Below are 57,671 nucleotides of genomic sequence, written 5' to 3'. Positions count from 1 at the left end.
GGCCGCCGCCAGCATCGGCCCACGTGACGCCCGTACGGCCCCGCCGCCGCCGCGCCCGATGCCGGGCAATGGCCCGATGGGCGACCGCCGCGAAGTCCGGGCCGAAGTGAACCGCATCATCGTCAACAGCCTGCAGGGGGATGGCCTGGACCCGGCCGATACCCAGTACCTGTCGCAGCTGATCGCGCGCGAGACGGGCATGAGCCAGGCTGAAGCGCAGGCCCGTGTGACCGACGTGCAGACCCGCATGCGTGCTGCGCTGGAAAAGGCCAAGAACACCGCCAAGCAAGCTGCCGACGATGCGCGCAAGGCCACGGCCTATGCCGCACTGTGGCTGTTCATCACCCTGCTGATCGGCGCGTTCTTCGCCAGCCTCAGCGCCACCTGGGGCGGCCGTCGCCGCGACCTGTAACCCGCATCTGATGCAAGGAGACCTGCCATGAAAACGCTTCTGCTCTGGTTCTTGGGCGTGCCGATTCCGCTGTTGATCCTGTACGCGATCTTCTTCTGAGATCGTGTCGTTGAGTGAGATCCATCAGGCCGCCGCGAGGCGGCCTGATGCCATCCAGTTGCGCATGGACATTTACAGCGTCGAGCGACGCTTGACCCACGCGCGCAGCGCGCATGACAACCAAGCATCGGCCGAGTACTACGCTTCTGCGTACCGGCTCGGCGAACATCCCAGCACACGCCGGAAGGCAGCAGAAAACGCGCTCGGGCTTGCATAGCCCAGGTCCAATGCCACGCGCGTCACCGCCTGGCCCTGTCCCAGCCGCTCGATGGCCACCAGCAGGCACACCTGCTGCCGCCACTCGGCAAAACCCACCCCCGTATCGGCGCGGAACAGGCGCGTGAACGTGCGCCGGCTCATGCCTGCTTCGGCGGCAACGTCATCGAGGCGCACTGCCAGCGAAGGACTGTCGAGCAATGCGCGGCAGACACGTGCGAGGCGTGCATCGGCGGGCAGCGGTGCATGCAGGGAAAGTGTCGGCATCGATGCGATTTCCGCCACCAGCAGCTGCATCAGTTTGCCTGCGCGCCCGTCCTCGTCGTACAGCGGGGGCAGGTCCACCGCCGCCTCCAGCAGCTGCTGCAACAGCGCAGAGACCGCGTACACCCGGCAGTGCGCCGGCAGCGCTACTGCGTCGGCCGTCTCGGCGGAGAGAAAGGCGTTGAGCATCGTCACTGGCCCGCGCATGGTCATCTCATGCGCCAGGCCTGCAGGCACCCAGCAGGCGCGCCGTGGGGGAACCAGCCACCGCCCCTGCGGCGTGGCCACACTGATGGTGCCGCGCGCGGCGAATGCGAACTGCCCGCGCCGGTGGGCATGGGGGGGAAACGCAAATTCGGCGGCGTAGTCGTTCGAGGTGACCACGACATCGCGTGGCAGGTCTTCGTAGGGATCAAGCAGCGAATTGCGCATGGCCCGGATTCTATAGCGATTGACCCGTCATCGACGGTGGGCCGGATCCGCGCTGTCTAGCATCAACGCTCCCCTCGGCTGTAATGGAACCACATGACCAATACTTTCCATCGCGTGGGACACGGACCCCATGCTGTCCTGGTGCTGCACGGCTGGTTCGGCGACGCGCACGCGTTCGAGCCCATCGAGCCATGGCTGTCGCGCGACGACTTCAGCTACATCTTCATGGACTGCCGGGGCTACGGCGGCATGCGCGATGCACGGGGGGCCTATACCATCGGCGAGATTGCATCCGATGCATTGGATCTGATGGCCGCCCTGGGCCACGAACGCTTCAGCGTGGCGGGTCATTCGATGGGCGGCATGGCCATTGAACGTATGGCGGTGCTTGCGCCGGACCGGGTACACGGCATGGTGGCCATTGCGCCGGTGCCCTGCGGCGGCATTGCCTACGACGCTGCGACGCGAAGCCTGCTTGAAGCGGCAGCCGGGGACGTAGGCGTGCGTCGGACCATCATCGATCGCAGTACCGGCGGGCGGCTGCCAGCGCAATGGCTCGACTGGAAGGCCGCGTATTCGGCGGCACACGCTTCACCTGCAGCATTTGCTGCCTATCTTCCAGCATGGGCGGATACCGATTTCAGCAATGAGATCGTCGGCAAGCATCGGTTGAAGGTGCTGGTGGGTGGGCACGATCCCACCTTCAACCGCGCACTGATGGAGCGCACCTATCTGCGCCGCTACCGGCAGGCCACGATGGAGGTCCTGGAGGATGCCGGGCATTACCCGATGAACGAAACGCCGCTGGCCCTGGTGGCGGCCATGGAATCGTTCCTGAAAGAGGCGTCGGTTCCGGGATGAATGGTTTCTGGCACGGGAGGTCGTTTCCACATCTTTTCGGATCATCACATCCGCGACCAGCGTGACGACCAGCCTGTGGTGCTGCCGGGCACGCTGGTGGCTAGGATTGACCACCAGCGCTCAGCACGAGCACCCGTGCATCGATCATGGCTCGACTCTGCAAAGTGCATGTCTCGCAATGAGGTTTGTTGCAAAGACCGGTTGAGGAAATTTGCATAACCCTCAAACATTGAACGCCTTCAAAGAATTTCCTTAACGTTCAGCTATTTAGGAATGGTTGAATGGCCGTCGCAGGGTAGGGGTACCTACCATTCTCTCCGTCGCCCGCCCCCACGCAGGCGGGTGATGCCTCCGCACTGGAGGCCTCATATCCCACCGTCCGAGAGAGACACCATGAACTCCATCCTGAAGAAGGCCGCGCTCGCTGCAGCGCTGGCTACCGTTTCGCTGTCCGCCAATGCATTCGATGCCGACATCAAGGTCTGGGCCAACGTCGATCCGACCCTGGCCCTGCTCAAGGCCGATGGCACTGCGCTGGATTCGGTGGTCAACATGGTCCACAACCCGGTCAGCGGCCTGGTGCCCTGGTCGCAGCAGGTGCGCATCTACTCCAACGATGAAAGCAAGGACATCGAAGTGCGTGTTGGCAGCACCCCGCAGCTGCTCAACACCGATGGTGGCGGCGCGCCGGTGCCGCTGACCGTCAGCCTCAATGGCAGGGCGCTGACCGTGGCGGCGCAGGACTTCTCCGCAACCGACCTGTTCGACGGCGCACTGCCGGGCGCATCGATCCCGCTGGCGCTGCGTATTGCACAGACCGTCCAGGCGCCGATCGCCCGCGGCGGCAGCTACGAAGGCATCGTCACCATCGCCATGCAGCAGAAGACCACCAGCCCGTAAGGCACCCGCGCCGGCCCGCTTGCCGGGCCGGCTGCTTCCGGTAATCCCCATGAATGCTCCTGCACCCACCGTCACCCGGCTGGCGGTCGCGCTCGCCCTGTCGCTGGCCACACCCCTGGTCGCGGCGCGCGGCGTTCCCGCCGGTTTCGAGGATCTGGTCGAAGGCCAGACCGAACAACTGGAGATCCGTCTGTTCGGTCGTTCGACCGGGCTGGTGCCGGTGCGCGTGACCCTGGAACACGTGCAGCTGGAAACCCCGGCCGAGGCGCTGCAGGCATTGCAGCTGTCCGCCGAAGCGCAGGCTGCGCTGCTGCCGGCCTTGTCGCAGCCGCTACCGCGCAACAGCCACCTGGCATGCCGTTACGGCGGTGCCAGTGCCGGTTGCGGGTACATCGATCCTCCCCAGGAGCCCACTGCCGTGCGCGCGCTGTATGACGAAGGCGAGGGCGCAGTGCGCCTGTTTGTTGCCCGCCAATGGATCCCCGGCGAGCCGGCCGCCGAGCGCTACCACCAGGTCAGCGCCAATGCCGAGAACGCCTTCCTGCACCAGCACACCTTCAATGTCAGCGGTGGCCGGGGCTACCAGGCGCTGGCCGCGCAGGGCATGGGCGCACTGGGCGTGTTCCAGCGCGGGCACCTGTCCGCCGACTGGACCTTCAGCCAGCAGCACTACCGCGGCGCTCTTGCCAGCCGCCGTTTCCAGCTAGACAACGCCTACTACCGCCATGACCTGGGCCAGCAGCACTACCTGCAGGCCGGGCGCATGGACCGCCGCAACCTGAGCAGCCCGCAGGGCGGCACCTTCAGTTTCAGCATGCTGCCGATGGATCGCTTCCAGGGCCTGCGGCTGGGCACCACGCAGGCCTACGTGGACTCCGCCGCCGCCGTGCAGGCCACGCCGCTCACCGTGCTGCTGGCGCGCGATGCGCGTGTGGATGCGTTCGATGGCGAGCGCCTGTTGCAGACCTTCTACCTGCAGGCAGGCATCAACCAGCTCGATACGCGCCGGTTCCCCATGGGCAACTACACCGTCAGCCTGCGCATCTACGAAGACGGCGTGCTGGTACGCAACGAGGACGCGCCGTTCGACAAGGGCGGTGACTGGACCGACAGCAGCGTGCAGTGGTTCCTGCAGGGGGGCCGCCGTAACGAGCGGCGCAGCGACCGCTTCGACGACGAACTGGCGGCCATGGGCGGCCTGCGCGTGCCGATGGGGCGCAACGTGGCCATGACCGCTGGCATCGCCGATCTGGGCGGTTTCAGCTACGGCGAACTGCGGGTGGACCTGCGCCATGTGTTTGCCACCCAGGAAGTCCGCGCCACCTTCAGTGGCATGCACGGCAGCGATGGCAGCCGTGGCCAGCAGCATCAGCTTTCCTACCGTCGCCGTGCTTCGTGGAATGTGTACCACCAGCGCATGCGCGGCCGTGCCTGCCAGTTCGAGGATGACGCGCGCGACCGGCTCGGCTGCGCCGATTCGCTCAGCGCCTCGATGGCGCTGCCGGTGGCCGGCGGCAACGCCTACGTGGCCTATACGCGCCGCCAGACCTGGCGTGCAGGCACCGTGCGGCCGGGGCTGGATGATGATCCGCTGGCCGGACTTGACCCGCTGCTGCCGCCGTGGATGCCACAGCCCACGCGCATACCGCAGCTCAGCCGCACCTGGCAGGCCAGCTACAGCCGCAGCCAGCGCTGGGGCGAGTTCAGTGTCTCCAGCCGCATCGGCGTGTGGCAGCAGACCAGCGGCGGTGGGCTGCGCGACGGCCGTGACCGCGGCATCTACCTCAATTTCAGCCTCAACCGCCTGCAGCACGATGACCGCGGCAGTTCGCAGCGACGCTATGGCGTGGACGTGCGGCAACCACAGCATGCGCGCCCGGACATCAACTACAGCGCCGGGCAGACGCTGCGCCAGGAATACGAGGATCAGTACCGCGAGGTATCGGGCGAACTGCGCGGCAACAACAACGAGCGCTACAGCGCCACGCTGAGTACCCAGCTGCAGAACCGCATCGGCCAGACCGGTGCCACGGTGTCGCGCTACCAGCACCAGGGTGGCAACGAAGTGGCGTACAGCGCCACGCACAGTTCCGGCCTGGCCATCGGCAAGCGCGGCGTGTACTGGGGCGCTGGCGTTGGCGCCGACGCGGGGCTGGCAGTGCAGGTGGATGACACCGACGACCTGGACCTGACCGGCGTTGCCGCCGAGCTGCAGGTGGGCGGGCTACGTCGACAGCGACTGAAGCTGGGCGAGCGCCGGCTGCTGCCGATTTCCGCCTACCAGTCGCACCGCGCTGAAGTGCAGGACGCCAGCGCCCTGGACAGCATCGCCGCCGTGCGCGTGAGCGGTGTGGGCGGCGCGCGTCCGTTGTTCCTGCCACCGGGCCGGCTGGTGCGCATGCCGGTGCCGATTGAAGTGACCTACACCTTCATCGGCAACGCCCAGGACATCGCCGGCGCACCGCTGCGCGGTGCCCGCATTCTCAACGCGCCGGTGCCCGGTACCGGCAGCAATGGAGGTTTCGTGGCCGACTTCCCACGACGCGAGAAGACCCTGTACCTGCTGCAGGACGACCGGTTGCTGCACTGCCCGCTGCAGGTGCGCGAGCGCCGCAGCGTGGTGATGCTGGTAGGCGCCGTGCAGTGCGAGCCGCTGGCCGTGGCCCAGCTGCCGGCCGACATCCGCCACCAGGCACGAGTGACGCGGTTGCTGCAGGAGCAGGCGCTGATCGCCGCCACGCCACAGACCGCAGCAGCGGGAGGTGCGAAGTGAGCCCTCGGTTGTGGTGGGTGATGGCGGTGTTGTGTGGGCTGGTGCTGTTGGTGCCACGGGCGATGGCGCAACAGCCGCCGGAGACGCATCCGTCGAGCGAGCACCGGGACATCGTGATGAGTTGGGATCGCTCTGCGATGCCGGGAGATATCGAGTTGTGGCCATCCAAAACTGTATTTGGATACGAGGAGCAGGGCACGCTGGGCTACGGTCATATGTTCATGACGTGCAGCTCGAACTCCAGCTCGGAACGCGGAAAGTGCCCGACTAATGACACCTTGGAGGATAGCGTAGGGGCCGTTAGCACAATCCCACTGAGGTTCACGGAAAGTCGCAGCGGTATGGAGGTGGATGTGGAAGTCACCGCTGCCATCCGTCGTATCGACGCTACGTTCGCCTGCAGCTTTGACTACTGGTCCGGGCCGCTCCGGCCAGTCTGGTCTTCCACCACCGGCTCGTGCGCGGGTATTGATCGCGTGGGCACATCCGTCGAGATGAGGCTGACTTCCGGTCAGTTGAGCCAGCTTGTAGCGGGTCACTGGTCGGCCGTATTGGACCTGACGCTACGAATGCCGCCCCACCAGCACCTTGCGGACTACTCGTTCTCCTTCGACTTCACCATCACCGACCACAACGCGGTCTCCATCTACTTCCCGCTTTTCGATCAGGTCACCCCGCACGTCGGTCTGAACCTGCAGTACGACCCCATCGCGCAGACCATCGGCGGTCGTACCCAGCTCGACATGTGCCTGTACGACGGACTTGGTTCGCAGAGTGCCTACCTCGGTGTCACCGTGCGTGACAGCGGCGCGCAACCTCCCGGGCCCTCGGGCTACTCGGTATGGCACGTCGATGGCGGCAGTGATGCCAGCCAGCGCGTGGACTACACCGTCACCCTGGATCACAACGGTAGCGCGCTGCCCATGCGCAATGGTGTGGAGCAGTTGCTGCACGGCATCGATACCGCCCGGCTGCGGCTGGTGTTGCTGCCCGGCATGACGCAGCCGGTGTTCTGCCTGCCTACGCCATTGACGCTGGAAACACCGCGTGTGCCGGTCAGCACCAAGCGCCCTGGCTACTACAGCGGCGATCTCAAGGTGGAACTGCGTGTTCCCACTGTCACGCCCTGAACCCCACATGGAGTCCCCGATGAAACCCCTAGTCCGCTGCTTGCTGCCGCTGTCGCTGCTGATGGCGTTGCCTGCCCATGCCAATCTCACCGTGCACCCCATGCGTACGTCGGTAGACGCGAAGAAAGGCGCACAGATACGCATCTACTCGCAGTCCACCCAACCGCAGTACGTGCAGGCATCTATCAAGCGCATCGTCGACCCGGCGGGGGCAGGTGAACAGGAGGTTGAGGTGGAGCCGAATGAGGCCGCCATCGCCATCACGCCGGGAAAGTTCGCGCTCGCCGGTGGCGGCAACCGGCTGATCCGTGTGATTCCGCTTCAGCCGGTCGAAAAGGAAACGGCATACCGCGTGTACTTCGAGGGCGTGCGAGGCCCCGAACGGGCAGACCCGGCAGGCGAGGGTGAGAAGGCCCAGGCCAATGTCGGCGTCAGCCTGGTATGGGGCGCGCTGGTCAATGTACTGCCCGCGCAATCGACGATGGACGTGCAGGTGGAGGGAAACCAGCTGCGCAACACCGGCACGGTACGCGTGGGCATCACCAGTATCGCTCACTGCGATGGCGCGCGCTGCACCGCGCATGACGTCTCGCGCAGCCTGTATCCCGGCAGCGCGCTGGAACTGCCATTTTCCCTGCAGCCGGGCCACACGCTGCAGCTGCGCTATCGGCTGACCCGCGATGGCTATCGCGAGCACGTGCACAACGTCGCGCTCTGAGTGCATCTCGCCGCTGTGGCTTGGTGCCACAGCGGTTCCTTCTGTTCCGTTTGTTAAGGAGAATCCCATGAACAAGATCTATCGACGACTCTGGTCCGCCGCCCGCCAATGCTGGGTGGTTGCAAGCGAACTGGCGGCAGCGCGCGGCACGCGCAGGCACACATCGCGTGGTCCCGGATTGGCGCTGGTGCTGGCCATGCTGCCGGCATCGGTCATGGCAGCCACTGCGGGCCATCTCGAAACAGGCGCTGATGAGTGGACGGAAGAAGCCCTGTACGCTGCCTTTGGCCCGTTCAACACAAGCGCCATGCTTGTGCACGAGGATGCCGCCACCGCTCCCAGCGGGCGAGCGTTCTCCCGCGCGAACGCGCTTCCGCTGGCCTACAGCGATTTCGTCCAGCTCGGTTCGTACGCCGGTGCCCGTGACAGGGCGGTCGCGGTAGGTGTATCGGCCTTCTCCAACAGCTACGGCGTGGCACTTGGCTACCAGGCCGATGCCAACGGGCGCTATGCGACCGCGCTGGGGCACAAGTCGGTCGCTTGGGAGCTCGGCGGAGTCGCGGTGGGCAACGATGCGAAGTCATACGCGCATAACGCGGTCGCACTGGGAAGTGGTGCGCTAGCGTCCGGACGCAATTCCGTCGTACTGGGGGCTGACTCCAACGACTACGGCGACAATCAGGTGTCGGTCGGTAACGGCAGCATGCGGCGCAAAATCGTATACCTTGCCGACGGTGCGGTCGACGCCAACAGCAGCGATGCAGTGACCGGCAGGCAGCTGCATGCTACCCAGCAGGCGCTGGCCAGCGTGAGCCAGAGTCAGAAGTTGCTGGCGACGGGGACCGCGGCGACCAATGCCAACGCTGCCCAAGCAGTGGGTAATCGTGCGCTTGCGATGGGCATTGGGTCAACGGCTGATGGCGATGATACCGTTGCGTTGGGCGGGGGCGCTCGCACAGCGTCCGGCTCGGGCATCTCCCGCATCGCCATCGGTGCAGGCGCCTTCGCGGGCACCAGCGGTTGGACGGGTGCCATCGCCTTGGGTGGGAGCGCCAGTTCCACGCATGACGGCGTTGCCATCGGCTATCAGGCCAAGACAAGCAGCAGCGGTACGATCGCGCTTGGTCGCGGGGCAACGGTCACGCACGGAAATTCGGTTGCGCTGGGCGCCAACTCGGTGACCTCCAGCGCCAATACGGTGTCGGTGGGCAGCAGCAGCAACAAGCGCAGGATCCAATACCTCGCCGATGGCGTGATTGCGGCGGGCAGTACCGACGCGATCACCGGCAACCAGTTGCATACGACCAATGCATCGGTGGCGACCGCGGCGGCAACGGCGACTGAGGCAAAGGCCGGTGTTGATGCAGTCAACCGGCGACTCAATGCAGAAGCGCTGGCGTTGGGGGGCGGTGCGCTTGCAGAGTCCAATGCTTATGGCATCAGCACCGCAGTGGGACGCAACGCCAGGGGCTACAACGGCAAGAGCGTCGCGCTGGGTGACGACGCAAGGTCTGGCGTGGACAAGGACGGGAACCGTGTTGCCAATGCCAATGGGGGCGTGTCGGTGGGGGCAATGTCACGCAGCGGCAACGGTGCTGTTGCGGCAGGGTTGCAGGCCAGCGCGGTGGGTGATCGTGCCATTGCCGTTGGCCATGAGGCCTCGGCGGATGTGATTCACGCCACCGCGATCGGATATCAGAGCAAGGCCAGCGCCGGGCATTCCACCGCACTCGGGCGCGGTACCCACGCAAGCGGCCTCTACGCGACGGCCATGGGCAATTTGGCCAGGGCCTCGGCCGAAAGTGCCGTGGCCATTGGTGATCGCTCCCTGGCTCAGCACAATGGTTCGGTGGCGTTGGGCAATGGTTCGCAGACCAGCGCTGCCAATCAGATTTCCGTTGGCAACAGCGCCATCAAGCGCAAGCTGGTCAATCTGGCTGACGGTGCGCTCAGTGCGTCCAGCACCGAGGCCGTGACCGGCAAGCAGCTCAACGCTACCAATGCCAATGTGACCACCGTGCAGAATGCGGCCAATGCCGCGCAGACGGCGGCAACCGGCGCCAAGACCGCCGCAGACAACGCGCTGGGCAGGGCCACAGCGTTGAGTGGTCTGGTCAGCCAGGTATCGGCCACGGGCAATGTGCGCCTGGGCGCAGACAACACTGGCACCGTGGTGGATGTGGCCAACAAGGACGGCGCGAAGCGGCGCGTCAACAACGTTGCCAACGGCGTGCTGAGCGGTACCAGTACCGATGTCGTGACCGGACAGCAGCTTCATGCCACCAACCAGTCTGTTTCCACGCAGGGCCAGTCACTGGTGCTGCACGGCCAGCAGCTGGCAACGCATACCCAGGCTCTCGCGGCACAGGACCAGCGCGTCGCGGCCAACCGCGCCGACATCGATCAGCTTCGTACGGACGTGGACGACTTTGATCCGGATCTGGATGGGGTGGTGAAGTTCAGTGCCGATCGCCTGCTTGTGGACATGGAAGGTGCGCGCATATCGGGAGTGGCGGCGGGAGATGTGAGCTCGGCGGCCAGTACCGATGCGGTGAATGGTGGGCAGTTGTTTGCGGCTAATGAGAAGATCGCGGCACTTGAGAGCGTTGGAAAGTTTGTATCAATCGGTATAGGTGGCAGCCAACGAGCATCGGCCGCAGGAGTGGGAGCAGTTGCAATCGGTGACTCGGCCGAAGCGACCGTCGGTGGTGAAGGTGGAGTGGCGCTAGGGGCATTTTCTCGCGCGGCGGGAAAGAACTCCATCGCCATAGGTCGCGCAGCGCACGTTGCTGAAAGTGCAGAGGGTGGATTTGCATTGGGCGTTGGCACATCTGTCAGCGCGAACCGAGGGGTGGCACTGGGCGCGGAAAGTCAGGTGCAGGTGGGAGCAGATAATAGTGTCGCAGTTGGCTATGGGTCGATTGCATCAGAACCTGACACCGTTTCTTTTGGCAACGACAGCATCCGTCGAAGGCTGACCGGCGTTTCTCGAGGACTTGGCGAAGCCGAAGCTGTTGCCATCGTCCAGTTGTCTGAATCCCTCTCCACCTTAGGAGGTGGTGCGAGGTTGAGCAGCCAAGGTGGCGTGATAGCTCCCGTCTATAACGTGCAGGGTGGTACGCAGAGCAATGTGGGTGACGCGTTAGCTGTTCTCGATGGCGCAGTGCTCAGATCCGATAGCCGAGTAGATGGCGTCGAAGGCCAGCTGCGTGCGACATTCCAACAGTCGCCATCAACCAGCGCAGAAGGAATCGGCCAGGTGAACCTGGCTGGTGCGCAGGGCATGGTTCTGTCGAATCTGGCTGATGGTCGCATTGCTGCGGGTAGTCGTGATGCGGTGACTGGGAGTCAGCTGTTTGCAGTCAAGCAGGATATTGATCGGAGCCGAAGCGAACTGAATGCACTGCTTGATGCAGGCGGATTTGGTCCTTCAATTGCCGGGGACGCATACGGCGTGATCGACTACGGCGGCGCCATGCTGACGGGTGTATCAGATGGTGAACTGTCACCTGGGAGTAGGGATGTTGTGAACGGTGGGCAGCTGTTCTCCACAAACCTGCGCGTGCGAGAGCTGGAGCAGACGGGGCGTTTCCTGAGAGTGGGATTTGACGGCCTGAGCAATGATGCCGAGGCTGGTTTCCTCGGTGTCGCATTGGGGGATTCCGCCAAGGCGTCCATCGGCTCTGAAGGTGGTGTGGCCATCGGGAGTTACTCGATTGCAGAAGGGGAGAACTCAGTTGCGCTTGGTCGAGGATCTCACGTGGCCGATTCTGCTGAGAGCGGGTTTGCCCTGGGCGTTGGTTCGAATGTCTATGCGAACAAGGGTGTGGCCTTTGGCGCGTCGAGTCGTGTGGTAGCAGGCGCTGATGGAGCGCTCGCGCTGGGTTCCTACTCAATCGCGACCGAATCAAATACGGCTTCATTCGGTAACGGCTCGGTTAAACGGCGTTTGGTGAACCTTGGTCGTGGCACTGGTGAGCATGATGCAGTCACCGTGGCACAGTTGAGCGAGTCGCTAGCTGCACTTGGGGGCGGTGCGGGTCTCGATGAGAATGGTCGTGTCGTCACCCCCGGCTTCAACGTCCAGGGCCAGCAGCAGAACACCATCAACGAAGCCCTCGCCACGCTCGACTCGGCCGTAGTCACCACCGGGTCTCGTGTCGACCGCGTGGAAACCCAGCTCCGCTCGGTGTTCCAGGAATCTCCGTCCGTCCGCAGCGACGGCACCGCCCAGCTCACCCTGGCGGGTGCCAACGGCATGGTCATCTCCAACGTCGCCAACGGCTTGATCGCCGCCGGCAGCCGCGAGGCGGTCAACGGTGGCCAGTTGCATGCCGCGCAGCAGCAGCTCAACGGTCGCATCGATGGCCTGGAGCAACGCGTGGACGGCCAGCCGCAGGCGCGTGCAATGGCCACGGCATCGGCGGCGCCGACCGAAGAGATCATGCCAAGCCCGGAAGCCAGCGGTTCGCCGCAGGTCGCTTCGGCAGGCGAGGACGCTTCGCCTGCACCGCAGCCGAAGGCGAAAAAGGATGACTCGCCCGCGCCCACGCCGCAGGTTGATACCGCCGAGCTGGAAAAGATGCTGGCCCGCGCCAACGAGTACACCGATGGTGCGATCAGCAACTTCGAGCGCCGCCTGGACAAGATGGACAAGCGCTTCAACCGCATGGCGGCGATGAGCAGCGCGCAGACGGCCATGGCCATGAACACCGCCGGCCTGGCGACCTACAACCGCCTTGGCGCGGGCGTGGGCTACGCCGAGGGCGAGTCGGCCATGGCGGTGGGTTACCAGCGCGTGCTCAACGACAAGGGCTCAGCCACCTTCAGCCTCAATGGTGCCTTCACCAACAGCGGTGAACGCAGCATGGGCGTGGGTGTGGGCATCGGCTGGTAAGCCATGGCGCCCCGGTGTGGTGCGCGTAACGAGCCCCGCCGCGCCGGGGCCATTGCAGAGGAGGTTGCAATGTATCGCTTCATGAGCCGCTTCATGACCTATCGGCGCTACTACCTGTGGCGCGCCCGCATCCGCTACTTCACCCACGACATGGATACGTGGACGCTGGCCTGCCTGGTGCTTATGGTCTGCATGGGGTTGATGGTGTGGGGGTTCTGGCGCGTGGTGAACGTGCCGCAGCCCCGAATCCACCCGGAGGCCGCAGCCGTGCGGGTGGAAGTGCTGACCGACGAAGCGATCCATCGCATCGTGCTGGTGCGCCACGGCGGCACCACGCCGGGTGATCCCTTCTACAGCGCTGCAGAGATCCGCGGCAGCACCCAGCGCACGTTGCGGGTCCGGCAGACTCTGCAGGACCCGGTGGCGATGAAGCTGCAGGCGGACATGTACGCCGACATCGCCGACTACATCAACGCTACCGGTGCCTGCATGCCGTTTCCTTGCCGCCGCGTGAGTTTCCGCATCGAACAGCTGCAGCGGTCGGGGCATGAGAGTGCGGTACGCAACAAGGCGCTCGCCGAGATCCTGCAGGTGCCGTGGTACTTGGTGCCGAACCTTGATGGCGAACGCACGCGCGTGCGCAGTGGCTGGGCGGATGACTTCCAGGATGTGTATGCGCACGCCTGGAACCTGCATGACCTGCAGAAGATGCATGCGCGCATGATGGCCGAGTATCCGTACCGTGCGGCGGTGCCGTGGCTGGCACGATTGGCAACCCCTGCCCAGGAACAGCTGATCTTCCAGTAGCGCCGGGCCATGCTCGGCTGCTCTTGGCGCAGAGCCGGGCACAGGCCCGGCTCTGCCAGGATCAACCGCCGATGTAGGCGGTGATTTCCATCTCGGCCAGCAGCTGCCGCAACTGCGTGGCCGACGCCCGCCGCATGGGTTTCTCGTCCACCGGCGACAGCGGGGCCTGGCGCAACGCATCGTAGGGCAGGACGGCCAGGTCGAAGGTCAGGTCTTCGGCACTGAACACCCACACCGGCACATCCAGGTTGCGCTCACGGTCCATCCGCAGGCGCCGCGTACGCGATTCGGCGGGGATGCGATGTTCGTCCAGGAAGCGATGCACGGCCTCCGGGTCGTCACTGTGCAGGTGCAACTGCACGGGGCTGTTGGCATCGGCGGTGCCGTCCAGCACCGGTCCGGCCAGGCGCGGCGAAAACCCGTGCAGGAACTCCAGCGCCCGCAACGCGGACTCGCGCCGCCGCTGTAGTTCGCTGCCGTGCTGCGGGCCGGAGAACAGCCGTTGGTACTCGCGCAGCGCCTGTTCGATCTCGACGTTGCGGGGCAGGGAAGCATCGTCGTGGATGCCAAGGCGGCTGGCAGCCTTGAGTTTGGCCTGGTGGAAGTCGCGGATTCCGCCTTCGGCCATCAGCCGGGCGGCTTCGTGGGCGAGGCGATGACGCCGTTCGCGGGTCTGGCTGACAGCATGCTGGTGAGCGCGGTGCATGCGATGACTCCCTGTTGCGACCTGGCCACAGACTAGCGCAGGCGTGTGACATCTGCGTGGGCGAAGGCAACGGCGCCGCTCCGCTCGCCGGGCATGGCCCGGCGCTACCGGAAGAGGGCGCCCGACGGGTGTGGCATGGTAGCGCCGGGCCATGCCCGGCGGATGCATCGGCGCCAACCAAGGTTGGCATCTAGCGGGGTAGCGCCGGGCCATGCCCGGCGGATGCATCGGCGCCAACCGAGGTTGGCATCTACCGGGGTAGCGCCGGGCCATGCCCGGCGAATGCATCGGCGCCAACCAAGGTTGGCGACTACCAGGGCAACGTCGGGCCATGGTGCCAACCAACGGTTGGCACCCCACCCAGCCTGGCTTCAGAAGATATCGAACGCGGCCGCGTCAGCCTGCGGGGTGCTCTGCAGGTTGAGGTCGTAGTCGGTCAGGCGGTCCATGTCTTCCACCTTCACCCACTCCACCGCACCGTTGAGGGTGGCCTGGACCATGCCGCTCGGCGGTTCGTTCTGTGCGATCGGGGTGTCCTTCAGCGCAGTGCGCATGTAGTCGATCCAGATCGGCAGGGCGGCCTTGCCACCGTATTCGCGGTAGCCCAGCGAGCGGAAGTCGTCGCGGCCCACCCACACGGTGGTCACGTACGGGCCGCCGAAGCCGGAGAACCAGGCGTCACGGTGATCATTGGTGGAGCCGGTCTTGCCGCCCACGTCTTCGCGGCCGAGTACCTTGGCCTGCGCGCCGGTGCCGCGCTGGACCACGTCGCGCATCATCGACACCAGCTGGTAGGCGGTACGGGCGTCGATCGCACGCGGTGCGGTACGCGCGTCCGGGTTGGCGGGTGCGGCCGGCGTTTCGGTTTTGGCTTCCGGCTTGGTGGCGGCGGAGGCATCGACCTTGGGTGCCGGGGCGCCGAAGTTGAAGCCGTCCACGACCTGGTTCACCGGCTGGTCGCTGCTGCCGGCGCAGTCGCGGCAGGCCATCGCCGGGTTTTCCTTAAACACCAGGTTGCCATCGCGGTCGTTGACCTGGTCGATCAGCCAGGTGTCCACGCGTGAGCCGCCGTTGGCGAACACGGCATAGCCGCGGGCCACCGACAGCGGGGTCAGCGAGGCAGTACCCAGCGACATCGACAGGTTCGGCGGCAGCTCGGATTCGGCAAAGCCGAACTGGCTGATGTACTTGCGCGCGTAGTCCACGCCCATGCCATCAAGCAGGCGTACCGAGACCAGGTTGCGTGACTGCACCAGCGCTTCACGCAGGCGCATCGGGCCGCGGAAGCCGCCGCCGTCGTTCTGCGGTGCCCAGGTCTTGCCGCGGCGGTCGCGGAACACGACCGGGGCGTCGAGCACGATCGAGGCCGGGTTGTAACCCTTGTCGAAGGCGGCCGCATAGACGAACGGCTTGAAGCTCGAACCGGGCTGGCGACGGGCCTGGGTGGCACGGTTGAACTTGTTGCCGGAGAAGCTGAAGCCGCCGACCAGCGCCTTCAGGGCGCCGCTGTGGGCGTCCAGCGAAACCAGGGCGGACTGGCCGCGCGGGAGCTGGTCGAGCAGCCATTCGCCCTCCTTGGCACCGGCGCGCACGCGCACGATGTCGCCGCGCTGCACCAGTTTGGCCGGGCTCTTGTTGGCCCACTTGGCGGCGCCGGCCGGCAGCACGATCTCGCTGCGGTTGGCCAGCACCACAGTGGCGCTGCCGTCGGCGCCGGTGCTGGCGACGATGGCCGGCAGCAGGCCGGCCTGGCCGAACATGCCACGCAGGTGCTCGGCCAGGGCCGCGGCGTCATCGCCGGCGCCCAGCTGCACCTGCTTCTCCACGCCGTGCCAGCCGTGGCGATGGTCGTACAGCAGCAGGCCGTCGCGCACCGACAGGTTGGCGGCGGTCTGCAGGGTCGAATCGATGGTGGTGGTGACGTGGTAGCCCTTGTTGACCACGTCGCCGCCAAAGCGGGCGATCATTTCCTGGCGCACCAGCTCGGCCACGTACGGGGCATCGACCTGCACCGGCGGCTCGTGGGCGGTGGCGTGCATCGGCACGGCCTTGGCCGCATCGGCCTCGGCCTGGCTGACGAACTTCAGGTCGGCCATGCGCTGCAGCACATAGTTGTCACGACGCTGGCGGGCGCGCTCCGGGTTGGAGATCGGGTTGCCCGAGGACGGGAACTTGGGGATGCCGGCCAGCGAGGCCATCTCGTCCAGGTCCAGTTCGCCCAGCTTCTTGCCGTAGTAGAACTCGGCGGCGGCGGCCACGCCGTAGGCGCGGTTACCGAAGAAACTCTTGTTCAGGTACAGCTCGAAGATCTCGTCCTTGCTCAGCTCGGACTCGATCTTGCGCGCCAGCAGGATCTCGGCCAGCTTGCGGGTATAGCTGTACTCGGAGCTGAGGAAGAACTGGCGGGCCACCTGCTGGGTGATGGTGGAGCCGCCGGGCACGCGCTTGTCGTTGGTGGTGGCCAGCAGCCACACCGCGCGACCGATGCCCTTGTAGTCCACGCCGCCGTGCTCGTAGAAGCGGGCATCCTCGGTGGCCAGGAACGCCTGCTTCAGCTTCTCCGGCACGTCCTTCATGGTGATGGGGGTACGCCGGGTCTCGCCGAACACCGCCATCAGCTTGCCGTCGGCAGCGTAGACGTACATCGGCTCCTGCATTTCCACGTCGCGCAGGGTCTGCACGTCGGGAAGCTTGGAAGAAACGGCGTAGTACAGGCCGCCAACGGCGGCCGCTCCGACCAGCGCCAGGACCAGGACAACAAGAAAGATCCAGCGCAGCCAGCGGCGGAGACGGGTCATCGGTGTCAGATTCCGATTGCGAATTTCGTGGTCGCAGAGTATAGATTACGCAAGGTGGCGGCTGGGGCCGGCACTGGGGAGTGCAAGGGGACGCCAGGGGCTGCGTGTTCATCCTGTGAGGGATGTCACAGCAGGGCGGTTGCCATTTGCTAAGAATACGTTATTAATGCGCGGACGCAGCTCTTGCGTCCAAGTGCCCGTCGGCAGGGGAGAAACCGTGGGGCTCATCCCAAAAAGTCAGTCGCCGCTCATTGGCGTCGACATCAGTTCGACTGCGGTAAAGCTGTTGCAGCTTTCCCGCAGCGGCAACCGTTTCCGTGTGGAACATTATGCCGTGGAACCGCTGCCGCCGAACGCGGTGGTGGAGAAGAACATCGTTGAAGTGGAGGCCGTGGGAGAGGCCATCCGCCGGGCGATGAACCGTTCCGGCAGCAAGGCCAAGCTGGCCGCTGCGGCCGTGGCCGGTTCGGCGGTGATCACCAAGGTGATCCCGATGCCGGCCGACCTGGACGAGAACGACATGGAAGCCCAGATCGAGCTGGAAGCGGTCAACTACATTCCGTATCCGATCGAGGAAGTGAACCTGGACTTCGAGGTGATCGGGGCGATCCCGAACAACCCGGAAATGGTCCAGGTGCTGCTGGCGGCCTCGCGTTCGGAAAACGTCGAGCTGCGTCAGTCCGCGCTGGAACTGGGTGGCCTGCAGGCCAAGGTGATGGACGTGGAGGCCTTCGCGGTCGAGAACGCCTTCGCCCTGGTGGCCAGCGAGCTGCCGGTGTCGGCCGAGGGCGTGGTCGCGCTGGTCGATATCGGCGCCACCATGACCACCCTCAACGTACTGCGCGGTGGCCGCAGCCTGTACAGCCGCGAACAGGTGTTCGGTGGCAAGCAGCTGACCGACGAGATCATGCGCCGCTATGGCCTGAGCTACGAGGAAGCCGGTCTGGCCAAACGCCAGGGCGGGCTGCCGGAAAGCTACGAGATGGAAGTGCTGGAGCCGTTCAAGGAAGCCACGGTCCAGCAGATCAGCCGCCTGCTGCAGTTCTTCTACGCCGGCAGCGAGTTCAACCGCGTCGATCACATCGTGCTGGCCGGCGGCTGTGCCGCCCTTGCAGGCCTGCCGGAGATGGTCGAGGAACAGCTGGGCGTACCGACCGTGGTCGCCAACCCGCTGGCACAGATGACCCTGGGGCCGAAGGTGCAGGCGCACGCGCTGGCCCAGGACGCCCCCGCGCTGATGATCGCGACCGGTCTGGCGCTGAGGAGCTTTGACTGATGGCACGCATCAATCTATTGCCCTGGCGCGCCGAACGGCGCAAGCAACGCCAGCGCGAGTTCGGCATCATGCTGGGCATGGCCGCCCTGGGTGGCCTGCTGCTGTCGCTGTTGATCTGGTTCTACTACGACATGCAGGTCAGCGGGCAGAATGACCGCAATGCCTACCTGCAGACCGAGATCGACAAGGTCAAGGAGCAGAACAAGGAAATCGACCGCCTCGACGAGCAGAAGAATCGACTGCTGGCCCGCAAGGCGGTGATCGAACAGCTGCAGGCCAAGCGTTCGCAGATGGTCCACCTGTTCGATGCGCTGGTCCGCACCATCCCCGATGGCGTGGTGCTCACCGCTCTGCAGCAGGAAGGCGACGTGCTGACCCTGGAGGGCCGCACCCAGTCCAACGCCCGTGTCTCGGCGTACATGCGCAATCTCGAAGTTTCCGGCTGGATGACCAATCCGGAGCTGGCGATCATCGAGGCGCGTGAGCCTGACAAGGACAAGGACGGGCGCGCGACCGGCCCGGTGGCTGACATCAAGGCATTGCCGTACGTGTTCAAGGTCAAGGTCAAGCTGCCTGCGCAGAGCGAGGAAGCAGGCGCCACGCCGGGCCTGAACCCGGATGGCAGTGTGGCCGGCACCACGCCGGCGGCACCGACGGTCGCACCGCTCAGCGCCGGGCCGGACGCCGCCGCACCGGCTGCTGCCGCACCGGCGCCGGGATCGACTCCGGCACCGGCAGCCACGCCTGCAACTGCTCCGGCACAGGCCCCAGCACCGGCGGCAACGCCTGCGCCGGCCGCGCCTGCACCAGCCGCACCCGCACCCAAGTCTGAGGGCAGCCGCCTGGCGCAGCCTCCGCAGGCCTTCCACGCCCCGATGCAGGGGGATCGCGCATGAGCAAGAAAGTCGACATCAAGAACCTGGACTTCAACGACATCGGCAATTGGCCGAGGAACGCGAAGATCGTGTTCTGCTCGCTGATCGCTCTGGTGATCATGTTCGTGCTCTGGATGCTGCTGATCAGCGGCAAGCGCGAGGAACTGGCGGGCCTGGAATCGCGGGAAACCGAGCTGCGTGCCGAGTTCACCAAGGAACAGGAACGCGCGGTCAACCTGGAGCCGTTGAAGCAGCAGCTGGCACAGATGGAACAGGTGCTGCAGCAGATGCTGCGGCAGCTGCCCAGCAAGACCGAAATGCCGGACCTGATCATCGACATCTCGCAGACCGCGCTGTCCAGCGGCCTGGCCAACGAGCTGTTCGAGCCCGAGCAGGAGCAGATCAAGGAGTTCTACGCCGAGAAGCCGATCAAGCTGCGGATGGTGGGCAGTTACCACCAGTTCGGCGCCTTCGTCAGCGGCGTGGCCTCGTTGCCGCGGGTGGTGATCCTGACCATGCACGACATCAACCTCAAGCCGAAGGACAAGACCGGCGGCAACATCCGCGCCGGTGCGCTGGAACTGTCGGGCACGGTCAAGACCTACCGTTACCTGGATGAGGCCGAGGTCGCCGAACAGCAGAAGGCTGAAGCGGGCAAGGAGGCGAAGAAGTGATCCGTTCCTTCATTGCGCGTGGTGGTATGGCGTTGACCGTGCTGCTGCTGGCCGCCTGTGGCCGCGGCGTGACCAGCACGCCGGGCGATGCACCCAATCTGGAAAAGTGGGTCGAGAGCGAGCGTGCGCGACCGGCGCAGCCGCTGGAACCGCTGCCGGTGATGCAGCAGTTCGAGACCTTTGAATACTCCGCGCAGGGCATGCGCGATCCGTTTACCGATGCCTGGACCAACCCGCAGCAGGGGAATGGGGGACTGCGGCCAGATCCGAACCGGCGCAAGGAGCCGATGGAAGGCTTCCCGCTGGACGCGCTGGACATGGTCGGCACCATCGGAACAGGCGCCGGCACTGTGGCGCTGGTGATGGGGCCGGACAAGGTGACCTATCGGGTGCGTCCCGGTGGTTACCTGGGGCAGAGCGACGGGCGGGTCACCGCGGTCTTTGAAGACCGCGTGGAGCTGATCGAACTGGTGCCGGATGGCGCGGGTGGCTGGCTGGAACGTCCAGCAACGCTCGCGCTGGAAGATCAATGATCGTTTACTGGGGATAGCACGATGACCTTTCACCAAGCCAAGGGGCTGCGTCCCATCCGGCGCTCTACCTTGAACCGCATCAGCGCGCTGGGAGTCGCGTTGATGCTGGCCTGCGCTCCGGCGCTGGCCGCCGCACCGTCGGAAAAGCCGACCGGCACGGCGCTGGCCGCCACGCCGGCCGCTGCACCGGCAGGCCTGTCGGTCGCACGCATCGATTTCAAGCGTGGCGATGACGGCGCGGGCCGCCTGATCCTGCAGTTCGACGGCCAGGGCGCCATGCCCGACCTGCGCAGCCAGGGCAACAGCGTGGTTGTCGATGTCGGCAACGCACGCCTGCCGGCCAACCTGCAGAAGCCGATGAACGTCACCGACTTCGCCACCCCGGTGCAGCGCATCGACGCCAAGCCGTCCGGGGCCGGCACCCAGCTGGTGCTGAGCACGGGCGGTCCGGTCGAGTCGCTGGCCTACCAGAGTGGCAACGAGTATGTGGTGGAGATCAGCCCGCGGCAGGCCCAGGCCGCCGTTGGCGCAGTCACTGCCGGCAGCGTGACCCAGGCCGCCAAGGGCGTGCCGCAGCGCGGCTACGCCGGCAAGCCGGTGACCTTCAACTTCCAGGACGTGCCGGTGCGCACCGTGCTGCAGTTGATTGCCGAAGAGTCGAATCTGAACGTGGTGGCCTCCGACTCGGTGCAGGGCAATGTGACCCTGCGTCTGGTCAACGTGCCGTGGGACCAGGCGCTGGATATCGTGCTGCGTGCCAAGGGCCTGGACAAGCGTCGTGACGGCAGCGTGGTGTGGGTTGCGCCGCAGTCCGAGCTGGCCAAGTTCGAGCAGGAGAAGGAAGACGCGCGCATCGCCATCGAGAACCGCGAAGACCTGGTCACCGACTACGTACAGATCAACTACCACAGTGCCACGCAGATCTTCAAAGCGCTGACCGAGGCCAAGGGAATCGGCGGCGGCGGTGGTGGTGGCGGCGGTGGCGGTGGCGGTGGTGGCAGTTCGCAGGAAGAAAGTGGCTTCCTCTCGGGACGCGGTCGCATCGTCGCCGACGAGCGCACCAACACGCTGATGATCAGCGACATTCCGAAGAAGATCGCGCGCATGCGCGAGTTGATCAGTGTCATCGACCGCCCGGTCGACCAGGTATTGATCGAAGCACGCATCGTCATCGCCACCGACACGTTCGCGCGCGAACTGGGTGCCAAGTTCGGCATCAGTGGCAGCCGTGACAACGTGTATTTCAGTGGTGACCTGGAGGCCAACGCCAAGACCCGCGAATCGCAGGTGGATGCCGCCAGCACCAACGCCAAGGCTGAGCGCGATTGGATCGCCGGTGGCCGCGTGGGCCCGCCGCCGGTGTCGGTCGGTTCGGCCATCACCCGCGGCCTGAACTGGAACCTGCCGGTGGCAACTGCCAGCAATCCAGGTTCGCTGGCGCTGTCGATCCTCAATGCCGGCTATCTGCTTGACGTGGAATTGTCCGCCATGCAGGAAGAGTCGCGTGGTGAAGTGATTTCCAATCCGCGGGTGGTGACCACCAATCAGCGCGAAGCGCTGATCAAACAGGGCAAGGAAATCGGCTATGTCACCATCAGTGGCGGCGGCGCTGGCGGTGTAGCCACCCCGAACGTCCAGTTCAAGGAAGTGGTGCTGGAACTGAAGGTCACCCCGACCATCACCAACGACAACCGCGTGTTCCTCAACATGGCGGTGAAGAAGGACGAGGTCGATCAGCTGATCCAGCTGCAGGGCTACGGTACCGTGCCGTCCATCAACCGTCGCGAGGTCAATACCGCCGTGCTGGTGGAAGATGGCCAGACCGTGGTGATCGGTGGCGTGTATGAATTCACCGACCGCAACAGTGTCAGCAAGGTGCCGTTCCTGGGCGATGTGCCGTTCCTGGGCAATCTGTTCAAGAAGCGTGGTCGCAACAAGGACAAGGCCGAACTGCTGGTGTTCGTGACCCCGAAGGTCCTGCGCGTGGCCCGCCAGAACTGAGGCATCACATCTGTTGTATCCGACCGGGGCCGCCACGTGCGGCCCCGCGTCGTTTGCGCGGGAGGCCCGGTTGATCGGTCATGCGTGGAGGCTGTTCAGCCGTTCTTGATGCCAGCAGCCGGACGGCCTGCGATGATGTGGGGAACCCGAGCCATCCCGCGCCGGTCAAAGGCCCCCATGAACCTGCCTCCGCCGATGCCCGAATCCATTTCTCCGCCGCCTGCCCCCACCACCTCGCGCCTGCATGCGGCTTTCAGCGATCTGCGCGATGCACTGTCGGCCGAGATCGTCGGCCAGGCGGCGCTGGTCGAACGCCTGCTCATTGCCTTGCTGGCCGATGGCCACCTGCTGGTGGAAGGTGCCCCGGGCCTGGCCAAGACCACGGCCATCCGGGCCTTGGCGGCGCGGCTGGAAGCAGACTTCGCACGTGTGCAGTTCACCCCGGATCTGCTGCCTTCGGACCTGACCGGTACCGAGATCTGGCGCCCACAGGAAGGCCGTTTCGAGTTCGTGCCGGGGCCGATCTTCCACCCGATCCTGCTGGCCGATGAAATCAATCGTGCGCCGGCCAAAGTGCAGTCCGCGCTGCTGGAAGCGATGGGCGAGCGCCAGGTCACCGTCGGTCGCCACACCTATGCGCTGCCGTCGCTGTTCCTGGTGATGGCCACGCAGAATCCGATCGAGCAGGAAGGCACCTTCCCGCTGCCGGAAGCGCAGCTGGATCGTTTCCTGATGCACGTACGCATTGGTTATCCGGACCAGGCGGCCGAGTCGGAGATCCTGCGGCTGGCGCGCGAGCGCGCCCGCGGCGCACTTGGCGAGGCCGCAGCGACGCCGGAAAAACTGCCGATGCAGGATGTCTTCGATGCGCGCCGCGAGGTGCTGGAGCTGCACATGGCCCCTGCGCTGGAACGCTACCTGATCGAGCTGGTACTGGCCTCGCGCGACCCCTCGCGCTACGACGCCTCGCTGGCGCGCCGCATCGCGTGGGGCGCCAGCCCGCGTGGCTCCATCGCGCTGGAGCGGTGCGCACGGGCGCGGGCGTGGTTGGCCGGGCGTGATTTCGTCACTCCCGACGACGTGCGTGCCGTGGCCGCCGATGTGCTGCGCCACCGGGTACTGCCCAGCTATGAAGCCATCGCCGAAGGCTGGGATGGTGAGCGCCTGGTGCAGGAGCTGCTGGCCCGGGTACCGGCGCCCTGAGCGCGCGCATGATCGGCACGACCAACGGACCTGCTCCGGGTGCCAGCGAAGGCGATGGCCTGCGACCGCAACTGGCCGAGCTGGTGGCATTGCGCCGCCTGGCACAGCGTCCGCCGCCGCCTCGTCGTGGGCGCGCGGGCAGCGCCGGGCAAGCACCTTCGCCGCTGCGCGGACGCGGCATGGAATACGCAGAATCGCGCGAATACGTGGCGGGCGACGACGCGCGCCACATCGACTGGCGCGTCACCGCGCGCACCGGGCGCACGCACACCAAATTGTTCCAGGCAGAACGCGAACGGGTCACCCTGATCGTTGCCGATACTTCACCTGCGCTGTACTTCGGTACCCGCGTGCGCTTCAAGTCGGTGCAGGCAGCACGCGCTGGCGCGGTTGCGGCATGGTCCGCACAGCGCCGCGGCGACCGCATCGGTGCATTGCGCGGTAGTGATCGCGAGGCGCCGATCGCGCCGGCCGGCGGTGCCCGCGGCGTACTGCGCGTACTCGATGCACTCACGCGCTGGTACGCGCAGCCACCTGCCGATGACCTTGGCCTGGAACGCGCGCTGGACCATGCCGGTCGGGTGCTGCGTCCCGGCGCCCGGATGCTGGTACTGGCCGATCCGCAGCAGGCGATCCGGATTCCGCCGGCGCGCTGGAGCGCGTTGGCCCAGCACCATGACCTGAGTCTGCTGCTGCTGGTCGATCCGCTTGAGTTGCAGCCGCCAACGGCGCCCCTGCAGTTTCTCGCCGCGCAGCAGCGCATCGGCCTGGACCTGCGCCGCAGCGATGTGCAGGCGCACTGGCAGGCGCATTTCGTTGAACCGCTGCAGCAGCTGCGCAGCCAGCTTGCCGCGCGTCGCGTCGATGTGCAGGTGCTGTCCACCGATGCGGCCAGCGACGCCTGGCTGGCACCGGCACCGACGGAGGTGCCGGCATGAGTGCCTCCCTGCCACTGCGCGACGTGCAGTTGCCGCCCTCGCCAGCGTGGTGGCCCCCCGCACCTGGCTGGCTGATGCTGATCGCATTGGTTCTGCTGTTGCTGGCCATCGTTGCTGCGGTGGCATGGCGTCGTCATCGCCGCCGCCAGCAGTGGATGCGCGTGTTCGATCAGGAGATTGCGGCAGTGAACGGCGCGCCGTCGGAACTTGCGGCCATCGCCAGCCTGCTGCGGCGTGCGGCGCGTCAGGCACGCCCCGGCAGCGAAGCACTGCGCGATGACGCGTGGTGGCAGTACGTCGATCCCAAGGACACCCTGCCGCCTGCGCAGCGCAACCTGCTGGCCGAGGGGGCCTATCGTCCACACGTGGATGCCGCTGCCGTGGCCGGCGTGCGCGCGTGGGCGCGGGCACGCTACCTGGCGTTGCTGCAGGAGCGCCGCCGATGAGCGCGCTTGCAGCTTACTGGCCGTGGCCGGATCTGCAGCTGGCCTGGCCGCTGGCACTGCTGGCACTGCCGTTGCCGATCCTGATGCTGGCATGGAAGCGGCGGGCCGATCCGGGCGCTGCGTTGCGCGTGCCCTACGCCGCTGCCGAACTGGAAGCACTGGCTGGCGGCGGTCGTGTCGGCGTTTCCTGGCTGCGCAGCGGCTTGCTGTGGCTGGGCTGGCTGGCGCTGTGCCTGGCGATGGCACGCCCGCAGCAGCTGGGTGAGGCGATTACCCCGCCGCAGGAAGGCCGGCAGATGATGCTGGCAATGGACGTGTCCGGCAGCATGAGCGAGCCGGACATGGTGCTCGGTGCGCAGGCGGTGGAGCGCTTGACCGCAGCCAAGGCGGTGCTGGCTGATTTCCTCGACCGTCGTGCCGGCGACCGCGTCGGCCTGCTGGTATTCGGTGATCGTGCCTACACACTCACACCGTTGACTGCGGATCTGTCCAGCGTGCGCGATCAACTGCGCGACAGCGTGGTTGGCCTTGCCGGGCGCGAGACGGCCATTGGTGACGCCATCGCGCTGGCGGTCAAACGCCTGCGCAATCAGCCCGAAGGGCAGCGTGTACTGATCCTGCTGACCGACGGCGTCAGCAACGCCGGTGTGCTGGAACCCCTGCGCGCAGCCGAGCTGGCGCGTGCCGAAGGGGTGCGCGTGCACACCGTGGCGTTTGGCAGCGACGGGAGCGCGCGGTTCTTCGGCATTCCCGTGGCCGCCGACCGCGACCCGGTGGATGAGGCAACGCTGCGCAGGATCGCCGAGATGACCGGCGGCCGCTTCTTCCGTGCGCGTGACACCGACCAGCTGGCCGGCATCTACGCCGAACTGGACAGGCTGGAGCCAATCGCAGCGAAGGGACCGACACTGCGTCCGCGCAACGAGCGCTATGCATGGCCACTGGCCGTCGCCTTGCTGCTGGGCGCATTGGCGTGGGCCTGGCCGGAACGTCGCCGATGAACGCCACTTTCCTGAAGATGCCCGACTGGAGCGCGTTCGATTGGAGTGCATTGCATTTCCTGCGGCCGGACGGCTTGTGGCTGCTGGCGGCACTGCCGTTGATCGTCGCCGTGGCCATCTACCGGCAACGGCGCAGCGACGCGTGGCGGCAGGCGGTCGACGCCCATCTGCTGTCGCAGCTCCTGGCGGGCGAGGGCAAGCGACGCACGCGCCTGCCATGGGCATTGCTGTTGGGCTGGACCCTGGCGGCACTGGCGATGGCTGGCCCCAGCTGGAGGCAGCAGGCGCAGCCGATCTATCAGGCCAGTGCGCCGTTGGTGGTGGTGCTGGATCTCTCCAGCCGCATCACCGCGACCGACCTGCCACCCTCGCGCCTGCTGCAGGCGCGGGCAAAGATCGGTGCTCTGCTGCGCGCCCGTCAAGGCGGACAGGTGGGTCTGGTGGTGTATGCCGAAGATGCCTATACCGTGGCGCCGTTGACCGACGACGCTGCCAACGTGGCGCTGTACCTGGACGCGCTGTCGCCGGAGGTGATGCCGCGTGATGGACAGCGCGCCGACCGTGGCATCGACTGGGCGGTCAGGTTGCTGCGGCAGACCGGTGCCCTGCGCGGCCAGATTCTGCTGGTCAGCGACCAGGCTGACAGCGAAGCGGCGCTTGCCGCAACGCAGGCGCGTGGCCTCGGCCTGCAGGTGTCGGTGCTGGGCCTGGGCACACCATCCGGCGCCGCTTATCGCGATGGTCAAGGCCAGATCGCACAGGCCGCGCTGGATGAAACCAGCCTGCGCGCCGTCGCCACCGCAGGTGGCGGGCGTTACCAGCGCATCGCCAGCGATGATCGCGACCTGAAGGCATTGGACGTACTTGATGCCAGCGACGGCGGTGCGTTGCAGCGGCCCGGGCAGGCCCGGCAGTGGCAGGACGAAGGCTATTGGTTGTTGCCGCCGGTGATGCTGCTGGCACTGCTGGCGTTCCGTCGCCGCGCGGTGCTGGCGGCGGTGCTGGCCGTGGGTCTTCTGCCCTTGAGCGGGCAGTTGCAGGCACAGCCGCGCGCGCCCATGGCTGCGCCGACAGCGGGCACGATGTGGGAACGTGCCGACCAGCGTGAGCATGCACGCCTGGCCGAGGGTGTGCAGGCGTACCGTCAAGGTGATTTCGCCACTGCCCGCAAGCAGTTCGAAGGCATCGACAGCGATGCGGGCTGGTACAACCTCGGCAACGTGCTTGCCCGCCAGGGCGACTACGACGGTGCCATCGCCGCCTACGACAAGGCCTTGGCGCGCCACCCGCAGATGGCCGATGCCGTCGCCAACCGTGCGGTGGTCGACGCCGCGCGCAAGCGCAAGTCGTCGTCGAACAACAGCCAGGGGCAGGGCAAGGGGCAGCAGAAGCCGCAGCAGGGACAGCAGCAGAACCAGCAGGGCCAGCAAGGCCAACAAGGTCAGCAGAATCAGCAGCAGGGCCAGCAAGGCCAGCAAGGTCAGCAGAATCAGCAGCAGGGCCAGCAAGGCCAACAAGGCCAGCAGGAACCGCAGGGCCAGAAGGGCCAGCAGAACCCGGCGTCTGCAGGTGCCGGCCAGCAGGGGGCGAAGCAGGAGCCGCCGCAGGCAGCCGACGCGCAGGCCCAGGCGCAGGCCGATGCCCAGCAGCGCCAGCGCATGCAGCAGGCCCTACAGCAGGCGCGCGCCGGCGAAGCCGGCAAGGCAGCAGTGCGCGGCGATGGCGGCACGCCGCAACAGCGTGAGGAACAGCAGGCCGTAGAGGCGTGGATGCGGCGCGTGCCGGATGATCCGGGGGCACTGCTGCGGGCCAAGTTCCAGTTGGAAAACGAACGTAGAAAGAGGGAGGGGCGATGACAGGCATGGCGAGCAGGCAAATCCGGTGGCCCTTGCCTGTGCTGGCGATGCTGCTGCTGTGGCTGCCGATGGTGGCCATGGCGCAGACGCGCGCCTGGCTGGAGCAGGACAGCATCGCCGCCGGTGATGCGGTCACCCTGCACATCGAGACCGACCAGGGCGCGCCAGACTATGCACCGTTGAATGCCGATTTCGTGCTCAGTGCGCAGAGCAGCAACCGCCAGGTGCAGTGGAGCAATGGCGGCGTCCAGCAGCGCAACCTCTATACGGTTGCGTTGACGCCGCGCCGCACAGGTACGCTGCAGGTGCCTTCATTACAGGTAGGCGCAGCTCGCACGGTGCCCTTGGTGCTGCAGGTAAGTGATGCCGTGGTGGCCACCCCGCAGAGCAATGCCACCGCCTTCATCGAAACCGAGGTGGATGACCCGACGCCCTACGTGCAGCAGAGCGTGGGCGTGGTGGTCAGGCTGTACTTCGCCTCGCAGCTGGCGTCGGGCGAACTGGTGCTCGACACACCCAGTGGCGCTTCGCTGCAGCGGGTGGGGGAGGATCGCAGCGACGTGCGCCAGGTCAACGGCCGTCGCTACAACGTGGTCGAACGTCGCTTCCTGCTGATCCCCGAGCGCAGCGGGCCGTTGCGCCTGCCGGGCGCGCGCTTCACCGGCCGCAGTGCAGGTGGATTCTTCGATGACTTCTTCGGGAGCGGTGGCGATGGCCGCATGAATGCCGTCGGTGCCGAACGCACGCTGCAGGTGCAGGCGCAACCGGCTCAGGCCGTGCAGCCGTGGCTGCCCCTGCACAGCCTGCAGTTGCGCTACACCGCCGCACCCAGCAGTGCGCGCACGGGCGAAGCGGCCACCGTGATGGTCGAAGCGATCGCCAATGGCGCTACCCGGGCCCAGTTCACCGATCTGCCCGTGCCCGACCTCGGCGACGCCGCACAGGTGTTCGCCGAACCTGCCCAGTACGAGGAGACCTTCAACGGCAGCACGCCACGCCTGAAGATCACCCGTCGCTATTCGATCGTGCCGCGGCAGGTTGGATCCCTGCGTGTGCCCGGGCCGCGCGTGGCCTGGTGGAACGTGGACAGTGGCAGTGCCCAGCAGGCCAGCCTGCCGGATCTGGAACTGGCCGTGGCCGCAGGCCGGGCCGGCGCGCCGGTGGCACAACCGATCGACACCGATGCCGCGTTGCCGGGAGACGCCGCACCCACCGCTGCATCCTCTCTTGCACCCACCGCAGCAAGTTCCCGGCCGTGGCCGTGGATGGCTGCCGCCGCAGGCCTGGCGCTGCTATGGCTGTTGACCCTGGCATGGGGATGGCGACGTGGCCGCCGTGCCGTCGTCCACACCCATCCGGTTCCCCGGCCAGGAGCCAGTGCCCCTGCAACGTCCTCGCGTGCCAGCGTGGCCGAGCTGCGCCGGGCGATCGATGGCGAGGGCTTCGACCAGGTAGAGGCGCTGCTGTGTTCGATGGCCGGCGTGGAACGCCTGGAACAGGTGATCGAGCGCCTGGCCGATCCGGCCCAGCGGCAGACCCTGCAGGCGTTGCAGCAGGCGCGCTGGGGCGGGATGGGGGATGTCAGCGCGCTGCGGGCCCGCCTGCGCGAAAGCTTCCGTGACGGACCGCACTGGTCGGCCGCCACCGGTGCCGTCGACACTGGGTTGCCGCCGCTGTATCCGCCGCGGCAACCCTGAACCGGCGCGGCTTGCGCGCTTTGTTAGAGTAGATTCATTTTTCGAGGAATCCCGCGCATGACAGCAGCTGCTGCCGACAAGAAGAAGTTGCCCCTGCATTGGAAGATGGGCATCGGCTTTGCGATCGGCCTGGTCCTGGGACTGATCGTGCATGCCCTGGGCGGCAGCATCGACGGCCTGCAGACCGGTGCCAAGTGGGTAATGGACTACGTCACCACCCCGGCGTCGGGCCTGTTCCTCAACCTGATCTTCATGCTGATCGTGCCGCTGATCTTCTCGGCGCTGATCATGGGCGTGTCGGAGATGGGCGACATCCGCGCCCTTGGCCGCATCGGCTGGAAGACGCTGGCCTACACCGTGCTGCTGTCCGGCATCGCGGTGGGTATCGGCCTGGTGCTGGTCAACCTGCTCAAGCCCGGTGCCGGCGTCGACCCGCAGGTGGCCGCGCTGATGCTGTCGGAGAATGCCGAGCGCAGCAAGGAAATCGTTGCTGGCATCCATGGCACGCCGAAGGGCATGGACATGCTGCTGTCGATCGTGCCGAGCAACGTGCTGCAGGCCGCCTCCGACAATGGCGCGATCCTGTCGCTGATGTTCTTCGCGCTGATGTTCGGCATCGGCATGGTGCTGACCGACGAGGCCAAGGTCGCCCCGCTGCGTCGCGCCATCGAAGGCGTGTTTGAGATCTCGATGACCCTGATCAACCTGGTCATCCGCCTGGCGCCGTATGCAGTGGCCTGCTTCATGTTCAACCTGGCCGCGCTGTTCGGTTTCGATCTGATCATCCGCCTGGGTGCGTATGTGGGCGTGGTGGTGCTGGCGTTGGGCCTGCACATGGTGGTGACCTACGGCACCGCGGTATGGCTGTCGGGCCGTTCACCGCTGGCGTTCTTCCGCCAGACCCAGGAGGCCACGGTGATGGCCTTCTCCACCGCCTCCAGCAACGCCACCCTGCCGACCGCGCTGCGCGTGGCCGACCAGATGGGCCTGCCGCAGCGCGTGTCGCGCTTCGTGCTGACCGTGGGCGCCACCGCCAACCAGAACGGCACGGCGCTGTTCGAGGGCGTGACGGTGATCTTCCTGGCCCAGTTCTTCGGTGTCGACCTGAGCATCGGCCAGCAGGTCATGGTGATGGCGGTCTGCATCCTTGGTGGTATCGGTACGGCCGGTGTGCCGTCCGGCTCGCTGCCGGTGGTGGCGATGATCTGTGCGATGGTCGGCGTCAATCCGCTGGGCATCGGTCTGATCCTGGGCGTGAACCACTTCCTGGACATGTGCCGCACCGCGCTGAACGTGACCGGCGACCTGGCCCTGACCACGCTGGTGGCCAAGGGCGAAGCGCCGGACACTCCGGCCGAGGCCGCTGCCGCCGCGGCCCGTCTGGACAACTGACCCAGGCAATGCCTGATCGGGGTCGGATCCCTTTCCGCAGGAAGGGGCTCCGACCCCTCTTCATATGCGGAATCCAGCGCAGATCACGACGTTGCCGGCCAACGGCCGGCACTAATGCCCTGGTCGACCTGACCCTGCCGGGCGTCTGTGGGACAATAGGCCGCCCGCAGTTCCGCGGCCGCCTCCCGATTCCGACAGAACCATGACGCAGCCTACCCGTCGCCAGTTGGCCAACGCCATCCGCTTCCTCGCCGCCGATGCGGTTGAAACCGCAAAGTCCGGCCATCCCGGCATGCCCATGGGCATGGCCGACATCGCCGAAGTCCTCTGGAACGACTACCACCGTCACAACCCGAACAACCCGCAGTGGTTCAACCGCGACCGCTTCGTGCTGTCCAACGGCCACGGCTCGATGCTGCAGTACGCGCTGTTGCACCTGAGCGGGTATGACCTGCCGATCGAGCAGCTGAAGGCATTCCGCCAGCTGGGCAGCCACACCGCTGGCCATCCGGAGCGTCACGAGACCCCGGGCGTGGAGACCACCACCGGTCCGCTGGGCCAGGGTTTCGCCAACGCCGTCGGTTTTGCCTTGGCCGAGAAGCTGCTGGCACAGCGCTTCAACCGCCCGGAGCTGGAAATCGTCGACCACCGCACCTGGGTGTTCATGGGCGATGGCTGCCTGATGGAGGGCATTTCCCACGAAGCCGCCTCGCTGGCCGGCACCTGGGGCCTGCACAAGCTGGTCTGCTTCTGGGATGACAACCACATCTCCATCGACGGCAACACCGAAGGCTGGTTCACCGACAACACCCCGGAGCGTTTCGAGGCCTATGGCTGGAACGTGGTCCGTGGCGTCGATGGCCACGATCCGGAGAGCATCAAGGCCGGTATCGAAGCGGCCCTGTCGCAGGACGGCAAGCCGACCCTGATCTGCTGCCGCACCACCATTGGTTTCGGCTCGCCGAACAAGTCCGGCAAGGAATCCAGCCACGGCGCACCGCTGGGCAAGGACGAACTGGAAGCCACCCGCAAGGCGCTGGACTGGAACTACGGTCCGTTCGAGATTCCCGAAGAGATCTACGCCGGCTGGCGTGCTGGCGGTACCGGCACCCTGCGCCAGGCCGAGTGGGAGCAGCAGTTCGACAAGTACGCTGCGCAGTTCCCGGCCGAAGCCGCTGAACTGACCCGCCGCTCGCATGGCGATCTGCCGGCCGACTTCATCGCCAAGGCCGACGCCTACATCGCCCAGGTTGCCGCCGAAGGCCAGACCATTGCGTCGCGCAAGGCGTCGCAGCTGGCCATCGAGGCGTTCGCGCCGCTGCTGCCGGAAATCGTGGGCGGATCGGCCGATCTGGCGCACTCCAACCTGACCCTGTGGAAGGGCAGCAAGTCCGTCGCCACCGACGATGCCAATGCCAACTACGTGTACTACGGTGTGCGCGAGTTCGGCATGACCGCGATCGCCAATGGCCTGGCTCTGCACGGTGGTTTCATCCCGTTCGACGCCACCTTCCTGGTGTTCAGCGATTACGCCCGCAATGCCGTGCGCATGAGCGCGCTGATCCCGGCCCACGCCATCCACGTCTACACCCACGACTCGATCGGCCTGGGCGAAGACGGCCCGACCCACCAGCCGGTGGAGCATCTGGCCTCGCTGCGCTACATCCCGAACAATGACGTGTGGCGCCCGTGCGATGCCGTCGAGTCGGCCGTGAGCTGGAAGGCTGCGATCACCCGCCAGGACGGCCCGAGCTGCCTGGTGTTCAGCCGCCAGAACCTGCCGCACCAGCCGCGCGACGCTGAGCAGATCGCACAGATCGAGCGCGGTGGTTACGTGCTGGCCGATGCTGCCGGCACTCCGGACGTGATCCTGATCGCCACCGGTTCGGAAGTCTCGCTGGCGACCGAAGCGAAGGCGCAGCTGGATGCGGCCGGCCTGAAGACCCGCGTGGTCTCGATGCCGTCCACCGATGTGTTCCTGCGCCAGGATGCGGCCTACCGCGAATCGGTGCTGCCGAACGCCGTGCGCAAGCGCGTGGCCATCGAAGCTGGCGTCACCGGCTTCTGGCGCCAGTTCGTCGGCCTGGATGGTGCAGTGATCGGTATCGACACCTTCGGTGCCTCGGCCCCGGCCGACAAGCTGTACCAGCACTTCGGCATCACCACCGCGCACGTGGTGGAAGCAGCCAAGGCGCTGTAAGTCCCGCTGCAATGGAATAGGGAAAAGGCCGGCGAAAGCCGGCCTTTTCTTTGCCGGGCGATCCGTTTCGCCCGCCGTGCCCGTAGATCCACGCCACGCGTGGATGCACGTTACATCGTGTCCCGCACGTCCATCAGCGCAAACCCCAGCAGATTCAATCCGCGCCACCGCGCCGGGTTGTGTGCGTCGGCGTGATCCTTGGCCAGGCCGATTCCCCAGATAAAATCCACCGGACTGGCTTCCACCAGAACCTGGTCTGCCGTGGCGCGCAGAAAATCACCCAGCGCCGCATTCTGCGAGAACTTGGCCCGATTGCCTTCGACCACCAGGGCGTAGCGCGCCTGCGCCCAGAGAGCCTCGTCGAAGCCCTCGATCTTCCGGCCCAGCGCTTTCACCTTGTCAGGCGTGCGGCTGGCGAGAACCTGTTCGAGGATGTCGGTGGCACCAAACAGTCGCGCTTTGCCGGCCATCATGTAGTGTTCTGCGGTGCGGTAGTGCACGCCATCGATGCTGAAACCCGCGTCATACCACTGGCTGAAACACGAAGCCGACACGCCGGTGCGTGGCGGCTGGTGGCCCCAGAAGCACAGATAACGCAGGTGCTCGCCATCGGCTTGGCGGCGTTGCAGGTCATGCAGGAAACGGGAATCGTCGTTCATCCGCACAGCGTAGCGCATGAACACGCTGACGCCTTGGCGTGCACGTGCCCGAGGCTGTCCAGGGGAGGTGTTCCAGGTCAGTGCTACGGTGTTCCTTGGATCAGCCTTGGCTGCCGATGGATTCCTTGATGAGCCGTTGATGCTCACTCAAGGCCTGGTTGAAGTCGGCAAGTGCAAATGTCACTGGTTTGCTATCTGGATACCAGCACGTGGAGGCGCCGACTTCCAGGCCCCCGGTTTCACTGCGACCGAACCGCTGCCAGCGCACGACATCGCCCTCGATCACCTGCTCGGTCATCAGCGTAGAACAGGCGAAATCCATGTCGTCACTACACACCAGCAGCGGCACCAGGGTGGAGGTTCCATTCGCGGCAGGGATGATGCGCCGATTGGCCAGCGCATCCTCATCCTCGTCGATCAACCACATCAGTGAAAGACCATGCACTTCGAGGTCGGGATGGTCCAGATGCTGGGCCAGCCACAGCTCGATCGGCACATCGTTGATGGCCAACCATGCACAACTGCTGCTCGAGAAGCACGCTCTGTGGTGGATGGCTGTAATGCGGTGGCGCATGAGACGTAATCGGGAAAATGATCGAGCGATCGTGATACAGGAATGGCGAGCCAATGCCAAGCCAGCCCGCCAGCCCAGTCCTGCAATCGGCGATGCAGCTACGCGGTGCGCGCCAGGGCCAGCCTCAACAACCGTGCATTGAGCCGTTCGCCGAAGTCCTTGGGCGACTGCAGTTCCATCCGCTGCAGATACACCGCGTCACCATCACCTGCAGGCTGCCACAGCGCGTCCCACACGGTACGCAGCTTGCTGCCGCGCGTCTGTGTATTGGCCTTCAGCCAGCCCAGTGCCTTCACCAGTACCTGTTCGATCTCGGTGAAGTCGCTGCCCAACGGGTAATCGGGCAGGGTGCCATCGTTGCGGAACGGCGCCAGCGCCGCCGCCAGTGCCTGGGGTGTATTGCGCTGCAGCCGCTGCGCATCAGGTTGCGCCGTGGCGGCCAGCTTGCGTGCCGAAAAGGCCTGCTGGAGCAGGGCGCCCTGGAACGGTGCTTCGGTGATGGCCGTCATCGCGTGCACGCAGTCGTCGTCGGTCAGGCCACGCACGTCGGCGATGCCGTACTCGTTGAGATAGATGTCACGCAGGTGGCGCGGAATGGTCGTGTGCCCGTAGTTCCAGCGCACGTTGGATTCGCGCTGGCCGCGGTCATCACGGGCAGCGCGGAACATCAGCACACTGCGCGCTTCCGGCAGGGCGTGCCCCATCGCCACGAAGTTGTACTGGCCGCCCACGCCGGAGACCACACGGCCATCCTCCAGCGCGTCGGATACCGCCGCGCCCAGCGCGGTGGCCATCATGCAGGAATTGAAGAAGCGGGCGTGACGGCGCTGCAGGCGCTCCAGCGTTTCGTTGCCACCGTACAGTTGGTTGATCTCGCTGATGCGGCGCATGCCGATCGCCCGGCATTCGTCCTCGGGCAGGGTACGCAGCCATTCGTAGAATTCGGATGAGCCCAGGTAGAACGCGCCGTGCAGGTATTCGCCCTCGGCCTCCAACGTGGCATGGTCGATGGACAGCGTGCTGCCGTTCTCGATGCGCTGCATCAGTGCCAGATCGTCATGCACCTTGCGCTTGATCACACCGGTCTGCACCAGCCGGCGGAAGCCCTCGTTGAGCATTTCGCTGCAGCCGTACAGGCCGATCTCGAACGGGTCCAGTCCGCCGATCTCCTGTACCAGCGGATGGCTGGCCAGTTGCGGATCCAGCGCGTTCAACACGCGGCGGTAGCGTGCGTTGTCGGTGTGGCGCAGTACCAATGCGTGGCTGAGTGCATCGGCCAGGGTGCCGATGCCGATCTGCAGGGTGCCCCCGTCGCGCACCAGGGTGCTGGCATACAGGCCGATGGCGTAGTCGGCGTCGGCCACCGGTTGCCGTGGCAGGCCGAACAACGCCGGATACGGCGCTGGCGGGGTGATGACCAGATCGAAGAAGGACACGTCGACCGTGGCCGTGCCGCCCAGATAGGGCAGCTGCGGATCGATCTCGGCGACCAGCAGCGGGCGTGGCAGGCCGCGTGCGGTCATCGCGTCCAGCGTGTCCTGGGTGATGTCGTTGTTGCAGGACAGCGAAAGGCGTCGGTCGTCCGGGCGCATCGCCACTTTCTGCACGATCACCTGCGGCGCGCGCTGCGCTACCGCGTCGGCAGCGTGGGTGTAGTTGAGGCTGGTGTAGCTGGATTGCGCCTGTCGCGAACCGAGCAGGGCACCGGACTGCATGTAGAACTCTTCCACCTGCACGTGTGCCGGCAGCGCGTCGCGGGCGATTGCATCGGCGTAGGCCAGGCGCGGGAAGTCTTCACCGAAATGGCGGGCCGCGAACGGCGCCAGGAAACGCGCTTCCAGGCCGTTGCCCTTTGCCTGCGGCGGGTTCAGTGACAGCGCGGTATACAGCTGCAGCGGCCGCGACGGGTCCTGTTCGACGCGCGCATACAGGGCGTTGAGCAGGCGGTGTGGTTTACCCAGCGCCAGCGGCGCACCGATCCGCAGCGGCCCATCCACGCGCGCAAACAGCCAGTCAACGGCGGCGTCGAGGTCGGTGAGGTGTTCGGTCATCCGGGGCGGTCCTGCTTGGGGGAGTGCTGGCATTACAGCATGTCGGGCTTGAACCGCCGTCGACGCGAGACTTCGGCACCGGACACCATGAACTGCCCATCGCCCCGGTAATGCACCGTGCGCGGCAGCTTTGGGCGAGGCGCAACATGGGCGCGCACGATTTCCCAGATGAACAGGTTGCTCGATTCGACCTGGCTGTCGTCATGCAGGCGGCACTCGAAGCTGGAATGGCACTGGCCCACCAGCGGTGCCCCCACCTCCCGCGCAGGCATCGCATCCAGGCCGAACAGTTCGAACTTGTCCACGTCACGGCCGCTGCAGTTGCCGATATCGACCACCGTGTCCAGCAGCTCCACGCCCGGGATGTTGATCACGCATTCGCCGCTGCTGCGGGCCAGGCTGAAGCTATGGTTCTCGTTCCACAGGTAGGTGGCCACCAGCGAGGGCGAGAAGCCCATCACCATGTGCCAGCCCATCGTCATCAGGTTGCGCTGGCCTTGCCAGGCGGTGCTGACCAGCACGATGGGGCCGGGTTCGAGGAAGCGCCGGGCCTGCTCGACCGGGAAGTCACGTTTGCGCAAGGGCTTCATGCCGGTACCTGCGGTGGAGGCCCCCCATGCTGGCGCAGGCGTGATGAATTACCGGTCGAGGGGTTGACAGTCGATTCGATTACGCGCGTAATCGAATCGTCGATTACGGATGTAAACCATGATCCCGATCAGCGAAGCCGAAGCCGTTGTGATGGAGGTGCTGTGGCAGCAGGCACCGCGTAGCGCCGACGAGGTGGTGGCCGCACTGGCGCACCGCGACTGGGCTGAGCCGACCATCAAGACCCTGCTCAACCGCCTGCTGACCAAGGGCGCGATCGCCGCCGAGCGCGATGGCCGGCGCTACCTGTACCGGCCGCTGCTGCAGCGCCAGGCCTGGGTGGAGGCGCAGAGCCAGGACTTCATCGGCCGTGTCTTCGAAGGGCGCGTGGCACCGCTGGTCGCGCACTTCAGCGAACGCGGCCAGCTCAGCGCACAGGACATCGCCGAACTGAAGAAGCTGATCCAGGAGCTGGGTGATGAATGAGCTGCTCGATGGTCTGTGGCAGGCCAGCTTGTGGTTGGCGGTGGGCGTGGTCCTGCTGGCGGTGACGCGGCCGTTGCTGGTGCGATTGGGCGGCGCCGGGCTGGCCTACCGTAGCTGGTGGCTGTTGCCCCTGATGTTGGCCACGCTGTTGATTCCCCTGCCACAGGTCGCGCTGTTGCAGCATGTGCCGACCTTGCCGCTGAAGGTCGTGCCGGAAGCCGTGGACAGCCTGCCAACGGCGTCGCTGCAATGGCCTTTGGTGCTGTTGCTGGTGTGGACGCTGGGCACAGGCGCCTGCCTGCTGCGCGACCTGCGTGCACAGCGTCGCTTCGAGCGGAACCTGGGCGCGCTGCGGCCACGCACCGATGGCAGCTGGCAGGCCAGTGGCGATCCTGGGCTGCCGGCGCTGGTGGGCCTGTGGCGGCCGCGCATCGTGGTCGGCCCCGATTTCGACCAGCAGTTCACTGCACAGGAGCAGGCGCTGATCCTGCAGCACGAGCACAGCCATCGTCGCAATGGCGATCACTGGGCCAACGGCGTACTGCTGCTGATGCGCGCGGTGTTCTGGTTCCATCCGCTGCTGCCATGGGCCGCACGCCGTTTCCTGCGTGACCAGGAACTGGCCTGCGACGCCCGCACCATTGCCCCGCAGCCTGCGCTGCGCGGCCTCTACGCCAGCACGCTGCTGAAGGCGCAGCTGGTCCACCCGGTTGCGCCGGCGGTATGCCACTGGCGCAGCCAACCCGTGTTGAAGGAGCGTATCGCCATGTTGAAGCAGTCCAAGCGGAAGGCATTGCCGTGGGTGTCGGGGCAGGTGCTGGTGGTCGGGTTGTGCCTGGGCGTGGGGGCGGTGGCGTGGGCCAGCCAGAGTGGAGCAATGGCGGCCGGCCCAACCGTGGCCGTCATGGATCGCGAGATCCGGGTCGACAAGATGCCACCACCGAGCTACCCGAAGAGTGCGTTCGAGCAGAGCCAGACAGGCGTGGTGGTGCTCCGCGTCGACGTCGATGCGCAGGGCGCGGTCAGCGATGTGCGTGTAGTGAGTGCCACCAATCCGGGCGTGTTCGAAGCGGTATCGATTGCAGCAGCGCGAAGCTGGACCTATCGCCCGGCGCTGAAGAACGGCAAGCCGGTGGCGGGCGCAGTACGCATTCCGATCACCTTCGCCATGGATGAGAGCGACGACGTGACGGAGACCGCCAGGTGATGCGCATCGCGCTGCTGTTGGCAGTGGGGATGCTGGCAGGCTGCGCCACCCAGGAACGGTTGACCACCGTCGATACCCGCAATGAGAGTGTCGGCCATCAGCGCCTGCATGCGGAAGGGAAAGGCGGCAGCGGCCAGGTGCAGGCGTACACGCTGGGAGCGACCGAAGGCTATCGGATGCCGCAGCTGTATGCGGCGCCGGATCCGCAGATCGGTGATCGTGACCCGCGCACCGAGCTGGCGCCGACCACGATCTGCCTGCAGGTGGTGATCGATGCCGAAGGCGCTGTCGAGCGAAGCCTGGCGCTGGTCGACCGCAGCGAATGCGCGGCAGGCGCGGCGAGCGAGAATGCGCCGCTGTTGCAGGCTGCGCAGGAGGCGGTGGCGATGTGGAAGTATTCGCCCGCCGCGGTCTGCCACTTCGCCCCCGGCAAGGTGCCGAGCGACCGTGGCGACTGCCAAGGCGCCGAGCGCGTCGAACCGGTGCCGGTGAGCCTGCTGTATGCCTTCACCTTCGAGATCGTGAAGGGCCAGCATGTGGTGCACACGCAGGGCAAATGACGCGGTGTCATTGCTGGCGCGATGAGGCGATCGTGCGGGCCCTACGCGCCGCCCTGGATGTTGGCCTTCACCGCCGGCTGCATCAGCTGCGGTTCTGCCAGCGTCGCATCACGCGCCTGGCGCACGCTGACGAACTCCGCCTCGGCCACGCCTTCATGCACGTGGATATTGTGCGCGCGCTGTTCACCAATGGTGGTTTCGTTGGCGAAATCGCGTCCGCCCGGGCCGTAGTCGTGGCAGACGAATACGCGGGTGGCATCGGGCAGGGCCAACAGGCGCTGGATTGAGCGGTACAGCTGCGCAGCATCGCCGCCGGGGAAATCGCAGCGTGCGGTGCCGCCATCGGGCATGAACAACGAATCGCCGGTGAACAGCGCATCGTCGATCAGATAGGCGATGCTGTCGCTGGTGTGGCCGGGTACGGCGATGATGCGCCCCTGCAGTTCACCCAGTGCGAAGGTCTCGCCATCAGCGAACAGGTGATCGAAGACGGCATGTTCCTCGGGCAGCTGCAGGCCATAGCGCGGTGCAAACGTGGCCTGCACCGCACGGATGCCTTCGCCGATGGCCAGCGTCGCACGCGGGAACCGTTGCTTGAGCCGACGTCCTGCCGACACGTGGTCGGCATGGGCGTGGGTTTCCAGCAGCCAGCGCACGTGCAGCTGCTGTTGCGCGATGGCATCGAGCATCGCGCGCACCGGCGATTCGCTGCTGGCGTCGGTATCCGGGTCGTAATCCAGTACCGGGTCGATCAGCGCGGCCTCGCTGCTGGCCGGGTCGCTGACCAGGTAGCTGAAGGTGTTGCTGTCACGGTGGAAGAACGATTGCACCTGGACCGACATCGGGCACTCCTCAGCGTGTGGCGAGCACGCGGTTCAGCAACTGCGCCAGGTTTTCACCGGCCAGTCGCAGCTGCGCTTCGGCCACCGGCCGGTAGCGCGTGGTGTAGTCGTCGCCGATCTTACGCGAGGCAGGGTAAACGCCAGGTTGCACCGAAATGCGGCAGCTGGCTTCAGCCCAGCTGACCGGATCGCGCTGCGGGTTGGACTGGCGTGCCAGCTTCGGCGCCGGCAGTGCGCGCAGCACCGGCAGGTAACCGGCATCGTCGACCTTGCGGGTATTGAGCATGCCGCTGTCCCACAGCGAGTGCAGGTTGGTACCGCGGTTGCCGAACTGCAGCTGGAAATCGTTGCCGCCCTTGTCGTGGCCGTAGCCGGCGTGCATCGGCTGGTGGATGTCACCGACCAGATGCACGACGAATTTCAGCGCCTGCAGGCGCTCGCCATCGGTCAGGCTGCGGTCGCCGAGGATCGCGCTCTGCGCCTTCAGCGCTTCGACGATGCAGTTGCCGCTCTTGCAGTGCTTCGGCGCCTCGTAGTGGCAGCCATCTTCGGCGATGTTGACGTAGTGCCAACCGGCCGAGCGACGGCCCAGGCCCGGGTCCTTGGCGCGCAGCTGGTCGGCCCAGGGCGCGATGCTGGCAAGGGTGGCGCCGGGTTCGGTGGCCAGCAGGCGGTCGACTTCAGCGCGCGTGGTCGGGTTGAGGCGGCTGTCGGCGACTTCGGCGACCAGGCGGTGGCCTTGCGCGCCCCAGGCATGGGCGGGTGCGGACAGGGTCAGCAGGGCCGGCGCGAGGGCGGCGGCGAGGAACAGGGAGTGCAGTGCTTTCATCCGCTCATTCTAGCCAGCGGGGGAGAAGGGTGGTTGATGGAAAGCGGCGCGTTCATTGTCGTCGGGGTGTGTGCGGCCGGGGCAGGCAGTGCGGGACACGCCGTAAACCCATCCATGGGGGCTCGATGGCGCCATCCATGGCGCCAACGGTCCCGCGCTACCTGCCCCGACCGCACACCTCCAACATGGCCGCGGTGGCGGATGCAAACGTCAGAAGCAGAATCAGAGTCAAATGCAGGATCGCATCCGGCCGATGGCAACTGGGTCATGCGGGTGCCGGCTGCTGCTTGCGCCTGCGCGCGCGGAAAAATGGAAGGGGTGGGGCAAGTGGGTTGCTCAGGACCGTTCGCCGCATGGATGCGGCGATCGAGCCTACATGGACGTATTTACGGCGTGTCCTGAGCAACTCACTTGCCCCACCCAAACGCAGATCCGCGCTCTGCACCAACAAAAAAGCCCCGGCACACACATACCGGGGCAACATGCTGCGAGGGTTTTGCCTGTAGCGGGGGAGCGGGGGCGCAGCCCCCGCCATCAACCGCTTAGAACTTGAAGACGTAGGACGCGCCGTAGACCAGCGGATCGATGTTGACCGTGCCGATCTTCTCGCCATCCAGCTTCACCTTGCTGTCGATGTCGATCCAGCGCATGTCCACGCGCAGGGCGCCCTTCTCGCCAATCGCAAAGTCGATGCCCGCATGCGCGGCCAGGCCCCACGAATCCTGCAGCTTCAGCTTGCTGCCCGCCAGCGCACCGGTGGTGTCTTCGCTGAAGAAGGTCGTGTAGTTCAGGCCGGCGCCCACGAACGGCGACACCTTGCCCTTGCTGTTGAAGTGGTACTGCAGGGTAACCACCGGCGGCAGCTGCTTGGTGCTGCCCACGCGGCCCAGGCCGTTGATGTTGATGTCGTGCTTGAACGGCAGCGCCGCCAGTACTTCGATGCCCAGGTTGTCGGCGATGAAGTACTCACCGGTGATGGTCGGCTTGACGTCGTTGTCGACGTCGACCTTCAGCGTGCCGCCGGCCAGCCAGCCGTTGTTCGACTTCGGGGCGACCTGGTGCACACCAGCGGAAAGGGTCCAGTCGCCCTTGGACTGGGCCATGGCCGGGGCAGCGGCCAACGACAGGGCGGCGGCCAGGCTGGCCACGATCAGGGGGGAGGTCTTGCGCATGGGGGGGATCTCGTTGCTGGGTGGATGTGGCCAGTCTCGGCCTCACGCCGCGCTAACGCTTTGATCCGGATCAAATCCTGTCCGGCCCCCGTCCCGGCGGCGGGCTTGGCCGGCGGTGGTCAAGGCCGGCCTGCTAGACTTGTGGGCCCTATCCACCCCGCCGCACCTGTCGCGGCTGCAGGAGCTTGAGAACATGGCAATCAAGGTTGGTATCAACGGTTTCGGTCGCATCGGGCGTAACGTCCTGCGCTCGGCGGTGCTGAACTTCGGCGACGACATCGAAATCGTGGCCATCAACGATCTGCTGGAGCCGGATTACCTGGCCTACATGCTCAAGTACGACTCCGTGCACGGCCGTTTCAAGGCCGACGTAGCCGTCGATGGCAAGGATCTGCTGGTCAACGGCAAGAAGATCCGCCTGACCCAGGAACGCGATCCGTCCAACCTGAAGTGGGACGAAGTCGGCGTTGACGTCGTGCTCGAAGCCACCGGCCTGTTCCTGGACAAGGTCAGTGCGCAGAAGCACATCGATGCCGGCGCCAAGAAGGTCATCCTGTCGGCACCGTCGAAGGACGATACGCCGATGTTCGTGTTCGGCGTGAACGACAAGACCTACGCTGGCCAGGCGATCATCTCCAACGCCTCGTGCACCACCAACTGCCTGGCGCCGCTGGCCAAGGTCATCAATGACAAGTGGGGCATCAAGCGCGGCCTGATGACCACCGTGCATGCGGCCACCGCCACGCAGAAGACCGTCGATGGCCCGTCCAACAAGGACTGGCGCGGCGGCCGCGGCATCCTGGAGAACATCATTCCGTCCTCCACCGGTGCCGCCAAGGCCGTCGGCGTTGTCATCCCGGAACTGAACAAGAAGCTGACCGGCATGAGCTTCCGCGTGCCGACCTCGGACGTGTCGGTGGTCGACCTGACGGTCGAGCTGGAAAAGGAAGCCACCTATGCCGAGATCTGCGCCGAAGTGAAGGCACAGAGCGAAGGCGCGCTGAAGGGCATCCTGGGCTACACCGAAGACAAGGTGGTGGCCACCGATTTCCGCGGTGAAACCCACACCTCGGTGTTCGACGCCGACGCCGGCATCGCGCTGGACGGCACCTTCGTCAAGCTCGTGTCGTGGTACGACAACGAGTGGGGCTATTCCAACAAGTGCCTGGAAATGGCCAAGGTCGTCGCAGCCAAGTAAGGCCTGCGAAGATCGTCGCGCGAACCCCGGCCTGGCCGGGGTTCGTCGTTTAAGGGGCCCGGCCTGACGTAGCATGGGCCCGTCGACCGCCGCCATCGTGGCGCGGGATCGCATTGGAAGGCGAGGAATGGAAGCACTCTTGGTCCTGGCAGTACTGGTCCTGCTGGCGATACCGCTGCTGCTGGTGGTGGCGCTGGTGATGATTGCCGGCCTGCGCCGGCGGGTCGCCGCGCTGGAAGCCGCACAGAGCGTGCAGGTCGCGCCCAACCCGGCAGGGACCGTAGACCGTGCGCCCTCGGCCGTGGCCGAGCCGCCGCGCGCGCCTGCGGCAACACGTGAACCCAGCAGCGAGCCCTCGTTCCTGCGGCCCACGGCGGCCACGGCCCCGCCGCCGGTTGCCGCCCGCGAGGAGCTGCCGCCGCCGGCCCAACCGGCGCGTCCGTCGCCGCCACCGCCATTGCCACCTGAGCCCACATTGCCACCCTTGCCAGCGGAACCGGCCCTGCCGAACCTGGTCGAGCGCGCGATCGGTGCGGTCAAACACTGGTTCACCCAGGGCAATGTGCCGGTGAAGATCGGCATGCTGGTGCTGTTGGCCGGCGTTGCTGCGCTGCTCAAGTACGTCAGCGACCAGGGCTGGCTGGTGGTGCCGGTCGAGTTGCGGCTGGCGGGCATCACCGTCGGTGCGCTGGGCCTGCTGGCCTTCGGCTGGCACCAGCGCGAGCGCCGGCGGATGTTCGCGCTGGCCCTGCAGGGGGGCGCCATCGGCGTACTGCTGCTGACCATCTTCGCTGCCTTCAAGCGTTTCGATCTGCTCGCGCCCGGCTTCGCTTTTGCCAGCTCGATCGCGCTGGTGGCGGGGCTGTGCGTGCTGGCGGTCGTGCAGAACTCGAGGACGTTGGCAGTGCTGGGCATCCTGGCCGGCTTCATGGCGCCGCTGTGGCTGTCCACCGGCAGTGGCAACCACGTCGGCCTGTTCAGCTACTACGCAGTGCTCAACGCGGGCATTTTCGCCATTGCCTGGTATCGCCCGTGGCGTGTGCTGAACCTGCTGGGTTTCGCGTTCACCTTCGGCATCGGCACCTTCTGGGGCGTGCTGCAGTACGACGCGGCCAAGTTCGCCAGTACCGAACCGTTCCTGCTGCTGTTCTTCGTCTTCTATCTGCTGATTCCGTTGTTGTATGCGCGCCGGCAGCCGGCCGGGCGTCGCGATCTGGTCGACGGCAGCCTGGTGTTCGGCACGCCGCTGATCGCCTTCTCGTTGCAGGCCGGCATGCTGCACGAACAACCGATGACGCTGGCCCTGTGCGCGCTGGGCCTGGCAGCGATCTATGCGCTGCTGGCACGGGCCCTGATCGCACGCGCGTCGTACACGGTGCTGGCGCAGTCGCATGCAGTACTGGCGGTGGGCTTTGCGACGCTGGCGGTGCCGCTGGCATTGTCGGCGCGGGCCACCGGTGCGGTGTTCGCGCTGGAAGGTGCCGGCCTGGCGTGGCTGGGGTTGCGCCAGAAGCGCTGGTTGCCGCAGGTGACCGGTGCGCTGCTGCAGCTCGCCGCCGCATTCGCATTCGTGGTGGGCGCCGACCATTGGCACCAGGACCAGCGTTTCCTGCTCAACCCGACCGCGATCGGCGCACTGCTGCTGGCCGTGGCGGGTTTCGCGGCGGCGTGGAGCTATCAGCGCAGGCAGCGCCATGACATCGCCCTGGCGTATTACCTGTGGGGCCTGCTGTGGTGGTTGGGCGGTCTGGTGCATGAAATCGGCCGCTTCTTCCAGCATTCGGCGCAGGCCGACGCGGTGTTGGTGCTGGCCGCCGTCACCGCCTGGCTGGCCTCGGAGGTGCAACGCCGCATGCCGGCACGTGCGCTGGGCGTGACCGCGTTGGCGATGCTGGCCGCCGGCTTCCCGCTGGCCCTGCTGCAGAGCGATGCCCACCAGCAGCCCTTTGCCGGCTACGGCGCATTGGCATGGGCAGTGTTCGCCGTGCTCGGCGTGCGCAGCCTGCTGTGCCTGCGCCAGGGCAGCGGCGGCGTGGCCCGTATCGCGCAGTTCCTGTGGTGGCTGCTGTGGCCGTCGCTGCTTTCGCTGCTGGCCCTGTGGGGCGGCGGCGACGCGCGCCTGGCGCAGGGCTGGACCGCGTTGCTGGTCACGCTGCCGTGGCTGCTGCTGGCGGCGCTGTCGCTGTGGCGCTGGAACGTGCTGCGCTGGCCGCTGGGTGCTGCGTTTGATCCGGTGCGCCTGCCGCTGCAGTGCGTGATTTTCGCTGTGCTGGCGCTGGCCTGGTTGTTCGGCCTGACCCTGGCGGGCGACGCCACGCCGTTGCCGTGGTTGCCGCTGCTCAATCCTGCCGAACTGGCACAGTGGGTCAGCCTGCTGCTGATCGCGCGCTGGCTGTATGACCCGCAGGGACCGGCGCAGCTGCAGCGGTTGCGTGTGCCGGTGCTGGCCGTGGCCGGTTTCATCGCGTTGACCAGCACCGTGCTGCATGGCGTGCATCATTGGGGTGGGGTCGCCTGGAATCCGACGATGGCCCGCTTCAGCCTGGCCCAGACCAGCCTGACCGTGTTGTGGAGCGTACTGGGCGTGATCGCCTGGGTGTGGGGCTCGCGTCGCGGCCAGCGTGTGCTGTGGATGGTCGGTGCCGTGTTGATGGCCGTGGTGCTGGCCAAGCTGGTGCTGATCGACCGCCAGCATCTGGGCAACCTGCTGGGAATCGCATCGTTCATCGCCTACGGCCTGCTGTGCACCGTGGTGGGCTACCTGGCGCCCGCGCCGCCGAGCGCGCCGCCAACCGTGGAGGAAAACCAATGAGGAAGTGGAGCCGAGCGTTGCTGCCGGTCTTGTTCGGCGTGGTCGGTGCGGTTGCCGCGCAGGCCACGGACTACCGCGCGCAGTACGCCGAACAGTGGCCGCTGAGCCTGTCCAGCGCGCAGTCCGGTGCCTATCGTGTGGTGCTGGAGCCGGCGATCTACCGCCGCGCGGGCGCCGCGGATCTGGGCGATCTGCAGGTGTTCAACGCTGCCGGCCAGGCATTGCCATCGGCGCTGCTGGCGCCGGACCAGCCGTTGGCGCAGCCGCCGGTGCAGCGCGAACTGCCGTGGTTCGCGCTGCCACCACTGGCCGAGGCCCAGCGCAACGACCTGCAGCTGCTGACCGAGCGCGATACCGACGGCCGTGTGCGCCGGGTCGAGGCCAGGCTTGGTGGTGGTGCGGTGGCGAACGGGCAGGGCGGCTGGTTGATCGATGCCAGCGTGCTCGGCCAGCAGCCGCTGGCAGCGCTGGTGCTGGACTGGGCCGAAAGTGGCCAGCCGCTGCAGGCGCAGGTACAGCTTGACGCCAGCGATGATCTGCAGCGCTGGCAGTCGATCGCCCGTGATGTCCCCCTGGTGGACCTGCAGCGTGCGGGCAAGCGCCTGCTGCAGCGACGCCTGCAGGTCGACAGCAATGTGCGCTACCTGCGGATCCTGCCGCAGGGCGAGGCGCGCCTGCCGGAGCTGCGCAGTGTATTGGCCGAACTGCCGCCGGCACCGGCAACGGTGCCCTGGGAGTGGCTGTCGCTGACACCGACCGCGCAGGGCAAGGGGGAATTCACCTTTGAGCTGGATGGTCGATTCCCGGTGACACGCGCCGACGTGGCCAGCACCGACAACAGCCTGGTGCAGTGGACCCTGTTCAGCCGCGACGACGAAAGCGCCGAATGGCAGCGCCGCAGCGCGCCCTGGATCGCCTATCAGCTGCAGCAGGGGGCACCGGGCCAGCGCCAGCAATCGGCGGCACAGCCGTTGGGCGGCATGTACCGCGACCGTTACTGGAAGCTGGTCGCGAGCCCGGTGGAGACCACCAGCGCCCCGACCCTGCGCCTGGGCTATCAACCGGAGGTGATGGTGTTCCTCAGCCAGGGCGCAGCGCCCTACGCGCTGGCCGTGGGCAGTACGACCGCGCGCCGCGCGGAGGCGCCGATCACGGTGCTGATCGAGGAACTGCGGCAGCGCAATGATCCGTCGTGGCAGCCGACGCTGGCACGCTTGGAGGGCAGTCCGGAGACGCTCGCCGGTGACGCAGCGCTGAAGCCGCAGCACGACTGGAAGGCGTGGTTGCTGTGGGCGTTGCTGGGGCTGGGCGTGCTGGTTGTTGGTGGACTGGCGTTGAGCCTGCTGAAGCAGAAGCCGTCGCCTTCGGCGTAGTTTGCAGCGAACGGCGCAGCCCCTCGTGGGTGGGCAGTCGTTGAGAGCAGAAGCCGTGGTCTGGCCGGGCGGGTGGACTGTGCAGGGGACGCCGCAAGTACGTCCTTGTAGGCTTGGCAGCCGCATCCATGCGGCTGACACCCCTGCCCAGCCCACCCGCCCGGCCTCTGACAATTTCCGTGTGCGTCCACCCACGGAAAAGAAAAAAGAAGAGCAGGAGCCAAAGCGGGTCGCTTCGCTACACGGCCATCGGGGTCGGAGCCTTTTTCCGCAGGAAAAACGGATCCGACCCCTTCTTTTCTTTCTTCATCCGACACCAGAAACCACTTTTGCTTCCGCCGTCCGCTCCGCCTCATGAACCTGTCGAGGCCGGGGTGGTGTGGGGTCGCGGGGGCGTAAGCGCCATGGATGGCGCGCCCGAGCCTCCAGGGATGGATTCACGGCGTCCCCCGCGGGCCCACACCGCCCCGGCCCACCCACATCACCACGAAGCGCCAGCGCTCTGGCCGTTGCTGTTGCCGTGGCTGTTGCCGTTAGCCGTTGGCCTCTGCCTGCCGCAGGCATCGGCACCCGATACAATGACCGTCTGCCGCACGCCGGCATCCCATCTCCAGAGCCAAAGAGTTGCCCATGTCCATCGTCCGCATGACCGACCTCGACCTCTCCGGCAAGCGCGTGCTGATCCGCCAGGATCTGAACGTGCCGATCGAGAATGGCCGCATCACCTCCGAACAGCGCATCACCGCTTCCCTGCCGACGCTCAAGCGCGCGCTGGAGCAGGGCGCGGCGGTGATGGTCACCTCGCACCTGGGCCGCCCCAAGGAAGGCGTGTGGAGCGAAGCCGATTCGCTGGCGCCGGTGGCCGAGCGCCTGTCGGTGCTGCTGGGTCGCGAAGTGCCGCTGGTGCGTGACTGGGTCGACGGCGTCGACGTGCAGCCGGGCCAGCTGGTGCTGCTGGAAAACTGCCGCATGAACGTTGGCGAGGGCAAGGACGATGAAGCCCTGTCGAAGAAGTACGCCGCCCTCTGCGATGTGTTCGTGATGGATGCGTTCGGTACCGCGCACCGCGCGCAGGCATCCACCCATGGCGTGATCCGTTTCGCCCCGGTCGCTGCCGGTGGCCCGCTGCTGATGGCCGAGCTGGATGCACTGGCCAAGGCCCTTGATGCGCCGGCCAAGCCGCTGCTGGCCATCGTCGCCGGCAGCAAGGTCAGCACCAAGCTGGAGCTGCTGGCCAACCTGGTCGGCAAGGTCGATCAGCTGATCGTCGGTGGCGGCATCGCCAATACCTTCATCGCGGCGGCCGGCTACAAGGTCGGCAAGTCGCTGTACGAACCGGACCTGCTGGATACCGCCCGGAAGATCGTGGCCGACGCCAAGGCGCGGGGTGCGGACATCCCGCTGCCGGTGGACGTGGTCACCGCCAAGCAGTTCCTGCCCGACGCGGCTGCCGAAGTGAAGGCCGTCGATGCGGTGGCCGAGGATGACCTGATCCTGGACATCGGCCCGCAGACGGCCGCGCAGTACGCACAGCTGATCGCCAAGGCCGGCACCGTGGTCTGGAACGGCCCGGTCGGCGTGTTCGAGTTCGAAGCCTTCAGCAAGGGCACCGAAGCGCTGGCCCGCGCCATCGCCAGCTCGCCGGCGTTCTCCATCGCCGGTGGTGGCGATACCCTGGCCGCGGTCGACAAGTTCGATATCGCCCAGCAGGTCAGCTACATCTCCACCGGTGGCGGCGCGTTCCTGGAATTCCTGGAAGGCAAGACGCTGCCGGCGGTGGCTGCCCTGGCCGCGCGCGGCGCATGAGCGTCGATCCGCGGGTGGACGGAGAAGAGCGTGCAACGCTCTTCTTCGACATGGACGGCACGCTGATCGATTCCGAAGTGGGCATCACCACCTGCATCGCCTATGCGCTGCAGAAGATGGATCACCCGGTGCCGCCGCAGGAAACGTTGCTGGGCTGGATCGGCCCGTCGCTGCGTACCACGTTCGCGCCGCTGTTCGGTGAGCCCGAGCGGGTGGAGCAGGCCGTGGCCTTCTATCGCGAGCGTTTCGACGTGGAAGGCTGGCGCGAGCATACGATCTACCCGGACATCGAAGCGGTGGTACGCGCGCTGCACGCACGCGGCCATCGCCTTGCGGTGGTCACCGCCAAGAACGAGCCGCATGCCCGCCGCATCGTCGAGCATCTGCCGTTCGGTGGCCTGTTCGAGGACGTGATCGGTTCAACCCCGGATGGCTCGCGCAGCAGCAAGCCGCAGCTGGTGGGCGAGGCGCTGCATCGCCTGCAGCTGGCGCCGGAACGCTGCTGGATGATCGGCGACCGCCGCATGGACATCGAGGGCGCCCGTCACCACGGGCTGCGCAGTGTGGGCGTGCTGTGGGGCTTTGGTGGCGAGCAGGAGCTGACCGAGGCCGGTGCCGGGCAGCTGGCCCGTGATCCGGCGCAGCTGCTGGCCTTGCTCGCCTGAGTTGGACGATGCCGCGCGCCGGGCCTTGCCCGGCGGCGTTTCCGCTGCCATCGACCAGCGTATGTCCGGAACATGTCCATGCGATGTCCCGCAGAGTCAGGCAGCACAAGGCTGTAACCGTATACATGGGACGTGAAGGATGTGCTAATTTCCGTCCTTTAACGGGAGAGGCCCATCCATCATGTTCGAGCGTCAGCGTCGCACCAAGATCCTTGCCACCCTCGGTCCGGCTACCGATCCGCCGGGCGTGCTGGAGGATCTGTTCCGCGCCGGCGTCAACGTGGTGCGCCTCAACTTCAGCCACGGTGACCCGTCCGGCCAGGCCAAGCGTGCCGCCGATGTGCGCGCCGCCGCGCAGCGCGTGGGTGTGGAAGTGGGCATCCTGGCAGACCTGCCGGGCCCGAAGATCCGCATCGAGCGCTTCGCCGAGGGCAAGGTGCATCTCAAGGCCGGTGACCGCTTCGACCTGATCGCCAGCACCGATGCCGGCCCCGGCGATGCCACCCAGGTGGGCGTGAGCTACCTCGGCCTGCCGCAGGACGTGACCGCCGGTGACGTGCTGCTGCTCGACGATGGCCTGATGCAGCTGCAGGTGGTGGAAGTGCAGGGCGAGCGCATCATCAACACCGTGCTCAACGACGGTCCGTTGTCCGATCGCAAGGGCCTGAACAAGCAGGGCGGTGGCCTGTCGCTGGGCGCGCTGACCGAGCGCGACAAGGAACTGATCGGCATCGTCGCCAAGATCGGCGTGGATTTCATCGCCGTATCGTTCTGCCGCAATGCGCAGGACATGAACGATGCGCGCGAGATCGCCGAATCGCACGGCTGCTACGCCGCGCTGGTGTCCAAGATCGAGCGCACCGAGGCCATCGAGAACCTGGAAGAGATCGTCGACGCCAGTGACGTGGTGATGGTGGCGCGTGGCGACCTGGGCGTGGAAATCGGCGATGCCGAACTGCCGGGCCTGCAGAAGAAGATCATCAAGGCCTCGCTGGCGCAGAACAAGGTGGTGATCACCGCCACCCAGATGCTGCAGTCGATGGTCGAAAGCCCGATCCCGACCCGTGCCGAAGTGCTGGACGTGGCCAACTCGGTCATCGACGGTACCGATGCGGTGATGCTGTCGGCCGAAACCGCCGCCGGTGCGTATCCGGTCAAGGCGGTCGAAGCGATGGCGCGCATCTGCCTGGGTGCCGAGCGCCAGTTCCAGACCGAGACCGACTTCGGCGCTTCGCCGCGCAACCTGGAACGTGCCGACCAGGCCATTGCCATGGCCACCATGTTCCTGTCCCAGCACGTGGGCGTGCGCGCGATCGTGGCGATGACCGAATCCGGTGGCACCGCGCGCTACCTGTCGCGATTCCGTGCCTCGGCACCGGTGTTCGCGGTCACCCGCCACGACGGCGCCCGCCGGCAGATGGCGCTGATGCGCGATGTGTTCCCGATCAACTTCGACAGCCGGGGCTTCACCCCGCGCGAAGCCGCACGCGGCAGCATCCGCCTGCTGGTGGAGGGCGGCATGCTGCAGGCCGGCGACCGTGTGGTGTTCACCAGCGGTGAGCACATGGAAACCCACGGCGCGACCAATACCCTGCGCCTGCTGGAAGTGGGCGAAGACGGCCGCGCCAGCGGTCTGGGCGACCTGTAAGAGGTGGCCACATCGGGTCGGAGCCGCGGCGCGGATCCGACCCGGGGTCAGATCCCCGAACGGGGCTCTGACCCGATCCGGCAGGACATTTCCTGTCCCGCACAGACAGTGGAACCGGTTCCATCCGAGCCTCCACGTCGGGGCAACGGATAGCGGGGCTATACTTACGTTTTTCCCGCACCCGCCACAGGAAGTACATGAGCATCGAACAGCTGGCTGAAACCGCCCAGGCCATGGTTGCCCCGGGCAAGGGCATCATCGCGATCGACGAATCCACCGGTACCATCGCCAAGCGCTTTGCCAGCGTCGGCATCGAGAACACCGAAGAGAACCGTCGCGCCTACCGCGAACTGCTGCTGACCACGCCGAAGCTCAACGAGCATATTTCCGGCGCCATCCTGTACGACGAGACCATCCGCCAGTCGACCAAGGACGGCGTGCCGTTCGCCAAGTACATGTCCGACCACGGCATGATCCCGGGCATCAAGGTGGACAAGGGTGCGCACCCGCTGGCCGGCTGCCCGGGCGAGCTGGTCACCGAGGGCCTGGACGGCCTGCGTGAGCGCCTGCAGGAGTACTACAAGCTGGGCGCGCGCTTCGCCAAGTGGCGTGCGGTCATCAACATCGGCGAGAGCATTCCGTCGGGCACCTGCATCGAGTCCAACGCGCATGCGCTGGCCCGCTACGCCGCGCTGTGCCAGGAATGCGGCCTGGTGCCGATGGTCGAGCCGGAAGTGATCATGGACGGCGAGCACGACATCGAGACCTGCTACGAAGTCACCGAAGCCACCCTGCGTTCGCTGTTCGACGCGCTGTACCAGCAGAACGTGCTGCTGGAAGGCACCATCCTGAAGGCTTCGATGGTCATCTCGGGCAAGGGCTGCGACGAGCAGGCCGATGTCGAGGAAGTGGCCGAGTCGACCGTGATGTGCCTGAAGAGCACCGTGCCGGCGATCCTGCCGGGCGTGGTGTTCCTGTCCGGTGGCCAGAGCGATGAGCAGTCCACCGCCCACCTCAACGCCATGAACCAGATGGGCAACCTGCCGTGGCCGCTGAGCTTCTCTTATGGCCGTGCCATGCAGCAGGCGGCACTGAAGCTGTGGGCCAAGGACATGAAGGGCAACTACGCCGCAGCACAGAAGACCGTCTACGAGCGCGCCAAGGAAAACGGCCAGGCCGCGCTGGGCAAGTGGAACGGCTGATCCGCCGTTGCGCAGCATGAACTGAACAAGGCAGCGCCGGCATCACGCCGGCGTTTGCTTTTGCCGGTATCGTTGCCGCCTCCCGCACGCCAGGCCAGTGCGTGGGGCATACATGGAAGGCCAAGGAGAAAAAACATGCGTATCACCGCAATCACGCTGGCCGTTGCCACGGTGCTGGCTGTCGGCGGCTGCAACCGGATGGGCGGCAGCACGGACGTGGGCAAGGCCCCCTCGCTGGAGTTCGACAAGCCGGTCTCCGGCGAAATCACCTCGCGCAGCGGCGTCAATTTCAACGATGGCAGCCACCATCAGCTGTACCAGCTGAAGCTGGAAGACAAGCAACTGGTCGGCATCACGTTGACTGGTGCGCTGCGCGGCTCGATCGCCGTGTTCAACAATGGCGTGCTGGTGGCCAGCAGCAACTCGGGCTACGAGCGCGGCAACGACGTCTCGCTGGCGTTCCGCGCCAACGGCACTGGCAGCTACCAGGTGGCCATCAATGCCGACGGCCCCTCCGCCTTCGGTCCGTACCGCCTGCGCGCCGAGAAACTGGTGCCGTATGACGGCAAGCCGATGGTGGCCGAAGGTGAGATCGCCGACCTGCTGGTCTCCAAGTCGCAGGATTACACCCTGCAGGTGGACAAGGGGGGCATGTACGAAATCCGCCTGGAATCGAAGGCGTTCGATACGGTGCTGAAGCTGGATGGCAACGGCGTCCAGTCGGAGAACGACGATGGCGGTGATGACACCAATTCGCGCATCGGCATGCCGCTGGAACCGGGCAAGTACACCCTGCGCGTGCGCAGCCTGGATGAAGACAGTACCGGCGCTTTCAAACTGACGGCCAAGCGCACCGAGCTGCCGGCCAACATGGTCATGCGTGATGGCACCTCCCTGCCGAACAACGGCAGTGTCTTCGCCATGCTCGATGGCGAAGGCCGCCGCCGCTTCCTGCTGAGCCTGCCGCGTGCGGCCGATGTGCGCCTGGACGCCATTTCCAGCCAGGTGGATACGGTACTGCGCGTGGTCGGCGGCGACGTGGAGCTGGTCAATGACGATGGTGGCAACGGCACCAACGCACGCGTGGAAGAATCGCTGCCTGCCGGCCACTACACCGTGGACGTGTCCAGCCTCAGCGATGAAGCGGGCATGGTGGAAGTACGCGTGCAGATCGACGGCGCCGCTTCGGCCGCTGCATCAGCTGCTGCTACGGCGGCCGCCGACGCTGCCGCTGAAGCGACGGACTGACGCCGCCACGAGGACGCAAACGAAAAGGCCGGGCAATGCCCGGCCTTTTTTTTTTCCACGTCCGTCGTTGTTTCAATGCGCCGGCACGAAGCCGGTATCGCCCAAGGGCGACAGCAGCGAACCGCGCCCGCTGTCGGCGACCTGGCCTGCGGCCGACAGTGCCTGCTGGTAGGCCTTGGCAGTCGCCGTGTTGAACGCCACCAGCACGATCCGCATCGGCTGGGCGTGGCTGCGCTGCCAGGCGAGTGTTTCGGTGACCGCGATCTGTGCGGCCTGGTACAGCGGATAGCCATACACACCGCAGCTGATGGCCGGGAACGCGATCGACTGCAGGTTCAGTGATTCGGCCAGCTGCAGCGACTTCCAGTAGCAGTTCGCCAGCAATGCCGGTTCGTCGCGCTGGCCGTCGTGCCAGACCGGACCGACCGTATGCAGGACGTGCCGTGCCGGAAGCGCATAGGCATCGGTTGCGCGCACTTCACCGGTCGGGCAGCGCACACCGGGGCGCAGCTCCGGCAGACGCTCGCACTCGGCCAGCAGGCCAGGGCCGGCCGCACGATGGATGGCGCCGTCGACACCGCCGCCACCGAGCAGTGATTCATTGGCCGCGTTGACGATCGCATCCACCGCCAGGGCCGTGATGTCGCCCTGCCACACTTCGATCTTCATGCGTCCGTCTCCTGCCTGTAGTTGTTGCGCGCCGTGCCCACGCTGGCTGCACCCGCATCTTGCGGGACAGGGCATCGATGCTGCGTCATGACCGTCTCATGCACTGCGATCCGCGCTGTTCATGCACGATGGCCGGCGGCGCCTTCACGCAGGCTGAAGCGAGCGCCGCACGCGGCAAAACGAAAGTTTTCGGGGTGAATCTCTTATGATTTCTGGGGAAAGCTGTCCGCTTCCGTCGGCAATACCCAGACAGGATCACCCAGATAGCAAACGCCCACCGCGAGGGTGGGCGTCATCCTGCTGTCATCGACAACGCGGCGATCAGGGCAGACCGGCCAACCAGTCGTCGTCCGAACCTTCATTGACGTCGGCGAACAGCGGCGTGGAGAAGTAGCGTTCACCGGTGTCCGGCAACATCGCCAGGATCACCGCGCCCGGTTCGGCGCGATCTGCCACGTCCAGTGCGCTGGCAACCGTGGCACCGGCGGAGATGCCGACGAAGATGCCTTCCTCCGCCGCCAGTCGGCGGGCGGTGGCGATCGCGCGGTCATCTTCCACCGTCACCAGCTCGTCCACCACATTGCGGTTGAGCACATCGGGCACGAAGTCCGGGGTCCAGCCCTGGATCTTGTGCGGCTTCCAGTCATCGCCCTTCAGCAAGGCGGCGCCGGCCGGCTCGGTGGCGATGATGCGGGTGTCCGGGCGGGCGACCTTCAGTACTTCGCCGACGCCGGTCAAGGTGCCGCCGGTTCCCCAGCCACTCACGAAGTAGTCCAGCCGCTTGCCGGCGAAATCACGCAGGATCTCCGCGGCGGTGGTGTTGCGGTGGTAGGCCGGGTTGGCCGGGTTGGCGAACTGGCTGGCCAGGAACCAACCGTGTTCCTCGGCCAGCTCGCGCGCCCTGCGCACCATGCCGCTGCCGCGCTCGGCGGCCGGGGTCAGGATGACCTTCGCACCGTAGGCCCGCATCAGCTTGCGGCGTTCCACCGAGAAGGTCTCGACCATGGTCGCCACGAACTTGTAGCCGCGTGCGGCCGCCACCATCGCCAGGGCGACGCCGGTGTTGCCCGAGGTGGCTTCGACGATGGTGTCGCCCGGCTTGAGCAGGCCACGCTGTTCGGCATCGAGGATGATCGCCAGCGCCAGGCGATCCTTCACCGAGCCGCCCGGATTGAAGGACTCGACCTTGGCGTACAGGGTCACGCCCTGCGGCGCCAGTCGCTGCAGCTTGACGATGGGGGTGTTGCCGATGGTGTCGAGGATGGAGTCGTACAGGGCCATGGGAGCGCTCCAGGAACAGGCCGCGCCGGGCTCGGCGGGCGAAAAGGAAGTGGGCTGGCTGTTCAGGCCAGCGGCTGCCGGCTGACCGTAGCGCCGGCATATGACGCCCGGAAATGACCAGATACCTTTCTTAAACAACCTTTGGTTATAAGCTGGTGACGGCAATTGACCCTAGAGTGGACCTCCGCACCCACATCGCCCGCCTGCCATGACGCTGACCCAGCTGCGCTACCTGGTTGCCATCGCCGACGCCGAGCTGAACATCACGCTCGCCGCCTCGCGCGTGCATGCCACCCAGCCTGGGCTGTCCAAGCAGCTCAAGCAGTTGGAGGACGAACTGGGCTTCCTGCTGTTCGTACGCAAGGGGCGCAGCCTGGAGTCGGTCACTCCGGCTGGCACCGAAGTGATCAGCCGCGCCCGCGCGGTGCTGTCCGAGGCCAACAACATCCGCACCTACGCGGCCAACCAGCGTCGCGAGAGCCAGGGCCAGCTGATCCTGACCACCACCCACACCCAGGCGCGTTTCGTGCTGCCGCCGGCGGTGGCGCGCATCAAGCAGGCCTATCCGCAGGTCAGCGTGCACCTGCAGCAGGCCGGTGAGGCCGATGCGCTGGATCGGCTGAACCAGGGCGATGCCGATATCGCGATCATCAGTACCGCCGGCAGTGAACCCAGCGACGGCATCGCCGTGCCGCTGTTCCGCTGGCGGCGGCTGGTGGTGGTGCCCAAGGGCCATCCGCTGGATCGCGCCGGGCGCGCACCGGACCTGGCGGCATTGTCACGCCAGCCGTTGATCAGCTACGAATCCTCGACCCGGCCCAACTCCTCGTTGCAGCGCGCCTTTGCCGCGCAGAGCCTGGTACCCGATCTGGCGCTGACGGCGCTGGATGCGGACCTGATCAAGACTTATGTGCGTACGGGTCTGGGGGTAGGTCTGCTGGCCGAGATGGCGATCAGCGCCAACGACGAGGATCTGCGGGTATGGCCAGCGCCGGCGCCGATCACCGAGTGCGTCGCCTGGGCGGTGCTGCCGCGCGACCGGGTGCTGCGCGACTACGCGCTGGAGTTGGTGCATGTGCTGGCCCCGCAGATCGATCCGCGCGACCTGCGGCGGGTGCTGGATGGCAACCAGGCCGCGTCTTGGCCGGTGCCGCCGACCTGGGAATCGCTGACCCAGACCATCACGGTGTGAGGTTGGTCGAGCAGGGCTGCGCCCTGCACCTGCTACGACATTCAAGCAACAACAACGGCAACAGCAACGGCAACAGCAACGGCAACAGCAACAGCGGGCATTCCGTGGGATGGCGGGGCGGTGTGGGTAGGCAGGACACGCCGTAAACCCGTCCTTGGGGGCTCGATGGCGCCATCCATGGCGCCAACGGTCCTGCCTACCCCCACCGCCCCGCCTCTGACAGATTCCGATGGCTGTTGGTAGGTGTCGACCTTGGTCGACACGGTAGATCCACGCGATGCGTGGATGAAATCTGTCAGATATCGAAATACATCTGGGGTCAGATCCGTTTCCTTCGGAAAGCGGATCTGACCCCAAGAGCCGTTCCAACAGACCGCAGGAATCTGTCGAAGGCGGGGTGGGTCCGGTTGCGGGGGTGTCCGCGGCATGGATGCCGCGGCCAAGCCTTATCTGATTGGAATCTGGCAACGTAGGTGTCGAGAGCCGGCGTGGGCCGCCGTGTAA

At 66.3% G+C, this 57,671-nt stretch carries 45 protein-coding genes (1 of these 45 running past the window's edge); 33 read left to right on the top strand and 12 right to left on the bottom strand.

Going from position 1 to position 57,671, the window contains the following annotated elements; genetic code table 11:
• A protein-coding gene (locus tag ABIA73_RS17075; RefSeq protein ID WP_354276066.1) for a hypothetical protein crosses the window boundary here: on the top strand, positions 1-412 show its 3' portion. It extends 689 nt beyond the left edge of the window; the window shows 412 of its 1,101 coding nt (coding positions 690-1,101); its start codon lies beyond the left edge, outside the window; the stop codon is at positions 410-412.
• 237 nt (positions 413-649) lie between these two features.
• Here ABIA73_RS17075 and ABIA73_RS17070 read toward each other — a convergent pair whose 3' ends face one another.
• Entirely contained in the window at positions 650-1,423 is a 774-nt protein-coding gene (locus tag ABIA73_RS17070) for an AraC family transcriptional regulator (RefSeq protein ID WP_354276065.1), read from the bottom strand.
• Between the two features lie 141 nt (positions 1,424-1,564).
• Here ABIA73_RS17070 and ABIA73_RS17065 point away from each other — a divergent pair, with 141 nt between their 5' ends.
• The 7 genes from ABIA73_RS17065 (at position 1,565) to ABIA73_RS17035 (ending at position 13,509) form a co-directional block, all read left to right on the top strand.
• Positions 1,565-2,284, top strand: coding sequence for an alpha/beta fold hydrolase (locus tag ABIA73_RS17065; RefSeq protein ID WP_354276064.1), 720 nt, complete (start codon positions 1,565-1,567; stop codon positions 2,282-2,284).
• A gap of 393 nt (positions 2,285-2,677) precedes the next feature.
• On the top strand, positions 2,678-3,184 hold the full coding sequence (locus tag ABIA73_RS17060; RefSeq protein WP_025874221.1) for a CS1 type fimbrial major subunit: 507 nt from the start codon (positions 2,678-2,680) through the stop codon (positions 3,182-3,184).
• Positions 3,185-3,233: 49 nt separating this feature from the next.
• Positions 3,234-5,957 (top strand): TcfC E-set like domain-containing protein, encoded by a 2,724-nt coding sequence (locus ABIA73_RS17055; protein ID WP_354276063.1) that lies wholly within the window; start codon positions 3,234-3,236, stop codon positions 5,955-5,957.
• Between the two features lie 20 nt (positions 5,958-5,977).
• Positions 5,978-7,087 carry a CblD like pilus biogenesis initiator family protein gene (locus tag ABIA73_RS17050; protein WP_354276072.1) on the top strand — a complete coding sequence of 370 codons (1,110 nt, stop codon included), beginning with the start codon at positions 5,978-5,980 and terminating at the stop codon, positions 7,085-7,087.
• Between the two features lie 19 nt (positions 7,088-7,106).
• Positions 7,107-7,805, top strand: coding sequence for a pilus assembly protein (locus tag ABIA73_RS17045; protein WP_301866423.1), 699 nt, complete (start codon positions 7,107-7,109; stop codon positions 7,803-7,805).
• A 67-nt stretch (positions 7,806-7,872) separates the two neighbouring features.
• The gene (locus ABIA73_RS17040) at positions 7,873-12,702 is read left to right on the top strand and encodes an ESPR-type extended signal peptide-containing protein (protein WP_354276062.1); all 4,830 of its coding nucleotides are present in this window, start codon (positions 7,873-7,875) and stop codon (positions 12,700-12,702) included.
• A 69-nt stretch (positions 12,703-12,771) separates the two neighbouring features.
• Positions 12,772-13,509: a hypothetical protein gene (locus ABIA73_RS17035; protein WP_025874226.1), complete on the top strand. Its 738-nt coding sequence runs from the start codon at positions 12,772-12,774 to the stop codon at positions 13,507-13,509.
• Positions 13,510-13,570: 61 nt separating this feature from the next.
• On the opposite strand, the gene ABIA73_RS17030 is transcribed toward ABIA73_RS17035, so the two are convergent.
• Complete coding sequence (locus ABIA73_RS17030) at positions 13,571-14,215, bottom strand: hypothetical protein (RefSeq protein ID WP_059064965.1); 645 nt, start codon at positions 14,213-14,215, stop codon at positions 13,571-13,573.
• 371 nt (positions 14,216-14,586) lie between these two features.
• Positions 14,587-17,013: a penicillin-binding protein 1A gene (locus ABIA73_RS17025; protein ID WP_354276061.1), complete on the bottom strand. Its 2,427-nt coding sequence runs from the start codon at positions 17,011-17,013 to the stop codon at positions 14,587-14,589.
• 217 nt (positions 17,014-17,230) lie between these two features.
• Between ABIA73_RS17025 and ABIA73_RS17020 the strand changes: the two genes are divergently transcribed.
• The 13 genes from ABIA73_RS17020 (at position 17,231) to tkt (ending at position 33,105) form a co-directional block, all read left to right on the top strand.
• Positions 17,231-18,289: a pilus assembly protein PilM gene (locus ABIA73_RS17020; protein WP_032951624.1), complete on the top strand. Its 1,059-nt coding sequence runs from the start codon at positions 17,231-17,233 to the stop codon at positions 18,287-18,289.
• The gene (locus ABIA73_RS17015; protein WP_279208881.1) at positions 18,289-19,185 is read left to right on the top strand and encodes a PilN domain-containing protein; all 897 of its coding nucleotides are present in this window, start codon (positions 18,289-18,291) and stop codon (positions 19,183-19,185) included. The genes ABIA73_RS17020 and ABIA73_RS17015 overlap by 1 nt, the downstream gene beginning before the upstream one ends.
• Entirely contained in the window at positions 19,182-19,838 is a 657-nt protein-coding gene (locus ABIA73_RS17010; protein WP_032977008.1) for a type IV pilus inner membrane component PilO, read from the top strand. Before ABIA73_RS17015 ends, ABIA73_RS17010 begins: the two co-directional genes overlap by 4 nt.
• A gap of 26 nt (positions 19,839-19,864) precedes the next feature.
• The gene (locus ABIA73_RS17005) at positions 19,865-20,371 is read left to right on the top strand and encodes a pilus assembly protein PilP (RefSeq protein ID WP_080150643.1); all 507 of its coding nucleotides are present in this window, start codon (positions 19,865-19,867) and stop codon (positions 20,369-20,371) included.
• A gap of 21 nt (positions 20,372-20,392) precedes the next feature.
• Complete coding sequence (locus tag ABIA73_RS17000; RefSeq protein ID WP_223483253.1) at positions 20,393-22,372, top strand: type IV pilus secretin PilQ; 1,980 nt, start codon at positions 20,393-20,395, stop codon at positions 22,370-22,372.
• Positions 22,373-22,549: 177 nt separating this feature from the next.
• Positions 22,550-23,575, top strand: a complete 1,026-nt coding sequence (locus ABIA73_RS16995; protein ID WP_100436853.1) for an AAA family ATPase — start codon at positions 22,550-22,552, stop codon at positions 23,573-23,575.
• A gap of 8 nt (positions 23,576-23,583) precedes the next feature.
• Complete coding sequence (locus ABIA73_RS16990; protein WP_309911606.1) at positions 23,584-24,513, top strand: DUF58 domain-containing protein; 930 nt, start codon at positions 23,584-23,586, stop codon at positions 24,511-24,513.
• Positions 24,510-24,959 (top strand): DUF4381 family protein, encoded by a 450-nt coding sequence (locus ABIA73_RS16985; RefSeq protein WP_025874236.1) that lies wholly within the window; start codon positions 24,510-24,512, stop codon positions 24,957-24,959. Before ABIA73_RS16990 ends, ABIA73_RS16985 begins: the two co-directional genes overlap by 4 nt.
• Positions 24,956-25,960 (top strand): vWA domain-containing protein, encoded by a 1,005-nt coding sequence (locus ABIA73_RS16980; RefSeq protein WP_080150603.1) that lies wholly within the window; start codon positions 24,956-24,958, stop codon positions 25,958-25,960. Before ABIA73_RS16985 ends, ABIA73_RS16980 begins: the two co-directional genes overlap by 4 nt.
• Entirely contained in the window at positions 25,957-27,816 is a 1,860-nt protein-coding gene (locus tag ABIA73_RS16975) for a tetratricopeptide repeat protein (RefSeq protein WP_354276060.1), read from the top strand. Before ABIA73_RS16980 ends, ABIA73_RS16975 begins: the two co-directional genes overlap by 4 nt.
• Entirely contained in the window at positions 27,813-29,513 is a 1,701-nt protein-coding gene (locus ABIA73_RS16970; RefSeq protein WP_354276059.1) for a BatD family protein, read from the top strand. Before ABIA73_RS16975 ends, ABIA73_RS16970 begins: the two co-directional genes overlap by 4 nt.
• Positions 29,514-29,570: 57 nt before the next feature.
• Positions 29,571-30,905, top strand: coding sequence for a dicarboxylate/amino acid:cation symporter (locus tag ABIA73_RS16965; RefSeq protein WP_354276058.1), 1,335 nt, complete (start codon positions 29,571-29,573; stop codon positions 30,903-30,905).
• Between the two features lie 202 nt (positions 30,906-31,107).
• Positions 31,108-33,105 carry a transketolase gene (tkt, locus tag ABIA73_RS16960; protein WP_354276057.1) on the top strand — a complete coding sequence of 666 codons (1,998 nt, stop codon included), beginning with the start codon at positions 31,108-31,110 and terminating at the stop codon, positions 33,103-33,105.
• A gap of 110 nt (positions 33,106-33,215) precedes the next feature.
• Here the strand turns inward: tkt and ybiA are convergent, their stop codons facing one another.
• The 4 genes from ybiA to ABIA73_RS16940 form a co-directional block, all read right to left on the bottom strand.
• Positions 33,216-33,782, bottom strand: a complete 567-nt coding sequence (ybiA, locus tag ABIA73_RS16955; protein WP_354276071.1) for a riboflavin biosynthesis intermediates N-glycosidase — start codon at positions 33,780-33,782, stop codon at positions 33,216-33,218.
• Between the two features lie 82 nt (positions 33,783-33,864).
• A complete protein-coding gene (locus tag ABIA73_RS16950; RefSeq protein ID WP_025874243.1) occupies positions 33,865-34,338 on the bottom strand; it encodes a hypothetical protein in 474 nt (157 codons plus the stop codon).
• Positions 34,339-34,436: 98 nt separating this feature from the next.
• The gene (locus ABIA73_RS16945) at positions 34,437-36,389 is read right to left on the bottom strand and encodes an acetyl-CoA hydrolase/transferase C-terminal domain-containing protein (RefSeq protein WP_088101027.1); all 1,953 of its coding nucleotides are present in this window, start codon (positions 36,387-36,389) and stop codon (positions 34,437-34,439) included.
• A gap of 32 nt (positions 36,390-36,421) precedes the next feature.
• Positions 36,422-36,979: a flavin reductase family protein gene (locus ABIA73_RS16940; protein WP_301867463.1), complete on the bottom strand. Its 558-nt coding sequence runs from the start codon at positions 36,977-36,979 to the stop codon at positions 36,422-36,424.
• 118 nt (positions 36,980-37,097) lie between these two features.
• Here ABIA73_RS16940 and ABIA73_RS16935 point away from each other — a divergent pair, with 118 nt between their 5' ends.
• From ABIA73_RS16935 to ABIA73_RS16925, 3 genes are read left to right on the top strand one after another with little or no spacing between them, the layout of a single operon-like run.
• A complete protein-coding gene (locus ABIA73_RS16935; protein WP_301867464.1) occupies positions 37,098-37,463 on the top strand; it encodes a BlaI/MecI/CopY family transcriptional regulator in 366 nt (121 codons plus the stop codon).
• Positions 37,456-38,670: a M56 family metallopeptidase gene (locus tag ABIA73_RS16930; RefSeq protein ID WP_301867465.1), complete on the top strand. Its 1,215-nt coding sequence runs from the start codon at positions 37,456-37,458 to the stop codon at positions 38,668-38,670. Before ABIA73_RS16935 ends, ABIA73_RS16930 begins: the two co-directional genes overlap by 8 nt.
• Entirely contained in the window at positions 38,670-39,230 is a 561-nt protein-coding gene (locus ABIA73_RS16925) for a hypothetical protein (protein WP_033831872.1), read from the top strand. The genes ABIA73_RS16930 and ABIA73_RS16925 overlap by 1 nt, the downstream gene beginning before the upstream one ends.
• 41 nt (positions 39,231-39,271) lie before the next feature.
• Here ABIA73_RS16925 and ABIA73_RS16920 read toward each other — a convergent pair whose 3' ends face one another.
• The 3 genes from ABIA73_RS16920 to ABIA73_RS16910 form a co-directional block, all read right to left on the bottom strand.
• Positions 39,272-40,072, bottom strand: a complete 801-nt coding sequence (locus ABIA73_RS16920) for an MBL fold metallo-hydrolase (RefSeq protein ID WP_154881003.1) — start codon at positions 40,070-40,072, stop codon at positions 39,272-39,274.
• Between the two features lie 10 nt (positions 40,073-40,082).
• Complete coding sequence (locus ABIA73_RS16915) at positions 40,083-40,901, bottom strand: S1/P1 nuclease (protein ID WP_032977182.1); 819 nt, start codon at positions 40,899-40,901, stop codon at positions 40,083-40,085.
• 542 nt (positions 40,902-41,443) lie between these two features.
• Positions 41,444-42,073, bottom strand: coding sequence for an OmpW/AlkL family protein (locus tag ABIA73_RS16910; protein WP_025874251.1), 630 nt, complete (start codon positions 42,071-42,073; stop codon positions 41,444-41,446).
• A gap of 193 nt (positions 42,074-42,266) precedes the next feature.
• Between ABIA73_RS16910 and gap the strand changes: the two genes are divergently transcribed.
• The 8 genes from gap to ABIA73_RS16870 all read left to right on the top strand — a co-directional run bounded on the left by gap (position 42,267) and on the right by ABIA73_RS16870 (position 54,025).
• On the top strand, positions 42,267-43,271 hold the full coding sequence (gene gap, locus ABIA73_RS16905) for a type I glyceraldehyde-3-phosphate dehydrogenase (protein WP_025874252.1): 1,005 nt from the start codon (positions 42,267-42,269) through the stop codon (positions 43,269-43,271).
• Between the two features lie 127 nt (positions 43,272-43,398).
• Positions 43,399-46,083 (top strand): DUF2339 domain-containing protein, encoded by a 2,685-nt coding sequence (locus tag ABIA73_RS16900; RefSeq protein ID WP_354276056.1) that lies wholly within the window; start codon positions 43,399-43,401, stop codon positions 46,081-46,083.
• Positions 46,080-47,456, top strand: coding sequence for a DUF3999 domain-containing protein (locus tag ABIA73_RS16895; RefSeq protein WP_140227842.1), 1,377 nt, complete (start codon positions 46,080-46,082; stop codon positions 47,454-47,456). Before ABIA73_RS16900 ends, ABIA73_RS16895 begins: the two co-directional genes overlap by 4 nt.
• Before the next feature lie 630 nt (positions 47,457-48,086).
• On the top strand, positions 48,087-49,262 hold the full coding sequence (locus tag ABIA73_RS16890; protein ID WP_025874255.1) for a phosphoglycerate kinase: 1,176 nt from the start codon (positions 48,087-48,089) through the stop codon (positions 49,260-49,262).
• On the top strand, positions 49,259-49,927 hold the full coding sequence (locus ABIA73_RS16885; protein ID WP_051501629.1) for an HAD hydrolase-like protein: 669 nt from the start codon (positions 49,259-49,261) through the stop codon (positions 49,925-49,927). Before ABIA73_RS16890 ends, ABIA73_RS16885 begins: the two co-directional genes overlap by 4 nt.
• Before the next feature lie 181 nt (positions 49,928-50,108).
• Positions 50,109-51,575: a pyruvate kinase gene (gene pyk / locus ABIA73_RS16880; RefSeq protein ID WP_032975201.1), complete on the top strand. Its 1,467-nt coding sequence runs from the start codon at positions 50,109-50,111 to the stop codon at positions 51,573-51,575.
• 197 nt (positions 51,576-51,772) lie between these two features.
• Entirely contained in the window at positions 51,773-52,777 is a 1,005-nt protein-coding gene (locus ABIA73_RS16875) for a class I fructose-bisphosphate aldolase (RefSeq protein ID WP_025874258.1), read from the top strand.
• Between the two features lie 135 nt (positions 52,778-52,912).
• Entirely contained in the window at positions 52,913-54,025 is a 1,113-nt protein-coding gene (locus ABIA73_RS16870; protein ID WP_033831869.1) for a hypothetical protein, read from the top strand.
• Positions 54,026-54,097: 72 nt separating this feature from the next.
• Here the strand turns inward: ABIA73_RS16870 and ABIA73_RS16865 are convergent, their stop codons facing one another.
• Entirely contained in the window at positions 54,098-54,694 is a 597-nt protein-coding gene (locus ABIA73_RS16865) for an O-acetyl-ADP-ribose deacetylase (RefSeq protein WP_025874259.1), read from the bottom strand.
• A gap of 321 nt (positions 54,695-55,015) precedes the next feature.
• Positions 55,016-55,975, bottom strand: coding sequence for a cysteine synthase A (cysK, locus tag ABIA73_RS16860; protein ID WP_032975199.1), 960 nt, complete (start codon positions 55,973-55,975; stop codon positions 55,016-55,018).
• Between the two features lie 208 nt (positions 55,976-56,183).
• On the opposite strand from cysK, the gene ABIA73_RS16855 reads away from it, so the two are divergent.
• Positions 56,184-57,167, top strand: coding sequence for a LysR family transcriptional regulator (locus ABIA73_RS16855; protein ID WP_025874261.1), 984 nt, complete (start codon positions 56,184-56,186; stop codon positions 57,165-57,167).
• Positions 57,168-57,671: the final 504 nt, after the last annotated feature.

The organism is Stenotrophomonas sp. 2694 (assembly GCF_040548715.1).
GTDB classification, from domain to species: Bacteria; Pseudomonadota; Gammaproteobacteria; order Xanthomonadales; family Xanthomonadaceae; genus Stenotrophomonas; species Stenotrophomonas indicatrix.
This window is presented reverse-complemented; position numbering and strand designations above follow the sequence as displayed.

Coding starts and splice junctions, on each gene's coding strand:
- ABIA73_RS16940 (WP_301867463.1), bottom strand. CDS start 36,979: ATGAAGCCCTTGCGCAAACGTGACTTCCCGGTCGAGCAGGCCCGGCGC.
- ABIA73_RS16920 (WP_154881003.1), bottom strand. CDS start 40,072: ATGTCGGTCCAGGTGCAATCGTTCTTCCACCGTGACAGCAACACCTTC.
- ABIA73_RS17050 (WP_354276072.1), top strand. CDS start 5,978: ATGGCGGTGTTGTGTGGGCTGGTGCTGTTGGTGCCACGGGCGATGGCG.
- ABIA73_RS16965 (WP_354276058.1), top strand. CDS start 29,571: ATGACAGCAGCTGCTGCCGACAAGAAGAAGTTGCCCCTGCATTGGAAG.
- ABIA73_RS16980 (WP_080150603.1), top strand. CDS start 24,956: ATGAGCGCGCTTGCAGCTTACTGGCCGTGGCCGGATCTGCAGCTGGCC.
- ABIA73_RS16900 (WP_354276056.1), top strand. CDS start 43,399: ATGGAAGCACTCTTGGTCCTGGCAGTACTGGTCCTGCTGGCGATACCG.
- ABIA73_RS16990 (WP_309911606.1), top strand. CDS start 23,584: ATGATCGGCACGACCAACGGACCTGCTCCGGGTGCCAGCGAAGGCGAT.
- ABIA73_RS16865 (WP_025874259.1), bottom strand. CDS start 54,694: ATGAAGATCGAAGTGTGGCAGGGCGACATCACGGCCCTGGCGGTGGAT.
- gap (WP_025874252.1), top strand. CDS start 42,267: ATGGCAATCAAGGTTGGTATCAACGGTTTCGGTCGCATCGGGCGTAAC.
- ABIA73_RS17010 (WP_032977008.1), top strand. CDS start 19,182: ATGAGCAAGAAAGTCGACATCAAGAACCTGGACTTCAACGACATCGGC.
- ABIA73_RS16895 (WP_140227842.1), top strand. CDS start 46,080: ATGAGGAAGTGGAGCCGAGCGTTGCTGCCGGTCTTGTTCGGCGTGGTC.
- ABIA73_RS16945 (WP_088101027.1), bottom strand. CDS start 36,389: ATGACCGAACACCTCACCGACCTCGACGCCGCCGTTGACTGGCTGTTT.
- ABIA73_RS17045 (WP_301866423.1), top strand. CDS start 7,107: ATGAAACCCCTAGTCCGCTGCTTGCTGCCGCTGTCGCTGCTGATGGCG.
- ABIA73_RS16915 (WP_032977182.1), bottom strand. CDS start 40,901: ATGAAAGCACTGCACTCCCTGTTCCTCGCCGCCGCCCTCGCGCCGGCC.
- ABIA73_RS17005 (WP_080150643.1), top strand. CDS start 19,865: ATGGCGTTGACCGTGCTGCTGCTGGCCGCCTGTGGCCGCGGCGTGACC.
- ABIA73_RS17000 (WP_223483253.1), top strand. CDS start 20,393: ATGACCTTTCACCAAGCCAAGGGGCTGCGTCCCATCCGGCGCTCTACC.
- ABIA73_RS17060 (WP_025874221.1), top strand. CDS start 2,678: ATGAACTCCATCCTGAAGAAGGCCGCGCTCGCTGCAGCGCTGGCTACC.
- ABIA73_RS16910 (WP_025874251.1), bottom strand. CDS start 42,073: ATGCGCAAGACCTCCCCCCTGATCGTGGCCAGCCTGGCCGCCGCCCTG.
- ABIA73_RS16855 (WP_025874261.1), top strand. CDS start 56,184: ATGACGCTGACCCAGCTGCGCTACCTGGTTGCCATCGCCGACGCCGAG.
- ABIA73_RS16970 (WP_354276059.1), top strand. CDS start 27,813: ATGACAGGCATGGCGAGCAGGCAAATCCGGTGGCCCTTGCCTGTGCTG.
- ABIA73_RS16950 (WP_025874243.1), bottom strand. CDS start 34,338: ATGCGCCACCGCATTACAGCCATCCACCACAGAGCGTGCTTCTCGAGC.
- ABIA73_RS16930 (WP_301867465.1), top strand. CDS start 37,456: ATGAATGAGCTGCTCGATGGTCTGTGGCAGGCCAGCTTGTGGTTGGCG.
- ABIA73_RS17025 (WP_354276061.1), bottom strand. CDS start 17,013: ATGACCCGTCTCCGCCGCTGGCTGCGCTGGATCTTTCTTGTTGTCCTG.
- cysK (WP_032975199.1), bottom strand. CDS start 55,975: ATGGCCCTGTACGACTCCATCCTCGACACCATCGGCAACACCCCCATC.
- ABIA73_RS16890 (WP_025874255.1), top strand. CDS start 48,087: ATGTCCATCGTCCGCATGACCGACCTCGACCTCTCCGGCAAGCGCGTG.
- ABIA73_RS16995 (WP_100436853.1), top strand. CDS start 22,550: ATGAACCTGCCTCCGCCGATGCCCGAATCCATTTCTCCGCCGCCTGCC.
- ABIA73_RS16875 (WP_025874258.1), top strand. CDS start 51,773: ATGAGCATCGAACAGCTGGCTGAAACCGCCCAGGCCATGGTTGCCCCG.
- ABIA73_RS17030 (WP_059064965.1), bottom strand. CDS start 14,215: ATGCACCGCGCTCACCAGCATGCTGTCAGCCAGACCCGCGAACGGCGT.
- ABIA73_RS16935 (WP_301867464.1), top strand. CDS start 37,098: ATGATCCCGATCAGCGAAGCCGAAGCCGTTGTGATGGAGGTGCTGTGG.
- ABIA73_RS17015 (WP_279208881.1), top strand. CDS start 18,289: ATGGCACGCATCAATCTATTGCCCTGGCGCGCCGAACGGCGCAAGCAA.
- ABIA73_RS16885 (WP_051501629.1), top strand. CDS start 49,259: ATGAGCGTCGATCCGCGGGTGGACGGAGAAGAGCGTGCAACGCTCTTC.
- ABIA73_RS16985 (WP_025874236.1), top strand. CDS start 24,510: ATGAGTGCCTCCCTGCCACTGCGCGACGTGCAGTTGCCGCCCTCGCCA.
- ABIA73_RS16975 (WP_354276060.1), top strand. CDS start 25,957: ATGAACGCCACTTTCCTGAAGATGCCCGACTGGAGCGCGTTCGATTGG.
- tkt (WP_354276057.1), top strand. CDS start 31,108: ATGACGCAGCCTACCCGTCGCCAGTTGGCCAACGCCATCCGCTTCCTC.
- pyk (WP_032975201.1), top strand. CDS start 50,109: ATGTTCGAGCGTCAGCGTCGCACCAAGATCCTTGCCACCCTCGGTCCG.
- ABIA73_RS16925 (WP_033831872.1), top strand. CDS start 38,670: ATGCGCATCGCGCTGCTGTTGGCAGTGGGGATGCTGGCAGGCTGCGCC.
- ABIA73_RS17040 (WP_354276062.1), top strand. CDS start 7,873: ATGAACAAGATCTATCGACGACTCTGGTCCGCCGCCCGCCAATGCTGG.
- ABIA73_RS16870 (WP_033831869.1), top strand. CDS start 52,913: ATGCGTATCACCGCAATCACGCTGGCCGTTGCCACGGTGCTGGCTGTC.
- ybiA (WP_354276071.1), bottom strand. CDS start 33,782: ATGCGCTACGCTGTGCGGATGAACGACGATTCCCGTTTCCTGCATGAC.
- ABIA73_RS17070 (WP_354276065.1), bottom strand. CDS start 1,423: ATGCGCAATTCGCTGCTTGATCCCTACGAAGACCTGCCACGCGATGTC.
- ABIA73_RS17035 (WP_025874226.1), top strand. CDS start 12,772: ATGTATCGCTTCATGAGCCGCTTCATGACCTATCGGCGCTACTACCTG.
- ABIA73_RS17055 (WP_354276063.1), top strand. CDS start 3,234: ATGAATGCTCCTGCACCCACCGTCACCCGGCTGGCGGTCGCGCTCGCC.